The sequence below is a fragment of the Streptomyces sp. NPDC035033 genome (genome assembly GCF_040636735.1).
Lineage (GTDB): Bacteria > Actinomycetota > Actinomycetes > Streptomycetales > Streptomycetaceae > Streptomyces.
Window position 1 is genome coordinate 1 of sequence record NZ_JBEZUZ010000059.1, and the last position, 46862, is coordinate 46862.

The following is a 46862-nucleotide window of genomic DNA, read 5'->3' on the forward strand; positions in this document are numbered from 1 at the left end:
GCACCGGAGTGCGTCTTGTTCTTCGGCATAGCGCCGTTATCTCCTCGGGGCGGCGACCCGCCACCAGCCGGCGGCCTCGTCGGGGTAGCCGCGCTGGTGGAGCAGGACGCCCAGGTTGTTGGCGGCGGCCCGGTCGCCCTCGGCGGTGGCGCCGCGCAGGAAGGGCTCGGCGCCGTCGAGGTCGCCGCGGCGCAGCAGCAGGGCGCCCAGGGCGCTCATCGCGTCGGTGTCACCGCGCTCGGCGGCCCTGCGGTGCCGGGCTTCGGTCTCGGCCTCGGTCTCGGCCTCGGTCTCCGGTCCGGCGTCCGGGAGGCTCCCGGTCCTGGCGGTGGTGTCGGCGACCGCATCGACGGCCGCCACTGCCTCGATGATCTCGTCCGCGGCATTTCTGGCGTGCCGCTGCACAAACCGCCCTGTCTCCAACAGAGTTGCCCTGTCCCCCATAAATACCATCGTCGCACCACCCGCAACCCGCGCACACCCGGTATACCGCAGCCCGTGAGGTCACCTCAGCGTTTTGTCGACATGCCCACAGAGAGACAAGTCAAACACGTCCCGCCTCAACTCGCCCCTTCCGTACCGCCCTTCGGTGCTCCCCGTCACCCCGACACGCGACGAGGGCCCGGATCCTTATGGATCCGAGCCCTCGTGTCAGTAGCGGGGACAGGATTTGAACCTGCGACCTCTGGGTTATGAGCCCAGCGAGCTACCGAGCTGCTCCACCCCGCGTCGGTGTTGTCACACTATCACGACGCGGGGTGAAGCCCGCAGGTCAGCTGCCGGAGCCTCCCTCGGGCCGGATCTTGGCGCCCGCCTCGGCGGCCTTCTCCAGCGCGGCCCGGAGGTCGTCCTGGGCCTTGCCGTAGGCCGCCCAGTCGCCCTTCGCGAGCGCCGCCTCACCGGCGTCGTACGCCTTCTGGGCGTCGGCGATGGCCTGCTTCAGCGCGGCGTCCGCCGAGGCCGGCGGCTGCGGCTCGGTCGGCTCGTCGGTGTCCGGCGGGGTCGGCGGCGCCGTGCCCTCCACCCCGAAGACCGCGTTGAGGGCGTCCGTGAGGTTGTTCTCGAACACCGTGGTGTCCTTGGTGGTGTCGCCGTCCGGCTGGTCGGCGTCCACGTAGGAGACCGCGACCTTCTTCAGGAGCGGGTAGAGCGCGTTCCGTCCCTGGGCGTAGACCGGCTCCACGTACAGGAACCCGCCGTCGAGCGGCACGGTGAGCAGGTTGCCGTACTGGATGTCCGAGTCGGCGCCCTTCATGTCGCGGACGAAGGTGGCGACGTCGGGCAGGCCGTTGAGCTTGCTCTGCACCTGTGCCGGGCCGGGCACGTCCTCGGTGACCCGGAGCAGTCTCAGCCGGCCGTACTCCTTGCTGGTGGCGTCGGCGTCGACCGCCATGAAGCCGCCCAGGTTGGGCCGGCCGTTGGGGGTGAACGTCGTGGTCAGCGAGAAGCGCTGCTCCGCGTCCCCGGGCATCTTCATGCTCAGGTAGTACGGCGGCACGGCCACGTTGTCCTTGTTGGTCGGGTCGTCCGGCACCTGCCAGGCGTCCGAGCCGCTGTAGAACTGGGCCGGGTCGGTGACGTGGTAGCGGGTCAGCAGCTCGCGCTGGACCTTGAACATGTCCTGCGGGTAGCGCAGGTGCTCCAGCAGGTCGGGCTTGATGTCCGCCTTCGGCTTCACCGTGCCGGGGAAGGCCTTCATCCAGGTCTTGAGGACCGGGTCCTCGGTGTCCCACTGGTAGAGGGTGACCGCGCCGTCGTAGGCGTCGACGGTGGCCTTCACCGAGTTGCGGATGTAGTTGACCTGGTTCTGCTGGGCGACGACCGCGCGCTGCTGGTTGCCGACGGTCAGCGAGTCGGCCGTGGTGTCGCCGAGCGTGGTCCGCGAGGCGTACGGGTAGCCGTTGCTGGTCGTGTAGGCGTCGACGATCCACTGGATGCGCCCGCCGACGACGGCCGGGTAGGCGTCGCCGTCGATGGTCAGCCAGGGGGCGACGGCCTCGACGCGCTGCTTGGGCGTGCGGTTGTACAGGATCCGCGAGCCGTCGCCGATGGCCCCGGAGTAGAGGATCTGCGGCTCGCTGAAGGCCACCGCGTACGCGGCGCGGTTGAAGGCGTTCTCCAGGCTGACGCCGCTCTTGCCCTCGTAGCTGGTGGTCTTCTCGCCGTTCTCCTCGTAGTCCAGCTCCTTCTGGGGGCCGCCCACGATCGAGTACTGGTCGGTCTTCTCGCCGTAGTAGATCTTCTGCTGGTAGGTGCCGAGCTCACCGGTGGTCGGCAGGCCCGACTCGGTGAAGATCGGGGAACCGTTGGCGTCGGTCTGGGTGCCGCGGGCCATGATGGCGCCGTAGCCGTGGGTGTAGGTGAAGTGGTCGTTGATCCAGTTCCGCTTCGGGATGCCGCGGATGTTCAGCTCGCGCAGGCCGATGACGACGTCCTGGCCCTGGTAGCGGTCCACGTCGAGCGTGGTCGGGAACTGGTAGTACTTCCGCTTCTGCTCCAGCTGCTGGAAGGTCGGGGAGACGATGTTCGGGTCGAGGAGGCGGTAGGCGGCCGCCGTGTCGGCGTCCGAGCGGAGCTTGTCCTTGGCCTTGACCGTCGACTTGCCCGAGTAGTTCTCCAGCTTGGTCCCGTCGATCGCGTACGCCTTGCGGGTCGCGTCGATGTTCTCCTGGATGTACGGGGCTTCCTTGGCCTGCTCGTTCGGCTGGACCTGGAACTTCTGCACGATCGCCGGGTACAGGCCGCCGATGAGGACGGCGGAGAGCACCATCAGGCCGAAGCCGATGACCGGCAGCTGCCAGGTGCGGCGCCACAGGGTGGCGAAGAAGAGCACGGCGCAGATGACGGCGATGCAGAAGAGGATCGTCTTCGCCGGCAGGTAGGCGTTGGCGTCGACGTACCGCAGGCCCGTCCAGTTGCCGGTGGCCTTGAAGTCGCTGGACTTCACCGCCAGGCCGTACCGGTCGAGCCAGTACGCCACGGCCTTCAGGGTGACGAAGACGCCGAGCAGCACCGAGAGGTGGCCGGTGGCGGTGGCGGTGGCGCGGGCACCGGGGCTGGTGACCCGCAGTCCGCCGTACAGGTAGTGCGTGATCGCCGCGGCGATCAGGGAGAGCACCACGGCGGCGAAGCCGAAGGCCAGCAGGAAGCGGTACCAGGGCAGGTCGAAGGCGTAGAACGAGACGTCCTTGCCGAACTGGGAGTCCTTCTCGCCGAAGTCCACCCCGTTGACCCACATGAGCCAGGTGCGCCACTGGCCGGAGGCGGAGGCGCCGGCGATCAGGCCCACCAGGGCGGTGACCGCGAGCAGCACCCACTTCTTGAAGGGGGCGACGCCCATCCGGTACCGGTCGAGGCTCTGCTGCTCCAGCGACATGGCGCTGAGCGGCGGCCGCAGCCGGTACGCCAGCCAGATGTTGAGGCCGACGACGAGGGCCATGAGGAGGCCGAAGACCGCGAACAGCCCGATCTTGGTCCACAGGGTGGTGGTGAACACGGACGAGTAGTGGACGGATCGGTACCAGAGCCAGTCCGTCCAGAACCCGGCGAACATCACGAACGCCATGGCCAGGACGGCCAGCACGCCCAGCGTCATGAGCAGGGTGCGGGCCCGCCGGGACGGCCGGCCGACTCTGATCCTTGGCCCGGACGGGCCTCCGCCACGGTCCGGCATCTGGAAAGCCAACGTGCGCCCCTCGGTGTTGATGCGTCGGAAAGCGGGCCCCGCGATCGTAGGGCCCACTGGTGCAACTTACCGACGCTTTACCTAGTTCCCGTCTCCGGGGGAAGAGGAGGCAGGATATTGGTCATGTCCAACCTTTCCCCCTCGGGCCCGCCGATGGCCTCCAGTCCCCTCACCCGCGCGGTGCTCGAGATCGACGAGTACGCCTCGGGTCTCGGCTGGGACCGGCCCGCCCGTCTCTTCGCCCTGGTCGACACCGCGCGGCTGCGGGCCCAGGCGCCCTCGCTGAAGCTCGGCGAGGACGCCACCGCCTACACCCCGATCGAGCAGGAGGAGATTCCGGCGGGCAAGCCGCTGGACGAGTTCCTCGGCACGATCGCCTGGCCGGACGCGGTGGCCGGCTGCGCCCTGACGGTGGAGCGGCTGATGCTGCCGCCGTCGGCGGAGGCCCAGGTCCCCAAGGACCTGAGCGGCGCCGCGCTGAACAAGTGGGTCGCCCGCCACCCGGACCGCCAGGAGGTCCGGATGACGGTGGCCGTGCTGCGGAGCGGGGCCCGGGAGGCGGCGATCCGGCTGCGCGAGAAGGACTCGCCGACCGAGGTGCTGACCGGCCCGGACCTGGTGCCGGGGCTCGCCGAGGCGCTCGCGGCGACCTTCGAGGGCTGAGCGGTACGGGGCGCTGAGCCGGTCGCGTGCCGGCTCAGCCCTTCGAGCAGCTCGGCAGGTTCGCCGTGTCGCCCTCGCGGAGCCTCTCCAGCGACTTCGTCGCGTCGTCGATGGTGTCGACCTTGACGAGGGTGAGGCCGTCGGGCGTGTCGGCGGCCGCGGCGGCGCAGTTGTCGGCCGGGGTGAGGAAGTACTCGGCGCCCGCGTTCCGCGCGCCGACCAGCTTCATCTGGATGCCGCCGATCGGGCCGACCTTGCCGTCGTCGTCGATGGTGCCGGTGCCGGCGACGAACTTGCCGCCGGTCAGGCTCTCCGGGGTCAGCTTGTCGACGATGCCGAGCGCGAACATCAGGCCGGCGCTGGGGCCGCCGACGTCGGCCAGCTTGATGTCGATGGTGAACGGGAAGACGTGGTCGGTGCCGGCCTGGATGCCGACGATCGCCCGGTCGCCCTCCTCGGACTTCACGGTGGTGACGGCCACCTTCCGGGTGACGGTGGCCTCCTTGTGCGCCTTCTCGGCGGCCGCCGCCTCCTTGGCCGGGACGATGGTGAACTCCACCTTCTCGCCCGGCTTCCGCTTGGTGACCTGGGCGGCGACGTCGGCCGGCTTCGTCACCTCCGCGCCGTCGACGGCCTTGATCACGTCCCCGGCGTGCAGGGTGCCCTCCGACGGGGAGTCCTTCACGACGGAGGCGACGACCACGCGCGTGGTGAAGGGGATGCCGAGCTCGTCGAGGGCGGCGACCTTGGCGCTCTCCTGCGACTGGGAGAACTCCTCCGCGTTCTCCTGGCTCGACTCCTCCTCCGTCTTCCCGTCCGGGTAGAGGGTGTCGTGCGGCACCACCACGCTGTCGTGGGTCAGCCAGCCGTAGACCGCCTCGACGGCGTTCATCTTGTAGTCCGCGCTGGTGACCCTGACCGTGGTCATGTTGAGGTGGCCGTCGGTCGGGTAGGTCTTGCGGCCGGAGATCTGGAGGACCGGCTCGCCGCGGGCCTCGCCGAGCGTGTTGACCGTGGGCCCGGGGCTCATCTCCGCGTACGGCACCGGGATCAGGACGCCGGCGATCAGCAGGCAGATCAGGACCAGGGTGGAGGCGAGCATCGTCGCGGTGCGGCGTGGCATGGAACGACAGTACGGGACTCGCCTGTGCGCGCACCCCTGGGGCGGCCGTACGGGACGCCGCCGGGAGGGGCGCCGGGGGGGCGTCAGGACTCCGCGGGGGCGGCCTCGTGCACCGGGCGGAGCGGGGCGGCGGGATCGGGGGCGCCGGGGTGGGCACGCTCCATGGCGTCCCTGAAGCGGGCGTAGCCGGCGAGTTCGGCCACGTCGCCTATGGTCTTGTTCCTCTGGACCCAGCTTCCCCATATCGCCGCGCCGACGACTGCGAAAAGCGGAATCAGCAACCAGGCCAGCGCTGCCATCCCGACCTCCCATCCCCAGTGAGTTGATCAGCAGATTATTCATCTGTGCCAACAACGCTCGGGCCTGGGGGGCGGTTACGCAAATCGGGCGTTCGACTACGGGGTGTCGGCGCGTCGCCTTGCCACCCCGAACGGGGCCCCGGGGGGACCCCCGGTCTCGGGGCGAGGGCTCAGCAGGCCCCCACCCTCCCCCAGACTCCGTCCGGGGGGACCCCCAGTCTCGGGGCGAGGGCTCAGCAGGCTCCGACCCACTCTTCGGTGCCGTCCGAGAAGGTCTGGTGCTTCCAGATGGGGACCTCGTGCTTGAGGTCGTCGATCAGCTTGCGGCAGGCCTCGAAGGCCTCGCCGCGGTGGGGGCAGGAGACGGCGACGACGACCGCCAGGTCGCCCACCACGAGGTCGCCCACGCGGTGGACGGCCGCCAGGGCGCGGACCGGATAGTTCGCCACGACCTTCTCGGCGACCCGGCGCAGCTCGGCCTCGGCGCTGGGGTGGCAGGAGTAGCCCAGCCTGTCGACGTCGGCCCCGCCGTCGTGGTTGCGCACGGTGCCGACGAACAGGGTCGTGCCGCCCGCGGCGTCGTCCCCGACGGCCCGGAAGACCTCGTCGACCGAGAGCGGGGTGTCGCGGATCGCGAGCAGCTTGATCGGGTCGGCCGCGGCCTGCTCACCGGGGTGGTCGTGCGTCGTGGTCATGCGGTCCATGGTGCCGCACGCCGCCGACATCCCGGAATAGCGTTTTCGACCGGTGGACCGGGGCCCCGGGTAGGAGGGTCCTACAGGCCGCGCCGCTTCCTCATCTGCCGCACCAGGGCCGCGGTGCCCAGGAGGGCCACCGTGGCGCCCGCCGCGCCCGCCGCCGTGGCGTCCTTGCGGCCCAGCCGGCGGCCCGCGACCGTGTGCCGGCCCTGGACCTCCTCCAGGAGCGCCGCGAGGACCTCCTCGTTGGTCCACTTCGGCCGCCAGCCCGCGTCGTGGAGCCGGCCGACGCTCACCACCCACGGGTGCATGGTGTAGGCGAGGTCGCCGGCCGGGGACGGGGTGAGGCCGATCCGGTGCAGCCGCGCGGCGGCGCCGAGGGCGACCGCGGAGGGCAGCTCCATGCGGCGGATCCCCGACAGCTCCTCGACCTCCTCCTGCTCCAGCCAGCCCTCGCAGCCGACCGCGAACTCGCCGTCGACCTTCTCCAGGGCCGCGTACTCCAGGGCGCTGACCAGGTCCTCCACGTGGCAGAACTGCCAGGTGGGGCGGGAGCCGGCGACGACGAGCAGCCGGGGCGACTCGAAGTAGCGGGTCAGGGCGGTGTCCGTGCCGCCGACGAGGACGGCCGGGCGGACCACGGTCACGTTGAGGCCGGGGTGGGCGCGGGAGCCGCGGCGACCGAGCCGCTCGATCTCCAGGAGGTCCCCGACGCCGGTCGCCTCGGCGGTCGCCCTCAGCTCGGCGTCCTCGGAGAGCGGGATGTCGTTGTCGGGGAGGGCGCCGTAGACCATGGTCGAGGTGCACAGCACGACCCGGTGGACGCCGGCCGCGGCGGCGGCCGTGAGGACCGTCTGGGTGCCGCGCACGTTGTAGGCCGTCCGGGCGGCGGGGTCGGTCTCCAGGTCGAGGTCGACGGCGAGGTGCACGACGACGTCGGCGCCGCGCAGCTTCTCCGCGATGGCCGGGTCCCGCACGTCGAGGACGTGCCAGGTCGCCTCCGGGACCTCGCCGCGCCGCTCGTCGAGGGCGATGACCCGGCGGATCTCGTCCGAATCGGCGAGACGCCTGGTCAGCAGGGCGCCGACACCGGTGGCGGCGCCGGTGACCGCGACGACGGGGCCGCGCGCGGCGGACCGGGTTGAGTGGTTTCGCGCTCCGCGAACCTGCGGATCTGGGGAACTCACCGACCGACTCCAGTGGTTGTCTTCAGTACGTACGCGGATGACGCGTACGGACCAGGTGGCGTCCATCCTGCCGCAGGGCACGGCCCGGCGGAGACTTGAGCCCATATCCGACGCGGATGTCTACGCTGGTGTTGTGCAGCGGGCAGTCGCCACCGGCAGGAGGCCGGTGGCCCTAGGAGCCGAGGAAACCTGTGAGTGACACCCCATTCGGATTCGGCCTTCCGCCGGAGGAGCCGGAGGACGGCGACGAAGGCAAGAAGAAGGACCCCGCCGGAGGTGGCCAGGGGTCCGGCGGCCAGGGCGGCGGCAACCCGTTCGGGGCGAACCCGTTCGGCTTCGGCATCCCCGGCATGGGCGGCCAGGGCGGCGGGGACAACCCGTTCGCCGCGATGTTCGGGTCGATGAACCCGACGGACCTGGGCGCGGCCTTCCAGCAGCTCGGGCAGATGCTCAGCTACGAGGGCGGTCCCGTGAACTGGGACATGGCCAAGCAGATCGCCCGCCAGGCGGTGGCCCAGGGCACCGCCGACGGCGTCAAGGACGCCAGTGTGGGCCCGGCCGAGAAGTCCGCGGTCGAGGAGGCGGTCCGCCTCGCCGACCTGTGGCTGGACCAGGCCACCTCGCTGCCCTCCGGGGCGAACACGGCGGTGGCGTGGAGCCGCGCGGAGTGGGTCGAGGCGACCCTGCCCGCGTGGAAGGAACTGGTGGACCCGGTCGCCGAGCGGGTCGGCACGGCCATGGGCGACGTGCTGCCGCAGGAGATGCAGGCCATGGCGGGCCCGCTGATCGGCATGATGCGGTCGATGGGCGGCGCCATGTTCGGCCAGCAGATCGGCCAGGCCATCGGCGCGCTCGCGGGCGAGGTCGTCGGCTCGACCGACGTCGGCCTGCCGCTCGGCCCGGCCGGCCGGGCCGCGCTGCTCCCGCTGAACGTGGAGTCCTTCGGCAAGGACCTGAGCGTGCCCTCCGACGAGGTGCGGCTCTACCTGGCCCTGCGCGAGGCCGCCCACCAGCGCCTCTTCGCGCACGTGCCGTGGCTGCGGGCGCACCTCTTCGGCGCGGTCGAGTCCTACGCGCGCGGGATCAAGGTCGACACCTCGAAGCTGGAGGAGGCCGTCTCCCAGCTCGACCCGACCCACCCGGAGCAGCTCCAGGAAGCCCTCCAGTCCGGCATGTTCCAGCCGCAGGACACGCCCGAGCAGAAGGCGGCCCTGGCCCGGCTCGAAACGGCGCTCGCGCTGGTCGAGGGCTGGGTGGACGCGGTGGTCCACGAGGCCGCCAAGACCCGTCTGACCTCGGCGGACGCGCTGCGCGAGACGCTGCGCCGGCGCCGGGCCACCGGCGGTCCGGCCGAGCAGACCTTCGCCACCCTGATCGGTCTGGAGCTGCGCCCGCGCCGGCTGCGGGACGCCTCCCGGCTGTGGGCGTCGCTCACCGACGCGCGGGGCGTGGACGGCCGTGACGCCCTGTGGGAGCACCCCGACATGCTGCCGACGGCGACCGACCTCGACGACCCCGACGGTTTCGTCCACCGCGAGCACCTGGACTTCTCCGAGCTGGACAAGATGCTCGGCGAGGCGGCCGAGGGCAAGAAGGACCGGGGCGAGCAGGGCGAGGACGGTTCCGGGGAGTGAGCCTGCACGACGACGCGGTCCTCGTCCTCAAGGGGTACGAGGGCCAGCCCGAGCTGCGCGAGCTCTACCTGGAGCACCTGGCGGCGCACCCGGACGGCATGTACAAGCCGTGCGGGGCGGGTCACCTCACCAGCAGCGCGCTGGTGATCGACCCCGCGCGCGGCCGGGTGCTGCTGACCCTCCACAAGAAGCTCGGCATGTGGCTCCAGATGGGCGGCCACTGCGAGGAGGGCGATCCGACGGTCGAGGCGGCGGCGCTGCGGGAGGCCGCGGAGGAGTCCGGGATCGAGGGGCTGGCGCTGCTGCCCGGCGGCCCGGTGCGGCTGGACCGGCATCCGATCCCGGCGCCCTGCCACTGGCACCTCGACGTGCAGTACGCGGCGCTGGCCCCGGCGGACGGGGTGGCGCGGATCAGCGAGGAGTCGCTGGACCTGAGGTGGTTCGCGTACGACGAGGTGGCCGCCGTCGCGGACGCCTCGGTGGTGCGGCTGGTGGAGGGCACGCTGGCCCGTCTGTGAGGTGACGGCGACGGCGGAGGGCCCCCGGTCTCCCGGGGGCCCTCCGCCGTCGGTCGGGCCGCTCAGTTCCAGGCGTTGTTCTGGTTCTGGCCGCGGGCGCCCTGCTGGCCGACGCCGAACTGGGCGGCGGCGCCCTGACCGATCACCGCGTTCTGCGGGGGCATGATCTCGCTGGGCTGGACGAGGGCGAAGCCCTGGCCGAGGAAGCTCAGCTCCCAGCCCTCGCCGGTGCTGCCGCGGCGGCTGCGGACGCTGCTGTTGTGCGTCTGGGCCTGCATCTGGACCCGCAGGGAGGTGGACCAGGCGACGATCGCGTCGGCGTCGGCGCTCACGTACTTGTCGGGCGTGACCTGGAGCATCAGCGGCTGGCCGGAGGTCATGAGGGCGACCTTGCCGCGGCCGGTGATGTTGAGCTGGTACTTGCCGGTGCCGGAGACGCCGTACTGGCTGTCGACGGCGATGACCTCGGTGTGGAGGCTGGTGTCGAGCGCGAGCACGTAGGCGCTGTCGACGGTGAGGCCCTCGTGGTCGACCTCGACGACGTGGATGTACTGCGCCAGGTTGGCGAAGTAGACCGTGCCCTGGCCGGAGCAGCGCATCAGGTCGAGGCCCTCGCCGGTGCGGGCGCGGGCCTGCCGCTGGCTGCTGGACTGGTACTCGCCGTCGAAGTCGACGAGGCCCTGGTAGGCGACCATGGCGCCCTTGCGGGCGAGGACGTCGTCGTGGCCGGTGAGGCTGACCCGCAGCAGCTGCGGGTTCTGGACGACGTACCGCTCCTGGCTCTGCTGCTCGGCGTGGTTGAAAAGCGGGCTCTGCATGATGTGTTCTCGCTCCCCCTCAGCCCCGGACCCGCAGGCGGTCGGTGCTGTCCTCGCTCGGCTGTACGACGACGATGCCCTGGCCCGAGAAGGCCATCTGGTATGCCTCGCCGCTGCCCCGCCCGATGAGGGAGGACGCCTTGAAGCTGCGCTTGCCCTTGACCTTGAGGTTCGGCGACCAGGCGACGAGCGCGTCGGGGTCGACGTAGGTCTCGTCCTCGCCGCGGCCGCAGTCGACGACGATCGGGGTGCCGCGCGAGGTGAGCGCGACCCAGCCGGTGCCGGCGATCTCCACGTTGAACAGGCCCTGGCCGGCGAACTTGGCGAGGCCCTTGACCCGCTCGACGCCCCACTGGAGGTGGGCGTCGAAGGCGAGGAGGTTGGTGCCGTTGACGGAGACCGAGTCGTTCTGGAGGTTGATCACGACGACGTCGGCGCCGTAGTCGGCGAGGTAGAGCAGGCCGTCGCCGGTGCACTTCATGATCGGCGCGCCTTCGCCGGTGGCCCATTCCTTGGCGACCTGGCGGACGGCCGGCGGGTTGGGCTCGTAGCTGATGAAGCCCTCGTAGGCGACCATCGAGCCGGCCCGGGCGTAGAGGTCCTGGCCGGTGGCCATGGCCACCTTGAGCATGGTGCGGCCATGGTTCTCCATGCGGGCCGCGATGGGGGTCGGGGCGTAGCCCGCGAGCTGCTGGTTCATGGTGTCGGGCTCCCTCAGACCTCGTACGGCTGGACGACGATGAAGTTGCCGGGGGCGCCCCGGAACTGGAGGTTCACGGTCTCTCCGCTGTGGCCCGGGTAGGCGTTGCGCCGGAGGCGGACCTGGCTGGAGAGGATGACCTGCGAGGCGGCCGACCAGGCGACGACCGCGTTGCAGTCGGCGAAGGTCGTCGGGGTGACCGGCAGGACGACGGGGACGCCGTGGGTCTTGACGATCACGGTGCCGGTGCCCTGGAACTGCATGGTGAACAGGGCGCCGCCGGGGATGCCGTGGCCCTCGATGCGGCGGACCTCGTACTGGAGGGACTCGTCGAAGGCGAGCACGTTCTCCGCGGAGACGCAGATGGCGTCGCCCTGGAGCTCGATCGGGTGCAGATGGGCGCCGTTCTCGGCGAGGAAGACCTGGCCGCGGCCGGAGCAGCGCATCAGCTGCATCTCCTGGCCGGTGGCGTTGCCGACGATGCGGCCGGCGAAACCGGCGCCCTTGTAGGAGAAGTCGACCTTGCCCTGGTACATGACCATGGAGCCCTGGCGGGCGAGGACGGGGGTGCCGCCCATGCTGAGGTCGACCCGCATGAGCTGCTGGTTCTGCGGGGTCCAGCGGGCGCCGGTGGCGGTCTCCTTGAAGGGGGCGAGCGCGGCGGCGAGTCCGGCGCCGGTCGCGGGCGCGCCCTGCGGGACGCCCTGGGGGGGCGTGCCGGGCTGCTGGCCGTAGGGGGCCGGCTGACCGTAGCCGGGCTGCTGGCCGTACGGGGCCTGGGGCGGCTGGCCGTAGGGGGTGCCCGGCGGCGGGGTCTGGCCCGGGAGCTGCCCGTAGGGGGCCTGCGGGGGCTGTCCGTACGGGCCGGGGGCGCCCGGCGCGGGGGCCGGCGGCGGCACCGGGGCGGGGGCGAGCGGGGCGACCATGGTGGGCTGGGTGTGCACCGGCTGCGGGGCGGGCGGCGGCGTCGGCGCCTGCGGGCCGTAGCCGGGGGCCGGGGCCGGCGGGGCGCCGAAGGCGGGCGCGGGTGCGGGGGCCGGGGCGGGCGCGGGGGCCGGGGCGGCGGGCGCGCCGAAGGCCGGGGGCACCGCGGCCTGGGCGGGGGCGCCGAAGGCCGGGGGCGCGGCCTGCTGGGGGGCGGCGGGCGGCTGGGCCGCGGGCTGCTCCTCCTCCAGGACCTCTCCGCCGAAGTTCCGCAGCAGGGCCGCCAGGCCGCCGTCGAAGCCCTGGCCGACGGCGGCGAACCGCCACACGTCCTTCAGGTAGAAGTCGCCGAGCATGACCGCGCGCTCGGTGGAGAACTCCGCGCCGGTGAAGGCGTACCGGGCGACCTCCTCGCCGCCCGCGACGATCCGGATCCAGCCGGGGCCGATCTGCGACATCTGGCCGTCGCCGTCGATGGTGGCGGTGAAGGAGAGCTTGTGGATCTGCGGGGGGATCCGGTCGAGGGTGACCCGGAAGGACTCGGTGTCACCCGCCTGCGCCCCGAGCAGCTGGATGGACTCCTCCGGCGACTTCGGCTGGTTGAAGAAGACGAAGTACCGGTCGTCCGACAGGCGCTCGTCGGCGTCGAGCCCGAAGCAGCTGATGTCGAAGGTCAGCCCGGGAGCCGCGATCTGCACGCCCACGTACAGATCGGTGCCCGCGGTCAGATCACTGATCTTGGCCTTGTGGCCGCGTTGGAATTCCCTGGCCATGCGTAACGACCGTCCCCCATCCGATGGCGAATGACTCGCGCCAGGCTAACCGCTGGGGACGACATTGAGACAGGCCGGGGCGATTCCGGTACGGAATCGGGAAACCGGACGTCAGGGTGCGGGCGCCCCGGCCTCCGGGGGCGGGAGGCGGAGGGCGGCTTCCACTCCTTCGAGGTAGCCGCGGGCCCGCTCGGTGCGCGGGTACGCCTCCAGGAGCCGCCAGAACCCGGGGCCGTGGCCGGGGACGAGGAGGTGGGCGAGCTCGTGCAGGAGGACGTAGTCGACCACGTACTCGGGCATCGGCTGGAGCCGGTGGGAGAGTCGGATGCTGCCCTCGGCGGGGGTGCAGGAGCCCCAGCGGCTGTTCTGGTTGGTGACCCAGCGGACCGAGGCGGGGCGGGCCCGGCCGTCGAGGTACTGCTCCGAGAGCCGCCGGGCGCGCTCGGCCAGCTCGCCGTCGCCCAGGCTCCTGCGGCGCTCCCTGTCCTTCTCCCTGGCGGCGAGCTTCTCCAGCATCACGCCGACCCAGCGGCGCTCCTCGGCCTCGGACATCCGGGCCGGGATGAGGACGATCGTGCGGTCCCCCTCGCGGTAGGCGGAGACGGATCGGGTACGGCGGGCGCTCCTGCGGATCTCGACTGACACGGGGTCGACCGTACCCGGCGCGCCCGGCGGAATCCCCTCCGGCGGAACCCCACCGCACGAGCCGCACGACACGATCCGTACGACTTTCGTCCCGTAGGACTTTCCGGCGGTCCTGTGGACAACTTTCCGCACCGTTCCGCTCCGGCGGGCAGCCTGGTCGGGAACGCGGGAGAGGACGGGGGCGGGGATGCATCCGATGGTGAAGCCGGCGCTGCGCCGGGCGTGGCGGAGTCTGACGTGCGCGCAGTACGGGGTGGCGCCGGCGCACGCGGTGGTGCTGGACCCGGTGGACGCGGCGACGGGCCGGCTGCTCGGGCTGATGGACGGGACGCGCGGGACCGCGCTGCTGCGGGCGGAGGCGGCGGAGCTGGGGCTGCCGGAGGGGCGGCTCGACGCGCTGCTCGGGCGGCTCGCGGCGGCGGGGCTCCTGGTGGAGGCCGGGGCCGGGCGGCCGGGCAGGGCCGGGCCGGCCGCGGGGGCGGCGGAGACGGCGCTCGATCCGCTGCGGGCGGACCTGGCCTCGCTGTCGGTGGTGTGCCCGGAGCCGGAGCGGGCGCTGCGGACGCTGGCGGCCCGGCGCGAGCTGCGGGTGCGGGTGCGGGGCGCCGGGCGGGTGGGCGCGATGGTGGCGGCGCTGCTCGCGGCGGCGGGGGTGGGCGGCGTGGAGGTGGTGGACGGGGGCCGGGTCGAGCCGTGGGAGACGGCGCCGGGCGGGCTGCCGGCCGAGGCGGTCGGCGAGCGGCGGGTGGCGGCGGCCCGGCGGCTCGTGGGGCGCTGGGCGCGCGGCCCGGTGGCCGCGCGGCGGGCGGGCCGCCGGACCGGACCGGGTGACGGGGACGGCGGCGTGCCGGTGTCCCTCGTGGTGGTGACGGACCGGGACGGGCTGGGGGTGCTGGTGCCGGACCCGGTGGCGGCGGAGCCGTGGATGGCGGCGGGCACACCCCACTTGTACGCGGGGGTGCTGGAGGCGACGGGAGTGGTGGGGCCGCTGGTGCTGCCGGGCGGGACGGCCTGCGCCCGCTGCCTCCAGGAGGAGGCGACGGACCGGGACCCGGCCTGGCCGCGGCTCCTCGCGCAGTGGCGTTCGGGCGCGCCGCATCCGCTGCCGGCCTGTGACGTGGCGCTGGCGGCGGCGGTGGCGGGGCTCGCCGCCGGGCACGCGCTGGCCTTCCTGGACGGGGAGCTCCCGGCCTCCACGGGGACCCGCTGGGAGGCGGCGCTGCCGTCGCTGGGGTGGCGCCCGGAGCGGCTGGTGCCCCACCCGCCCTGTCCCTGCGGGGCCGCACGCGGCAGGGTGGGGGCGGGCGCCTCGGCAGCCGGGGAGGCGCGGTCCACAATGGCGGGGCGCAGCCCTGCGCGGCACGGCAGGCTGGGAATTGGAGGGGCGCATGTCTGATCTTCCCCGGAAGGCGGTCACCCGGACCGTCAAGTTGGCCGCGTTGCCGCTGGGCTTCGCGGGCCGCGCGACCTGGGGCCTGGGCAAGCGGATCGGGGGCAAGTCGGCCGAGTTCGTCGCCCGGGAGCTGCAGGAGCGCACGGCGGAGCAGCTGTTCAAGGTGCTCGGCGAACTCAAGGGCGGGGCCATGAAGTTCGGCCAGGCGCTGTCGGTCTTCGAGTCGGCGCTGCCGGAGGAGGTCGCCGGTCCCTACCGGGCCGCGCTGACGAAGCTTCAGGAGGCGGCGCCGCCGATGCCGGTGCGGACGGTGCACGCGGTCCTGGCGGAGCGGCTCGGCGACGAATGGCGCGAGCTGTTCCTGGAGTTCGAGGACAAGCCGGCGGCGGCCGCGTCGATCGGGCAGGTGCACCGGGCGGTGTGGCACGACGGGCGCGAGGTCGCGGTGAAGGTGCAGTACCCGGGCGCCGGGGAGGCCCTCCTCGCGGACCTGGCGCAGCTGAGCCGGTTCGCCCGGCTCCTCGGTCCGCTGGTGCCGGGGATCGAGGTGAAGCCGCTCATCGCGGAGCTGCGGGACCGGGTTTCGGAGGAGCTGGACTACGCGCTGGAGGCGCGGGCCCAGCGGGAGCACGCCGAGGTCTTCGCGGACGATCCGGACGTGGTGGTGCCGGCGGTGGTGCACCAGGCGGAGCAGGTCCTGGTGACCGAGTGGATGGAGGGGATCCCGCTCGCGGAGGTGATCGCGGGGGGCGGCCAGGAGCAGCGGGACCGGGCCGGGCAGCTCCTCGCCCGGTTCCTGTTCTCCGGTCCGGCCCGCACGGGGCTGCTGCACGCCGATCCGCACCCGGGGAACTTCCGGCTGCTGCCGGCCGCCGGTGACGGGGTGGACGATCCGGCGGGGTGGCGGCTCGGGGTGCTCGACTTCGGCACGGTGGACCGGCTGCCGGGCGGACTGCCGGAGACCATCGGGACCTGTCTGCGGATGGCGCTGGCCGGGGAGGCCGGGCCGGTGTACGCGCTGCTGCGGGCGGAGGGCTTCGTGAAGGAGTCGGTGGCGCTCGACCCGGACGAGGTCCTGGAGTACCTGCTGCCGATCATCGAGCCGGCCGAGGCGGAGTCCTTCCTCTTCAGCCGGGGCTGGATGCGGACGCAGGCGGCCCGGATCGCCGACCCCCGCTCCCCCGCGCACCAGCTGGGGCGGCAGCTGAACCTGCCGCCGTCGTACCTGCTGATCCACCGGGTGACGCTGTCCACGATCGGGGTGCTGTGCCAGCTGAACGCGACGGTCCGGCTGCGGGAGGAGCTGAACGCCTGGCTGCCCGGCTTCGACCCGGCGGCCTGAGGGCCGGTCACCACCAGGAGGAGTCGAGGCGGCCCTCGATGGCCCGGATGTTGGCGCGGGCGCACTCCTCGCAGAAGTACTGGCGGCGGCCGTTCTCGACGGAGCAGGTCCAGGTGAGCGGGAGGGCGTCGGCGGTCCTGCCGCAGCGGGCGCAGACGACGGGCTCCTCCGCGGTGCGGGGCTCGTTCATCCTCGTGACGATAGCCCGGCGGGGCCGCCGCGGCGGGGCAACGCACCGCGGGGGCCGGTCCGTTCGGACCGGCCCCCGCGGGGACGCCTGGTGGGGCGCTCAGTGCATGACGGCCATGGCCAGCGCGCGGCGGGCGCGCAGCGAGACGCGCTCGGCGCGGCGCTGCATGCGCCGGGCGGCGATCAGGCGCACGGCCTGACGTTCCGCCTCGGCCTCACGCTGTCGGTCGTGCATATGGGCACGGGCCAGGGCTTCTGGGATGAGTTGCATGTCACGGGTCCTGTTCTGACGCGGCGCGGGGGCACCGGCGGTGGTGGTGAAGACGGGGGTAGCGGAGCCGGTGGGCTCGGTGGCGGGCGTGGTCATCGGGGCCTGCTTCTGGGGATCGTGCGTGAGGGGGTGGTCGATCGTTCCGGTGCGCCTGGGGGCCTTGTGGGGTGCCTCCCAGGTCAGGGCGGTCATGCCGCGACCGGGTTCTTGCGCGGGCGGCCGCGGGGCCGCTTGCGGGCGACGACCACGCCCTGGACGAAGAGCTCGCCGCCCCAGACACCCCAGGGCTCACGGCGCTCCTTGGCGCCGGCGAGGCAGGCCGCGACCAGCGGACAGGTCTTGCAGAGGGACTTGGCGTACTCCACGTCGGCCGGGGACTCGGCGAAGAAGACCTCCGGGTCGTAGGCGCGGCACGGGACGGGGACGCCGAGGTTCTCGATGGCGTCGTCGAGCGCGGTGAGCGATGTCAGGGGGGTCAAGGCGGGGTCCTCCGTGAGGCCGGACGGGGGGATCGTTTCGGAAGGCGGTACGGACGGGGCGTGCGCTTCGAGTTGCACGGGTGTCTTTCCTCGTCTGGTCGTTCCGGCCGGTCGGCCGGGTCTTCGGCTGGTACCGGGTTGTCTTGTCCCGAGGCCCCTTCGCTCCGCCGTCCCCGTTCGGGGACAAACAGAAGGGCCGCGGATCCCGGGTGGGGTTCCGCGGCCCTGAAGGCGCCGGCCTGATCGGATCAGGCTGGATCACTCCAGGGTTCGAGCCCACGGAAGGCCCACATCGTGTGGTGCTGCGTCGTCGTCTGCTGCTTGCCGGCACCGGCCGCCGCGAAGCCATAGGCCGCGAATCCGGCCTTGCCCTCTTCAGCCACCCGTGCCTTGGTCGGTCGCTCGTCGCGCTCGATGACGGACATGCCGCGGCCGGACAGACCGGTGACGGGCAGACCGCTGCCAAGGAGCGCGAAGGCGGAGAGGCCGAGCGAGCAGGCGGAGACGACCGAGCGATCGGTCATTTTGGCGGTGCTGACGATGGTGCTGGTGTTGATGTTGCTGATCACTGGAATCGCCTCCTCTCGGCGTCTCGGAGGGCTCGGGTGCGAGCCGGACCCTCAGGTTTTCATTTGGACAAGTACAGCACGAAGACTGGGCTTCCAAGAAGCCGCTGCTGCGTGGTTAAGAACCTATGGGGCTTGACGGGGCGGGCGCAAACTATTTTTCCCACGAGTTTCGATCAGACCTCCTCCGCCTCCGGCACACCCTCTTCACCTGCGCAGATGGCGAGGACGTCGGCTCCGAAGCGGTCGAGCTTCCGGGCGCCGACCCCGGCGATCATGGCCAGCTCGCCCCCGGAGGCGGGGACCCGCTCGGCGATGGCCATGAGGGTCTTCTCGGTGAAGACGCAATAGGCGGGCTGGCCGAGCGCGCGGGCCCGCTCCTCGCGCCAGGCGTACAGCCGCTCGTACAGGCCCTCGTCCATGTCGGAGGGGCAGTCCTCGCAGCGGAGCAGCTTCATGGCGCCGGCCTCGGTGAGGGTGGCGCCGCAGACCCGGCAGCGGACGGGGCCGCGCGCGCGGCGGCGGGCGCGCTCGCCGGGGCGGCCGCCGGGGGCGCTGCGCTCGATGCCGCCGGAGGCGCCGTGGCCGCCGGCGCGGGTGCCGGAGCCGGGGCGCAGGCCCTTGAGGAAGCGGCTGGGGACCCGGGAGGCGCGGCCGCCGGGGGAACGGGAGAGCGCCCAGGAGAGCGTGAGGTGGACGCGGGCGCGGGTGACGCCGACGTAGAGCAGGCGGCGCTCCTCCTCGACCTGCGCGTCCGTCTTCGCGTAGGTGATCGGCAGCATGCCGTCGGTGAGGCCGACCAGGAAGACGGCGTCCCACTCCAGGCCCTTCGCGGCGTGCAGCGAGGCGAGGGTGACGCCCTGGACGGTGGGGGCGTGCTGGGCGGCCGTCCGCTCGTCCAGCTCGGCGATCAGGTCGGAGAGGGTGGCGGCGGGGCGGGCGGCGGCGAAGTCGTCGGCGAGCCGGGCGAGCGCGGCCAGCGACTCCCAGCGGTCCCGGGCGGCGCCGGAGCCGGCGGGCGGCTCGCTGGTCCAGTTCTGGCCGGAAAGCACCGCTCGCACCTGGGTGGGGAGGTCCTCGGTGCCGTCGAAGAGCGAGTCGTTCGCCCCGAAGCGGGCCGAGCCGCGCAGGGCGGCGATCGCGGCCCGCACCTCCTGGCGCTCGAAGAAGCGCTCGGCGCCGCGCAGCTGGTAGGGGATCCCGGCGTCGGCGAGGGCCTGCTCGTAGACCTCCGACTGGGCGTTGATCCGGTAGAGGACGGCGATCTCGCCGGCCGGGACGCCGGCGGCGATCAGGTCGCGGACCCGGCGGGCGGTGCCCTCGGCCTCGGCGGGCTCGTCGCCGTACTCGGCGTAGACGGGCTCGGGGCCGCGCTCGCGCTGCGAGACCAGCTCCAGGCGGTGGTCGGCGGCCCGGCCGCGGGCCTGGTCGAGGAGCCCGTTGGCGAGGTGCACGACCTGGGGGGTGGAGCGGTAGTCGCGGACCAGCTTGACCACGGTCGCGTGCGGGTGGCGGGTGCGGAAGTCCAGCAGGTGGTCGGGGGTGGCGCCGGTGAAGGAGTAGATGGTCTGGCTGGCGTCGCCGACCACGCAGAGGCTGTCCCGCTCCCCCAGCCAGAGCTCCAGGAGGCGCTGCTGGAGCGGGGAGACGTCCTGGTACTCGTCGACGACGAAGTGCTGGTACTGGCGGCGGATCTGCTCGGCGATGTCGTGCCGGTCCTGGAGGATGCCGACGGTGAGCAGCAGCACGTCCTCGAAGTCGATGACCGAGCGCTCGCCCTTGAGCTGTTCGTACATCGCGTAGAGCTGGCCGGTCTCGGCCGGGTCCCGGGGGGCCTCCCGCCCGGAGCGGAGGACGGCCGCCGGGTAGTCGGCGGGCACGGTCTGGGTGACCTTGGCCCACTCGATCTCCGCCGTGACGTCCCGCAGCTCGTTCCGGTCCAGCCGGAGCCGGCAGCGGGCCGCGGCCTCGGCCACCAGCGGGGCCTTGCGCTCCACGAGCCGGGGCAGCGGGCCACCGATCGCTTTCGGCCAGAAGAACTGGAGCTGCCGGAGGGCCGCCGAGTGGAAGGTGCGGGCCTGCACCCCGCCCGCGCCGAGCTGGCGGAGCCGGCCGCGCATCTCGCCGGCGGCGCGGTTGGTGAAGGTGACGGCTAGCACGCTCGCGGGCGGCAGGACGCCCGCCCGCACCCCGTAGGCGATCCGGTGGGTGATCGCCCGGGTCTTGCCCGTGCCGGCGCCCGCGAGGACGCAGACCGGACCGTGCAGGGCCAGGGCGACCTCGCGCTGCTCCGGGTCCAGCCCGTCGAGCACCGCGTCGGCGGTCTCCGGGACCCGCGGGAAGAGAGGGGAGTGGGTTGCTGCTGTCACTCCGCCATGCTGCCAGGTCGGGGGAGGTCGGTGCGGCGCGTCGTCCACAGGCCGGGGTCGCGGTCGTACCGTCGTACGGTCCCACCGGCCGGGTGGCGGGAGCGGCACAGGTCACCCGGGGCGCGGGAATGGCCGGCCGGGTGGCGTACGTTCTTCCTTCGGTACCGACCCCCGACCCGAGGAGCACCTGGCCATGCAGGGCACTGTGACGATGTACAGCACCGAGTGGTGCGGCTACTGCCGCCGGCTGAAGGGCCAGCTGGACCGCGAGGGCATCGCGTACACGGAGATCAACATCGAGCAGGACCCCGCGTCGGCCGCCTTCGTGGAGCAGGCCAACGGCGGCAACCAGACCGTCCCGACCGTCCGCGTGGTGCCCGCCTCCGGCGCCGCCGAGGTCGTCATGACCAACCCGAGCCTGGCCCAGGTCAAGCAGGCGCTCGGCGCCTGACCGCGCCCGACCGCACGGGCGAAGGGCCCCCGGCCGCACCGGCCGGGGGCCCTTTGTCGGTGCCGGCCGGTAGCGTGCGGCGCATGGACATCGAGGATCCGCAGGAGGTGGGGGCCGCGTTCTGGGCGCAGGTCCTCGGTTTCACGATCGTGGAGGGCCCGGCGCCGCCGGACACCCCGCTCGGCCGCGTGCAGGCGTTCGCCGCCGCGCACGGCGACGAGGCGGTGACCGAGGAGCACGTGAGGGCCGCGATCGAGGGGCGGCCGCTGCCGCCGCCCGGGGACGGCGCGGCCCCGCCGCCCTCGACGGGCTGACGGGGCCGGCCGGGACCGCGGACGGTCAGGCGACGTCGCCGGGCTTCGGCAGCGGCTTGCCGTACCAGAGCTCGATCAGCCGGGAGGCGATCGAGATGCCGTACGGCGGCAGGATCTCGCCGGAGGCGAAGCCGGCCTCCAGGTCCTCGCGGGAGAACCAGCGGGCCTCGTGGATCTCCTCGCCGTCCACCTCGATCTCGGGGGAGGTGGCCCGCGCGAAGAAGCCGAGCATCAGGCTGGACGGGAAGGGCCACGGCTGGCTGGCCAGGTACTCGACCTCGCCGACGGTGACGCCCGCCTCCTCGAAGACCTCCCGGACCACCGCCTGCTCGATCGACTCGCCCGGCTCGACGAAGCCGGCCAGCGTCGAGAAGCGGCCCTCCGGCCAGTGCACCTGGCGGCCGAGGAGCGCCCGGTCCTGGTCGTCGGTGACCAGCATGATCACGGCCGGGTCGGTGCGCGGGTAGTGCTCGGCGCCGCAGACCGGGCAGCGGCGGATGTGCCCGGCGGCGGCGATCACCGTGCGCTCGCCGCAGCGGGAGCAGAAGCGGTGGAGGCGCTGCCAGTTCTCCAGGGCGACCGCGTGGGTCATCAGGCCCGCGTCGCGCGGCGACAGGAGCAGGCCGGCCTCGCGCAGGCCGGCCGGGCGGGCCGACTGGTCCATGCGGCCGGGCAGCGAGTCCTTCTGGAGGGCGAAGTAGGAGACGCCGTCGGCGTCGGTGCCGAGGAAGTAGCGGTGGGTCTCGGTCATCGGCGCCTCGAACGCCGGGGTCATGACCAGTTCGGTGGTGCCGTCGGGGCGGTCGTCGATCAGCACCTGGCCTCCCGACACCACGAAGACGCGGGTGGTCGGGTGGCTCCAGGCCGCCGCGAGCCATGCCTCGTCGAGGCGGTGGTGGGCGGCGCGGTCGATCCCGCTCGGAGCGGTGAGCGAGATCGGGCGGTCCGCGAACGCGTTGTTCAAGGTGCTGCTCACAGGTGCTTCCAACTCCCCCGGATCGGTGTCAGTGGTCACGGCGTGCGGCCCCGGCGTCCCGGTGCCCGCCGGCCCGCAGGGCGGCCGGCAGGTCGCCCCACAGGTACGCGGTCGTCTCCACGCCCTTCATGAGGAGGTCCAGTTCGACCTTCTCGTTCGGGGCGTGCCAGCCGTCGGACGGGACCGAGATGCCCAGGAAGAGCACGGGCGCGTCCAGGACGTCCTGGAGGTCGGCGGCCGGTCCCGAGCCGCCCTCGCGCGTGTAGCGGACGGCGGCCCCGTCGAAGGCCCGGCTCATCGCCCCGGCCACCGCCGTGAGGGCCGGGTGGCCGAGCGGGGTGAGGCAGGGGCGGGTCGGGGCGCCGAAGGCGATCTCGTACCGGATGCCGGACGGGACGAGCCCGGCCAGCCACTCCCGCACCAGCGTCTCGATCCGGTACGGGTCCTGCCCGGCGACGAGCCGGAAGGACAGCTTGAGGTGGGCGGAGGCGGGGACGATCGTCTTGCCTCCGGGGCCCTGGTAGCCGCCGCCGATGCCGTTGACCTCGGCGGTCGGGCGGGCCCAGACCCGCTCCAGGGTGGAGTGGCCGGCCTCGCCGAGGGTGCCGTGGGACTTGGCGGTGCGCAGCCACGCGGCCTCGTCGAAGGGGAGTTCGGCGACGAGCCGCCGCTCCTCCTCGGTGAGATCGGTCACGCCGTCGTAGAAGCCGGGGATCGCGACCCGCTCGTCGGCGTCGTGGAGGGCGGCGACGATCCGGCCGGCGACGGTGGCCGGGTTGGGCACGGCGCCGCCGAAGGAGCCGGAGTGGATGTCCTGGTCGGGGCCGTACAGGTCGATCTCGCAGTCGGCGACCCCGCGCATGCCGGTGCAGACGGTCGGGGTGGTCTCGGACCACATGCCGGTGTCGGAGACGATCACCACGTCGGCGGCGAGCCGGCCGGCCCGCTCCTCGACGAGCGCGCGGAAGTGCGGCGAGCCGGACTCCTCCTCGCCCTCCACCAGCAGCTTCAGGTGGACGGCGGGGGTGGTGCGGCCGGTGGCGGCGAGGTGGGCGCGGACCCCGAGGGTGTGGAAGAACACCTGGCCCTTGTCGTCGGCCGCCCCGCGCGCGTACATCCGCCCGTCGACGACGGTCGGCTCGAAGGGGTCGGTGTGCCAGCCGTCCTCGCGGGCCGCCGGCTGCACGTCGTGGTGGCCGTAGACCAGGACCACCGGGGCGTCCGGGTCGTCGGACGGCCACTCGGCGAAGACCGCCGGGGCCCCGTCCGTCTCCCAGACCTCCGCCGTGGGGAACCCGGTCTCCTTCAGGGCGGCGGCGAGCCACTCGGCGCTGCGCCGCACGTCCCCGGCCCGCTCCGGCTGCGCCGAGACGGACGGGATGCGCAGCCAGTCGGCGAGGTCGCCGAGGAAGGCGGCGCGGTGCGCCTCGATGTACGCGCGTACGGGCTGGACGACGCTGTCCGGGGTCTCGCTCATGCTCCCGAGCCTATCCGGCGCCGGAGGGTGCCCCGCCCAGCAGGATCGCCTCCAGCTCCGCCCGGCCGGGCAGCCGGGCCGGGCGGGCCACCTCGCCGGTCCGCACGTACACGAACGCGGCGGCCACCTCCTCGGGCTCCAGGCCGTGCCGCTCGGCCCAGGCGAGCCGGTACAGCGCGAGCTGGAGGGGGTCGGCGGTGCGGTGCCGGCTGGTCTTCCAGTCGACGATCTCGTACGCCCCCGTCTCCGGGTCCCGGTAGACGGCGTCGATCCGGCCCCGGACCACCCGGCCCGCGAGGGTGAGGTGGACGGGGACCTCCACGCGGTACGGGACGCGGTGGGCGTACGGCGTGCGGGCGAACGCCTCCTTGAGGGCCTCCAGGTCCCGCTCGTCGAGGATCTCCGGCTCGCCGGCGAACTCCTCGCCGCCGGGCAGCTCCTCCGGGCCGAGGAAGGGCAGCGGCAGCTCCTCGAAGCGGGACTCCACCCACGCGTGGAAGCGGGTGCCGCGGCGGGCCGCGGGCTGCGGCGGCTTCGGCATCGGCCGGGCGAGCTCCTGCGCGAAGCCGTCCGGGTCCTCGGCGAGGCGGAGGACCTGGGAGGCGGACAGGTACGCGGGGAGGAGGACGTCCCGGGTGGTGGCGCGGGAGCGGCGGAGCTCGGCGGTGAGGGCGGCGAGGTCGCGGTCCCAGGAGGCGATGGTGCGGAGCTCCTCCGGGGTGAGCTCGTGCGTCCTGGGGTGCGGGATGGACTCCTGGGCCTCGCCGGGGAGCCAGAGGCCGTCGTCGGGGCGCGGGTCCCGGGGCTCCTCCGGCGCGTGGTCCCACAGCCGGGCCCGTACGGCCTCCGCCGCTTCCCTGCGGCGCTTCAGCGCCTCCTCGTCCAGCGGCAGCGGCCAGGGGAGGTCGGCGGCGGCTTCGGCGAGGAGGGGGTTGTCGTCGTCCGGTCCGGGTTCGGCGGCCCATTCCTCGATGTCGCCGTGGCCCCGGGCGCAGTGGTCGTACAGGGCGGTCATGAAGTCGGAGGGGCCCCGGGGCTTCTTCTGGGACGGGCCCCACCAGTGGGCGGAGGCGAGGAGGAGGGTGCGGGGGCGGGTGAAGGTGACGTAGCCGAGGCGGAGCTCCTCGGTGTGCTGGTGGTCCTTCATGGCGGCCTTGAAGGCCGCCAGGGACTTGGCGTCCCAGGTGTCGAGGGACGGGAGGGTGGCCGCGTCGCCGCGCAGGGCGTGCGGGAGGACCTGGGGCTGGGAGGTCCAGGACTCGCGCGCGCGGGTGGACGGGAACTGCTCGGCGACGAGGCCGGGGACGGCGACGACGTCCCACTCCAGGCCCTTGGACTTGTGCGCGGTGAGGACCTTCACGGTGTTCTCGCCGCCCGGGAGCGCGTTGTCGAGGCCCTTCTCGAACTGGACGGAGGTGCGCAGGAAGCCGAGGAAGGCGAGGAGGCTCGCCTCGCCGTCGAGGGAGGCGAAGCCGGCGGCGACGTCCAGGAAGTTGCCGAGGGTCTCGCGGCGCCGGGCGGCCAGGGCGTGCGGGGAGGCCGAGAGCTCGACCTCCAGGCCGGTGACGGCGAGGACCCGGTGGAGGACGTCCATGAGGGGGTCGGCGAGGGAGGCGCGCAGGGAGCGGAGTTCGGCGGCGAGGCGGGCGAAGCGGACCCGGGCCTCGGCGGAGAAGGGCAGGCCGTCGTCGGGGTGGCCGGCGGAGTCGAGGAAGGTGTCGAGGGCGTCGGCGAGGGAGACCACCTCGGCGGGGTCGACGCCCTCGACGGCCGCGGCGAGCCGCTGTCCGGGGTCGGGGTCGGGGTCGCCGCGGTGGACGAGGAGGCGGGCGCGGCGGCCGAGGAGGGCGAGGTCGCGGGGGCCGATGCGCCAGCGGGGGCCGGTGAGGAGGCGGACCAGGGAGGCGTTGGCCCCGGGGTCCTGGAGGACCTCGCAGACGGCGACGAGGTCGGCGACCTCGGGGAGGTGGAGCAGGCCGGAGAGGCCGACGACCTCGACGGGGACGTCACGGGCGACGAGGGCCGCGTGGATCGCGGGGAAGTCGCCGGCGGTGCGGCACAGGACGGCCATGGAGCCGGGTTCGCGGCCGGTGCGGACGAGGTGGGCGAGGGAGTCGGCGAGCCAGTCGATCTCCTCCGGGTGGGTGGGGAGGAGGGCGATCCGGACGGTGCCGTCGGCCTCGGCGCCCGGCGCGGGGCGCAGCGCCTCCACGCCCGCGTGCATCGCGCGCAGGGGGGTGGCGAGGCCGTTGGCGAGGTCGAGGAGGCGGCCGCCGCTGCGCCGGTTCTCGGAGAGGGAGAAGCGGGTGGCGGGGGTGCCGTCGGCGTGCGGGAAGTGCTCGGGGAAGTCGTCCAGGTTGGCGACGGAGGCGCCGCGCCAGCCGTAGATGGCCTGGCAGGGGTCGCCGACGGCGGTGACGGGGTGGCCGGTGCCCTGGCCGAAGAGGCCGGAGAGGAGGAGCCGCTGGGCGACGGAGGTGTCCTGGTACTCGTCGAGGAGGACGACCCGGAACTCGTCGCGGAGGATCGTGCCGACCTCGGGGCGGGTGGTGGCGAGCCGCGCGGAGAGGGCGATCTGGTCGCCGAAGTCGAGGAGGTCGCGGGCGCGCTTGGCGGCCCGGTAGCGGGTGACGAGTCCGGTCAGTTCGCGGCGCGCGGCGGCCGTCTCGGGGAGTTTGCGCAGGTCGGCGTTGGTGAGCTTGGCGGCGGCGAGCTCGGTGAGGAGGCCGTCGTCGTACGCGAGGAGGTCGGCGGGCTCGACGAGGTGCTCGGCCAGCTCGGCGTCGAGGGCGAGCAGGTTCTCGACGAGGGTCGGGAAGGACCGGGTGAGCGCCGGGTACGGGCCGGGGGCCTCGCGCAGCACGCGGGCGGCGAGCTGGAAGCGGGTGGCGTCGGCGAGGAGCCGGGAGGTCGGTTCGAGGCCGATGCGCAGGCCGTGGTCGGTGAGGAGCTGGCCGGCGAAGGCGTGGTACGTGGAGATGCGGGGCTCGCCGGGGGGGTCGTCCGGGTCGACGGGGTCGGGGTCGGTGACGCCGGCGCGGACGAGGGCGGTGCGGACGCGCTCGGCGAGCTCGCCGGCGGCCTTGTTGGTGAAGGTGAGGCCGAGGACCTGCTCGGGGGCGACCTGTCCGGTGCCGACCAGCCACACCACCCGGGCCGCCATCACCGTGGTCTTGCCGGAGCCGGCTCCGGCCACGATGACCTGCGGGGCGGGCGGCGCGGTGATGCAGGCCGTCTGCTCCGGGGTGAAGGGGATGCCGAGAAGCTCCTTGAGCTGCTCGGGGTCGGTGATGCGCGCGGTCACCGGAAGAGGCTAGCCGGGGGGTCGGACATTCCCGACCGGTACCCTCCCGCATCCGCTCCCACCTGCGACTTCTCTCTGACGGCCGGTCAGCTGACGGGGGGTCGGTCCCGGGGGCCGGAGGGTCAGGCCCGGGTGCCGGGGTCGAGCCGGGAGAGGTCGACGGTCTCGTCGGCCGGCGGGGCGGTGACCTTCACCGGGCGGTCGTAGTCGGAGAGGGTGACCGTGCCGGACTCGTCGCCGCCGGTCCTGACGACCTGGCGGATGTAGGGCTTGCCCTCCTGGGCGACGGAGACGGTGGTGGTCTCGGTCCGGTCGGTGCCGTCCCCGGCGGGCTCCTTCTGGACGAGGGTCGCCACGGGGGTGCCGTCGACCTCGCGGTCGGGGCCGCGGGTGAGGCCCTCGCGGCGGTCGTCGCCGAGGCCGTCGAGGAGGGAGTCGAGGTCGCAGACCTCGCTGAGGTCGGAGCTGCCGGTCTGGCCGGGGGCGATCTTGAGCCAGCGGCCCTCGACGAGTTCGATGACGGGCCCGATCTGGTTCTCGGGGACGCCCTGGGAGGTCATGGAGAGCCTCCAGAACGCCTCGTCGCCCTTCATGTAGGTGATGCCGTCGAGGCGGCGGAGTTCGGCGGTGCCGTCGTCGATGCCGATGCGGCCGGTGCAGGAGCCCCGGTCGTCGACGGAGAAGTCGACGTCGAGCTTCTGGCCGTCGGTGACCATCTTCCCGGTCATGCGGAGGGAGTCGGCGGAGCGGGTGGCGTCGACGGCGCGGTCGGCGATCCGCTCGGGGGTGAGCCCGTCGAAGGGGTCCGGGGACGGCGCCAGGAGGGCGTCGGCGGGTGCGGCCGGTGCCGGCGCCGCCCGGGCCGCCGCCGGGGCGGGGCCCACGACGGCGACGGCGGCGCAGACGGCGGCGGCCGCGCGGAGCCTGGGGTGGCTGGACTGGGACCTCATACGAGCCTCCTCGCCCCCCGGACCCTGTCACCAGGGTCGCCCCACGCGCGCGTGGCCGCTACTCGGTGCCGGGGGTCAGCTGCCGGCGCCGGCCTTCATGAGCGCCTCCATGTCCATGACCTGGTCGGCCGGCGGCGGGGTGACGTTCAGCGGCTTGTCGTAGTCGGAGAGGGTCATCTCGCCGGGCTCGTCGCCGCCGGTGGAGACGGTGCGGAGGATGTACGGCTTGGCCGAGTCCTTGGCCACGTAGACCGTGTCGACCTCGCCCTTCTCGTTCGCCTTGCTCTTGAGGACGACGGCGGGGGTGCCGTCGACGTCGGCGTCGGCCTCGCGGGTGAGGCCCTTGGTCTCGGTGTCCTTGTCCATGTCGGCGAAGAGCGTCTTCAGGTCGCAGAACTCGCCGAGGTCGTTGGAGTCGGCCTCGTCGGCGGGCATCTTCATCCAGCGGCCGTTGAGGAGGGTGGCGAGGGCGGCGGACTCCTCGGGGGAGGAGCCGTCCTCGTCGCCGGCGGTCTTGAAGAAGGCCTCGTCGCCCTTCAGGTAGGTGAAGCCGCCGGTGCGCATCACTTCGGCCTTGCCCTCGGCGCCGACGCCCATGGTGCCCTGGCAGGTGCCCTTGTCGTCGACGCTGAAGTCGATGGCCATGTCCTGGCCGTCGTTCTTGATCTTGCCCTTCATGTGGACGGAGGTGGCGGCCTTGGTGGCCGCGACGGCCTTGTCGGCGATCGCGTCGGCGGAGAGGCCCGCGAAGGGGTCGGCGGGCTTGTCGTCGCCCTTGCCGCAGCCCGTGAGGCCGACGACGGCGGTCAGACAGATCGTCGCGGCGGCCCAGAGCTTCCGGTTGGCCCTCATGCACGTACTCCTCAGCGTGTTCGATGCGCTTCGATGTGTTCGAAAGCGAATATCCACAGGTTTCTTTCACGCGGACCTTATGCGGTACCGCGCAAGCAGGGACGACCCGGGGTGGACAAAGGATGCGCGACCGGGAATGTGACTCGCGTCACTCCCCCGTCCGGCCGCTCAGTCGACGACCTGCCGGCCCTCGGGACGGGCGCTGCACGCGGCGCGGAAGGAGCAGGTCGCGCAGTGCTGACCGGTCGTCGGGGCGAAGCGCTCGTCGAGGACCCGGCCGGCGGCGGTGGCGAGCAGGTCGCCGATCCACTCCCCCTCCAGGGGCTGCTGGGCCTGCACCTTGGGCAGGGCGTCGCCGCCCTCCTTCTTGGGCGCGGCCTGGCGCAGCTGGACGAGTTCGGCGCCGCCGGGCTCGGGGCGGCGGCCGCCGAAGACCTCGTCGAGGGCGCCCTCGCGGACGGCGAGCTGGTAGACGGCGAGCTGCGGGTGGTGGGCGACCTCGTCCCGGGTGGGGGCGGACTTGCCGGTCTTGAAGTCGACCACGTAGGCGCGGCCCTGCTCGTCGGTCTCCACGCGGTCCATGGAGCCGCGGATGCGGACCTGGTACTCCCCCGCGTCCAGGGTGACGTCGAAGCCGTGCTCGGAGGCGGCGGGGGTGCGGCCGCCGCGGTCCATGACGTGCCAGCGCAGGAACCGTTCCAGGGCCACGCGCGCGTGCCCCTTCTCCTGCTCGGACTTCCAGGGGGCGTCGAAGGCGAGGGCGTCCCACACGGTGTCGAGCCGGGCCATGAGGACGTCCAGGTCGGCGGGGGTGCGGCCGGAGGCGACCTCGTCGGCGAGGACGTGGACGACGTTGCCGAAGCCCTGGGCGGCGGAGGCGGGTTCGGCGGCCTTGACCTCGCGGCCCAGGAACCACTGGAGGGAGCAGGTGGCGGCCAGGTTCTCCAGGGCGCTCGGGGAGAGCGCGACGGGCCGGTCCCGGTCGCGCAGCGGCACGGCGGAGCGGGTGGGCTCGTACAGGCCCCACCAGCGGTCCGGGTGGGCGGCCGGGACCAGCGGCTGGCCGTCCTCGTCGGTGAGGGCGGCCAGTTCGGCGAGGCGGCGGACGGCGGCGTCCCGGAGCGCGGGCGAGGCGTCCGGGTCGACGGTGGTGGCGCGCAGTTCGGCGACGAGCGCGGAGACGGCGAGCGGACGGCGGGGGCGGCCCGGCACCTCCTTCGGTTCGGTGCCGAGCTCGGTGAGGAAGCGGGAGGGCTGGTCGCCGTCCTCGGCGGGGGCCTTCACCGCGGTGACGACGAGCCGGTCGCGGGCGCGGGTGGCGGCCACGTAGAAGAGGCGGCGCTCCTCGGCGAGGAGGGCGCCGGGGGTGAGCGGTTCGGCGAGGCCGTCGCGGCCGATGCGGTCGGCCTCCAGGAGGGAGCCGCGGCGGCGCAGGTCCGGCCACAGGCCCTCCTGGACGCCGGCGACGACGACGAGGCTCCACTCCAGGCCCTTGGAGCGGTGGGCCGTCATCAGGCGGACGGCGTCGGGGCGGGTGTGCCGGCGGGTGAGGGTGTCGGCGGCGATGTCCTGGGCGTCGAGCTCCTCCAGGAAGTTGAGCACGCCGCGGCCGCCGAGCCGCTCCTCGGCGCGGGCGGCGGTCTCGAAGAGCGCGCAGACGGCGTCGAGGTCCCGGTCGGCGTTGCGGCCGGCGGGGCCGCCGCGGAGGGCGGCGCGCTCCAGGCGGCCGGGCCAGGGCGTGCCGCTCCACAGCGCCCACAGGGCCTCCTCGGCGGTGCCGCCGTCGGCCAGCAGCTTCCGGGTCTCCTGGAGGAGCCGGCCGAGGCGCTGGGCGCCGCGGGCGTAGGCGGGGTCGTGGGCGGCGAGCCGCTCGGGCTCGGCGAGGGCGCGGGCGAGGAGGACGTCGGAGGGGGGCGGGAGCCTGTCGCCCGCGGCGCGTTCCTCGTCGCGCAGGGCGCGGCCCAGACGCCTCAGGTCGGCGGGGTCGATGCCGGCCAGGGGGGAGGCGAGGAGTTCGAGGGCGGTCTCGACGTCCAGCCACCCGGCGGTCCCGTCCGGTGCGGACTCCTCCGGCGCGGGGTCGGTCCCGGGGGCCGGTGCGGCGCCGTCGGGGGTCGCGCCCGCCCGCTCCGCGGGGGGTCCCCCCTGGACGGAGTCATCGGAGGAGGGACGCGTGCCCGCGCCCGGGGCCGCCCGGCCCCTCGTCGCCACCGCCCGCAGGGCCAGCAGCAAGGGGGCCACCGCCGGTTCGTGGCGGAGGGGGGTGTCGGCGGCGTCCGTCTCCACGGGGACGCCGGCGGAGGTGAGGGCGCGGCGCAGGGAGGGGAGGGCGGCGGCGGCACGGGTGAGGACGGCCATCGAGGCCCAGGGGACGCCGTCCTCCAGGTGGGCGCGGCGCAGCAGGTCGGCGATGTTCTCGGCCTCGGCGGAGGCGGTGGGGTAGGTGTACGCCTCGGCCCGGCCGCCGTCCCGCACCGGCGTCAGGTCGCGGTGGGCGCGGACCTTCTCGGCGGGGAGCCGGGTCATCGGCATCCGCCGGGTGAGCTCCCGGGTGGCGGCGAGCAGGCCCGCGCCGGCGCGGCGGGAGGTGCCGAGGACGCGGACGGGGGCCCCGCCGAAGGCGGCGGGGAAGTCGAGGATGCCGTTCACGTCGGCGCCGCGGAAGGCGTAGATCGACTGGTCGGGGTCGCCGAAGGCGACGACCGTCCGCCGGCCGCCGCCGGTGAGCGCGGTGAGCAGCCGGACCTGGGCGGGGTCGGTGTCCTGGTACTCGTCGACGTAGACGGCGTCGTACGCGGGGAGGGCTGCGGTCCGTTCGGCGAGGAGGACGGCCCGGTGCACCAGCTCGGTGTAGTCGAGGACGCCCTGGAGGTCGAGGACGTCGAGGTACTCGGCGAGGAAGCCGGCGGCGGCCTTCCAGTCGGGGCGGCCGACGCGCTCGGCGAAGCGGCGGAGCTCGTCGGGGCCGAGGCCGAGCTCGCGGGAGCGGGCGAGCACGGCGCGCACCTCGTCGGCGAAGCCGCGGGTGGTGAGGCAGGCGCGCAGTTCGTCGGGCCAGCGGACGCCGCCGACGCCGGTGCGCTCCAGGTCGATCTGGCCGGCGAGGAGTTCGCGGACGGCGAGGTCCTGCTCGGGGCCGGAGAGCAGCCGGAGGGGTTCGGCGAAGAGGTCGGCGTCCTGGTGGGACCGGAGGAGCGCGTAGCAGTACGAGTGGAAGGTGGTGGCCTGGGGCGGGCGGCGGCCGCCGAGCCGGCCGGCCATCCGGTCGCGGAGTTCGACGGCGGCCTTGCGGCTGAAGGTGAGGACGAGGATCCGCTCGGGGTCGGCGCCGCGTTCCACTCGGGCGGCGACCGCCTCCACCAGCGTCGTCGTCTTGCCGGTGCCGGGTCCGGCGAGGACGAGGAGCGGCCCCCGGTCGTGCTCAACCACCGCCCGCTGGGCTGCGTCCAGCTGAGGGGGGTCCACCGGGGCCGGGGCCGTGCGCACCAGCCGGTACGCGCCGGGGGTCCGCTGCCGGCCCGCGCCCGGGTACGGCTGTCCCTGGTGCGGCGGCGTTGGCCGGGTGGTGGAGGAGGAGCTCACGTGGTTGGCCGGTCCTGGTCGGTGGTGATGCGGTGCCGGTGCCGCGGGTGGTGCCGGTGACGGCGGAGGCACGGAGGGGGGTACGGGCTCCGGCACGCGCGCGTACCGGTGTCCGCGCCCGTGCCCGGGTCCGTACCGCCGTCCCTGTCTCCGCCGGGTCCGGCGCCGGGTGCGGCACGCCCGCCGACGTTACGCGAAACCGGGCGGCCGCGGGCCCCGCTCGCCGGGACCGGGCGGCCGGGGACCCGGCCGGAGCGGGGGCGGGGCGGGGCGGTGTGAGATCCCGCACGCCGGGTGTCGTCGCCGTGCCGCGCGGCTCATTCCGCTTCGCGGGCACCGCCGTCGCCGCCGGTGCCGGGGGTGCCGTCCCATCGGGCCCGGCGCATGTCGATCCTCGGGAGGTGCCCCTCGGCGGCCGGGCCGCGCTCGCGCAGCGGGGTGCCCTCGGCGCGGTAGTGGCCGAGGGCGCGCAGCTCGTGGCCGGGCAGCAGGGTGCCGTCGGCGCGGACGACCCGCCACCACGGGGCGGAGCCGCCGTAGAGGGCCATGACCCGGCCGACCTGGCGGGGGCCGCCCTCGCCGAGCCATTCGGCGACGTCGCCGTAGGTCATCACCCGGCCCGGCGGGATGCGGTCGGCGACGTCGAGCACCGCCTCGGCGTACGGGGGCAGCTCGCCCCCCGGTGCGGAGTCGTCCGCTCCGCTCGCTCCGGTCCGTCCCACGGGTCCCTCCAGGCTCATCCGGCTCATCCTGCCTCACCCCACCGACATGGCCCTGATGCCTCCGCCGGGCGGCTCTTCGTGCCACCATCGTCCGGGCGGTGACCGGTGATACGAGATCAACAGCGACATACACAGACAGAGCCAGCGGAACCAGCGGAGCCGACGGAGCTGGCGAATCCGACGGATCTGGCAGAGCAGACAGAACCGATAAAAGCGCACGCAGAGATGGACATGGTGATGGGTCAGGACACTCAGCCTCCCGGTGAGGCCCGGCCCGACGTGCCCGAGCGGGTGTCGGGCGACGAGCCGCTGCTCGCCGCCCGTGTCCACCGGCCCTCCGACCTCATGCGCCTGCTGGCCGGGGTGCTCGCCATCGCCCTCGTCCTCGCCATCTCCGCCTTCGCCCACGGCACCACGTCCGGCCTGGAGCAGGACATCAACAAGGGGGCGGTCGGCGCCCCCGACGTCTTCGTCAAGATCGCCGGGCTCGTCTCGTCGATCGCGATCCTGGTCCTGCCGGTCGCCTTCGCCATCGAACGCCTGGTGAAACGGGACGGGCTGCGGATCGCCGACGGCGTGCTCGCGGCCGTCCTCGCCCACGGCGTGACCCTCGCGATCGACCTGTGGGTGGCGAAGGCCGCGCCGGACACGATCCAGGACGCGCTGACCCAGCCGGCGAGCGGCGGCGGGCTGACCGATCCGGTGCACAACTACCTCGCGCCGGTGATCGCGTACATGACGGCCGTCGGCATGGCCCGCAGACCGCGCTGGCGGTTCTCGCTCTGGGCGGTGCTGCTCCTCGACGCCCTCACCATGCTGGTGGCGGGCTACACCACCGCCTTCTCGATCATCCTCACCGTCCTGATCGGCTGGACGGTGGCGTACGGCACGCTGTACGCGGTCGGCTCCCCGAACGTGCGGCCGACCGGCCAGACCCTCCTCGCCGGACTGCGCCGGGTCGGTTTCCGGCCGGTGACGGCGCTGCGCGCGGAGGAGGGGCCGGAGACCACGGAGAGCGGGGACCGGGGCCGCCGGTACCTGGTGACCCTGGAGTCGGGGCCGCCGCTGGACGTCACGGTCGTCGACCGGGAGCAGCAGGCGCACGGCTTCTTCTACCGGCTGTGGCGGCGGATCACCCTGCGGACGGTGACCACCCGCCGGTCGATCGTCTCGCTGCGGCAGGCGCTGGAGCAGGAGGCGCTGCTCGCGTACGCGGCGATCGCGGCCGGGGCGAACGCGCCGAAGCTGATCGCCACCTCGGAGCTGGGCCCGGACGCGGTGATGCTCGTGTACGAGCACATCGGCGGGCGGAGCCTGGACTCGCTGGACGACTCCGAGATCACCGACGAGCTGGTGCGGAGCGCGTGGCGGCAGGTGAAGGCGTTGCAGTCGCGCCGGATCGCGCACCGCCGGCTGTCGGGGGACGCGATCCTGGTGGATCGTTCCGGCAGGGTGTTCCTGACGGATCTGCGCGGCGGTGAGATCGCGGCCGGCGATCTGGTGCTGCGGATGGACATCGCCCAGTTCCTGACGACCCTGGGCCTGCGGGTCGGGGCGGAGCGGACGGTGGCGGCGGCGGTGGAGGTGCTGGGGCCGGACGCGGTGGCGGACTGCCTGCCGCTGCTCCAGCCGATCGCGCTGAGCCGGTCGACCCGCGCCACCCTGCGGAGGCTGGCCCGGGAGCGTTCGCAGCGGGAGCGGGAGGCGGTCCTCGCGGCCTCGGAGGCGGCGAAGCGGGAGCGGGAGCTCGCCAAGGCGGCGGCGCACGCGGGGCGGCCCGCGCCCGGCGCCGATCCGAAGGCCGAGAAGGCCGAGAAGAAGGCGGACAAGAAGGCGGAGAAGCGGGCACTCGACGAGGCCCTGGACGAGGCCCGCGAGGAGGACCTGCTGGCGCAGATCCGCCGGCAGGTGCTGCTGATCCGGCCGCAGGCTCCGGTGGAGCCGGTGCGGCTGGAGCGGATCAAGCCGCGGACGCTGATCTCGATGATCGCGGGCGCGGTCGCCGCGTACTTCCTGCTGTCGCAGATCGCCCGGACGCCGCTGTCCACGGTCAGCCAGGCGGACTGGCGGTGGGTGGCGGCGGCGGTGCTGTTCTCGGCGGTCAGCTACGTGGCCGCGGCGATGAGCCTGCTCGGTTTCGTGCCGGAGCGGGTGGGGTTCTGGCGGACGGTGGTCGCGCAGGTCGCCGGCTCGTTCGTGAAGATCGTCGCCCCGGCGGCGGTCGGCGGCGTCGCCCTGAACACCCGTTTCCTCCAGCGCTCGGGCGTGCGCCCGGGGCTCGCGGTGGCGAGCGTCGGCGCCTCGCAGCTCTTCGGGCTGGGGGCGCACATCCTGCTGCTGCTCCTGTTCGGCTACCTGACGGGGACGGAGAAGTCGCAGTCGTTCACGCCGTCGAGGACGGTCATCGCGGGTCTGCTGACGGTCGCCGTGCTGGTGCTGGTGATGACGGCGATCCCCTTCATGCGGAAGTTCGTCTCGACCCGGCTGCGGTCGCTCTTCGCGGGCGTGGTGCCGCGCATGCTGGACGTGCTCCAGCGGCCGCTGAAGCTGGTCACCGGCCTCGGCGGGATGCTGCTGCTGACCGGCGCGTTCGTCCTCTGCCTGGACGCGTCGATCCGCGCCTTCGGGCACGGGAACGCGTCGATCAGCTACGCGAGCGTGGCCGTGGTCTTCCTCGCGGGCAACGCGCTCGGTTCGGCGGCCCCGACGCCCGGCGGCGTCGGCGCGGTCGAGGGCGCGCTGATCGGCGGTCTCATCGCGGTGGGCCTGCCCATCGACGTCGCCACCCCGGCGGTCCTCCTCTACCGCCTGCTGACGCTGTGGCTGCCGGTCCTGCCCGGCTGGATCTGCTTCAACTGGCTGACGCGGCAGGAGGCGCTGTAGTCCCTCCCCGGGCGCGGCGGACGGCGAAGGGGGCGGCCGGCCAGGGGTCCGGCGGGGCGGCCGCGAACAGGACGGGGGCGCGGCGGCCCGCGCGGCGACGGGCCCGCGGACGGCCGAGTCGGCGGCGGGGACGGTAACGGGGCCGGGGCCGGGGACGGGCGGGGTCCGAGGGGATCCTCCGGACCGGCTCCGGAGGCGTCCGACACCCGCTTGGGGGTGCGTCACGGGCGCGGCCGGGCGGGGCGGCGGAGCATGGGGGCATGCCGATCTCCGCCGCCCAGCGCGCCGCCGTCCTCGCCGTCTCCGCCGTCCTGTGCCTGACCGGCTGCTCGGACGACTCCGGCGACGGGTCGTCCGCGGCCACCCGCCCCGCCGGCACCGGCGGCCTGTCGGAGCTGACGGAGCAGCAGCTGGAGTGGGACACCTGCCCGCCGCCGTCCCCGGCGGAGGGCGGCGGCGCCGCGCCGACCCCGCTGCCCGGCGGCACGGCCTGGGAATGCGCCTTCCTGCGGACCCCGCTGGACTGGTCCCAGCCGCAGGGCGAGGTGATCGAACTGGCCCTGATCCGGGCGAGGGCCAGGGACAACGCCCGCCGCATCGGCTCCCTGGTCTTCAACTTCGGCGGCCCCGGCGGCTCCGGCGTCACCGGCCTGCCCGGCTTCGCCGCCGACTACGAGAGCCTGCGCTCCCGCTACGACCTGGTCTCCTTCGACCCGCGCGGGGTGGGCCGCAGCGAGCCCGTGGAGTGCGCGACGGACAAGGAGCTGGACGCGTACTACGCGCTGGACTTCACCCCCGACGACCAGGCCGAGGAGCGGACGCTGTCCGACGCGCAGAAGAAGTACGCGGCGGGCTGCGAGAAGGACGCCGGCAAGGTCCTCCCGCACGTCGGCACGGAGGACGCGGCCCGGGACATGGACCTGCTGCGCCAGGTCCTCGGCGACGACAAGCTGCACTACTTCGGGATCTCGTACGGCACCGAGCTCGGCGGCGTCTACGCCCACCTCTTCCCGGAGCGGGTGGGCCGGGCCGTCTTCGACGCGGTCGTGGACCCGGACGCGGGCGTCGAGGAGGGCGCCCTCGGCCAGGCGAAGGGCTTCCAGCTCGCGCTGGACAACTTCGCGCAGGACTGCGTGGACCGGGGCGACGAGTGCGCGCTGCCGGGTACGACGGTCGCCGAGATCGAGAAGGACGTGACCGACCTCCTGGCCCGGCTCGACAAGGAGCCGATCGCCGGCATCGGCAGCCGGAAGCTGACGCAGACCCAGGCCACCAACGGCATCGCCCAGTCGCTGTACTCGAAGGAGTTCTGGCCCTACCTGGAGCAGGGCCTGGAGGCCGCGGACGGCGGCGACGGCGCCCTCCTCCTCGCCCTCTCCGACTCCATGAACGGGCGCGGCGAGAACGGCAGTTACAGCAACATCCAGGCCGCCAACGCCGCCATCAACTGCGTGGACTTCAAGGAGCGCTACACCCTCGGCCAGGCCAAGGAGCGGCTGCCGCAGTTCCGCGAGGCGTCCCCGGTCTTCGGCGACTTCATGGGCTGGGCCCTCTCCAGCTGCTCGCAGTGGCCGGTGTCCGGCCTCTGGGAGCACCCGGACGTCTCCGCGCCCGGCGCGGCGCCGATCCTGGTGATCGGCAACACCGGTGACCCGGCGACCCCGTACGAGGGCGCCCGCGCGATGGTGAAGGCGCTCGGCAAGGGCGTCGGCGTGGAGCTGACGTACGAGGGCGAGGGCCACGGCGCGTACAACGGCGGCAGCGCCTGCGTGAAGAAGGCCGTCGACGGCTACCTCCTGAACGGCAGGGTCCCCGCCTCCGGGACCGTCTGCAAGTGACCGCGCCCCGGCCCCCTAGGATGACGGCCGGTCTCGCTCCCGGGGGGTTCCCATGTCCATACGCCGGCGCCTGACGGCCCTCGCCGTCGGCGGAGTGCTGGTCACCGGCTGCACGGGGACGGGCGCGCCGTCCCCCTCCCCCACCGCCGCCGCCACGCCGCCGGTCTCCGACGCGAAGCCCTCCGGCCTTCCCGCCGCCCTCACCGGGCAGCGGCCCGACTGGAAGCCGTGCGAGGGGGCCGGCGACGAGTGGCGCTGCGCCACCGTGAAGGTGCCGCTGGACCACGCGGAGCCGGCGGGCGCCACGCTGCCGGTCGCCCTGATCCGCAAGGAGGCGACCGACCGCGAGGGCCGGATCGGTTCGCTCCTCTTCAACTTCGGCGGGCCCGGCGCCTCCGGGGTGGAGATGCTGCCGCAGCTCGCCGGGGAGTACGCCGCGCTGGGCGAGCGGTACGACCTGGTGGGCTTCGACCCGCGCGGGGTGGGCCGCAGCTCCGGCGTCGTCTGCCGCACCGACGCCGAGCAGGCCGCCGCCGAGGCCCGCGTCGACCCCACCCCGGACACGCCCGCCGAGGAGGCCGCCTACCTGAAGGACGCGGCGGACTTCGGCGCCGGCTGCGCCCGCCGCTCCGGCACGGTGATCCCGCACACCACCACCTCGGCGACCGCCCGCGACCTGGACCTGATCCGGCGGGTCCTCGGCGACGAGAAGCTGCACTACTTCGGGATCTCGTACGGCACCCAGCTCGGCGGCGCCTACGCCCACCTCTTCCCCGGGAACGTGGGCCGGCTGGTCCTGGACGCGGTGGTCGACCCGACCGCCGACGCCACGGGCCACGCCCGGCACCAGACGGTCGGCTTCCAGCGGGCCCTGGACAACTACCTGAAGAGCACCGGTCAGAGCCCGGCGGCCGGCACCGAGCGGATCACCCGGCTGCTCGCGGGGCTCGACGAGAAGCCCCTGGAGGCCGGCGGCCGGCGCCTCACCGAGGGCCTGGCGCTCACCGGCATCGCGGTGACCCTCTACGCGGAGTCGGGATGGCCGCTGCTCACCGAGGCCCTGGCGGCCGCCGAGGCCGGGAACGGCGCCCCGCTGCTGCGGCTCGCCGACGTCTACAACGACCGGGACGAGCAGGGACGTTACGCCACCCAGTCGCACTCCCAGCGGGCGATCTCCTGCGCCGACTCCAGCGCGCGCCCGACCGCCGCGGAGGCGAAGGCGCTGCTGCCGGAGTTCCGCCGCCTCTCCCCGGTCTTCGGCGCCTTCCTCGCCTGGGACACGGCCGGCTGGTGCGCCGGCTGGCCGGTGGCGGGCGAGGCGAGGACCCCGGAGGCGTCCGCCCCGGGCGCGGCCCCGGTCCTGGTCGTGGGCACGACGGGCGACCCGGCGACCCCGTACGAGGGCGCGGAGCGGATGGCGGAGGAGCTGGGCGAGGGCGTCGGGATCCTGGTCACCAACAAGGGCGAGGGGCACGGCGCGTACGGCACCTCGGCGTGCGTGACGCGGACGGTCGACGCGTACCTGCTGGACGGGAAGGTGCCCGCGTACGGCACGACCTGCGGGTGACGCCGGACGCGCGCGAGGCCCCGGACCGGTGCGCGGTCCGGGGCCTCGCGTCGGGGCCGGCTAGTAGACCGGCTTCTCGGGCTCGATCTGGTGGACCCAGCCGATCACGCCGCCGCCGACGTGCACGGCGTCCGCGAAGCCCGCGGACTTGAGCACGGCGAGGACTTCCGCACTGCGGACACCCGTCTTGCAGTGCAGGACGATCTTCTTGTCCTGCGGGAGGTCCTGGAGGGCGCTGCCCATCAGGAACTCGTTCTTCGGGATCAGACGGGCGCCGGGGATGGAGACGATCTCGTACTCGTTCGGCTCGCGGACGTCGATGATGTCGATGTTCTCGCCGTCGTCGATCCACTCCTTGAGCTGCTTGGGAGTGATCGTCGCGCCGGCCGCCGCCTCCTGGGCCTCCTCGGACACGACGCCGCAGAAGGCCTCGTAGTCGATGAGCTCGGTGACGGTCGGGTTCTCGCCGCAGACCGCGCAGTTGGGGTCCTTGCGGACCTTCACCTGGCGGTACTGCATCTCCAGGGCGTCGTAGATCATCAGGCGGCCGACCAGCGGCTCGCCGATGCCCGCGAGGAGCTTGATGGCCTCGTTGACCTGGATGGAGCCGATGGACGCGCAGAGCACGCCCAGGACGCCGCCCTCGGCGCAGGAGGGGACCATGCCCGGCGGCGGGGGCTCCGGGTAGAGGCAGCGGTAGCAGGGACCGTGCTCGGACCAGAAGACGGAGGCCTGGCCGTCGAAGCGGTAGATCGAGCCCCAGACGTACGGCTTGTTCAGCAGCACGCAGGCGTCGTTCACCAGGTAGCGGGTGGCGAAGTTGTCGGTGCCGTCGACGATCAGGTCGTACTGGCTGAAGATGTCCATCACGTTGTCGGCCTCGAGCCGCTCCTCGTGCAGGACCACGTTCACGTACGGGTTGATGCCGAGCACGCTGTCGCGCGCCGACTCCGCCTTGGAGCGGCCGATGTCGGCCTGGCTGTGGATGATCTGGCGCTGGAGGTTCGACTCGTCGACCTCGTCGAACTCCACGATGCCGAGCGTGCCGACACCGGCCGCGGCCAGGTACATGAGGGCCGGCGAGCCGAGGCCGCCGGCGCCCACGGCCAGCACCTTGGCGTTCTTCAGCCGCTTCTGCCCGTCCATGCCCACGTCGGGGATGATCAGGTGGCGGGAGTACCTGCGGACCTCGTCTACGGTGAGCTCGGCAGCCGGCTCGACCAGGGGTGGCAGCGACACGGGGACTCCGTTGGTCGGTATGTCAGTACGGTTGTTCTCCCCGTAACACTGCCACGCCCCTTCTCATTCCGAGACACCCGGTCCGATACGCGAGACGATTTCGTCCCAGTAGCCGGGCAGCGAGTGAAATGGCGCACTTTGTCCCCGGCCCCCGGGGCCCGGGGTGCGGTCGGTGAAGAAGATCGTCCCCGCGCCCTGCCAGCGGGCGATCCGCAGCGCCTCGTCGAGGTGGGTGCGCGGCACCCCGTGGACGAAGTGCGCGAACTTCCCCTCCGGGTAGTCCGCCGTCCACTCGGCCACCTGTGACCAGCGGTACTCCGCCCAGGCGCCGGAGAAGGTCACCAGCTGGTCCGCCGCCTCCGCGTAGCCGGGGTACGGATGGCCGCCGTGGCCGAGGACGAGGTGGGCGTCGCCGCCGAGGAGGGCCGACAGGGTCGTGGTGACCCTTCTCACCCCGGCCAGGTCCGTCCGGTCCGTGGGACAGCGGTCCAGATAGAAGCCGCCCACCCGGTACCAGTCGACGAACCGCTGGGCCTGCGAGACCAGCTCGCCGAAGGGCCGCGAGCCGTGCGCGAGGTCCAGGTGCCCGAGGACCCGCACGCCGGCGTTCCGCAGCCGGCCCGCGGTCTCCAGGCAGTGCGGGTCGGGGCGGCTGCCGGGGCCGTCGGAGACGTTGAGCACCGCCCAGTGCACGGGCGTCCCGGGGCGGGTCAGTTCGGCCCACTCGACCGGGGCGAGCAGCGGGTGGGCGTAGCCGGGGGCGCCCACGCCGAGCGCCCGGACCGTCCCGGCCGTGGTGCCGGTGCGCGTCAGATGCGACACGCCGCCTCCATCCAGATGTCGGCGAGCGACTCCTCCAGGTTGATGCGGGGGCGCCAGCCGAGCCGGTCGCGGGCGGTGCGGACGTCGGCCTGCTGCCAGGGTCCGCAGCCGTCGGGGTACGGGAACGGGGCGGCGGCCAGCTGTTCGGCGATGGTCGCCTCGGTGCGCGGGGCGCCGATGACGGGCCGCTGCGGGATGCCGTGCGGGCCGTCGACCTCGTGGAGGTTGCCCGCGTAGCCGGCGACCCGGGCGAGGACGGCGGCGGCGTCGCGGAGCCGGACGGCCCGGCCGGTGCCGATGTTGACGACGCCCTGGGCGGCGGAGAGGGAGGCGGCGTGCACGGCCCGGGCCACGTCCCGGACGTCCACGAAGTCCCGCTGCACGCCGAGGCCGCTGAGCTTGAGCTCGCCGTCGCCGGCCTGCATGGCCCGGCGCATCGCCTCGGCGAGCCGGCCGAGCGGGGAGCCGGCCGGGGTGCCGGGGCCGACCGGGGAGAAGACCCGCAGGACGACCGCGTCGAGGCCGGAGCCGAGGACGAGTTCGGTGGCGGCGAGCTTGGAGACGCCGTACGGGCCGCCGGGGCGCGGCACGGCGTCCTCGGCGGTGGAGGAGCCGGGCTGGCTGGGCCCGTACTCGGAGGCGCAGCCGACCTGGACGAGCCGGGCGCCGCAGCCGCTGCGGCGCAGGGCCTCGCAGACGGTGGCGACGGCGACGGTGTTGTGCCGGGTCAGTTCGCGGGCCCCGCCGCGGGTGGCGCCCGCGCAGTTGACGACCACGCCGGGGTGGACGGCGTCGAGGAAGCGGGTGAGCGCGCCGGGGCTGCCGGTGGCGAGGTCGAAGCGGACGTCGGCGTCGTCGCCGCGGCCGAGGGCGGTGAGGTGGACCGCCGGGTCGGCGAGCAGCCGGTCGGCGACGAAGCGGCCGATGAAGCCGTTGGCTCCGAGCAGTAGCACCCTCATCGTGCGGCCCCTTCGTGCCGACCGGCCGGTGCTGGGGAGGGAGGGGTCATGGTCTTGGTTCTCCTTGAGGGTGGTGAGTCGGGGTCCGGGCGCCCGCGGCGTCGGCTCCGCGGGTGTCCCGGGGTCAGGGGGTGGTGTGGGCCGAGGCCCGGGCGAGGGCGCCGGTGGCGTGGGCCAGCAGGCCGAGCGCGGCGGCGCCGCAGGCGAGGGCGGGGAGGGCGCCGGTCCCCCAGGCCGCGACGGCGGTCCGTACGGGGACGGCGAGCGCGTCGAAGCCGGGGAGCGGCAGCCGGGCGGCCAGCACGCTCGCGAGGCCGAGGGCTTCGGCGGCGCAGGCGGCGGCGAGGGCGGCGGACGCGGTCCCGGGGTGTCCGTGGACCGCGAGCAGCCGGGCGAGGAGGAGCAGGGTGCCGAGGGCGAGCGCGCCGGCGGTGGGGCCGGTGGGCGCGAGCAGGGCGGTGAGGGCGGCGAGGTGGAGGAGGACGGCGGCGAGGAGCCACGCGCGGGTGCCGGCGGCGAAGTCGGCGAGGCCGCGGCCGGTGGCGATGCGGCGGCGGGCCCGGTCGGCGAAGAGGTGGGCGCACCAGGCGGCGGGCGCGACGGCGAGCGCGAGCCCGAGGAGCGGGGCGGGGTCGAGGGCCCAGCCGCCGTCGGGCCCGCCGGCGAGCACCTGCGCGAGGAGGCCGTCGCCGGCGACGGCGTACGCGAGGAGCCACAGCGTCCACAGCCGGGCGGCGGGCGCGGCGGCGGGGGCGTGGAGGGGTCCGCGCCGGACGGCGAGGACGAGCGCGCCGGCGAGTCCGAGCGCTCCGGCGGTCCCGGCGGCGAGCCGGGCGGCCCCGTCGAGGTGGAGGAGGGCGGGCACGAGGAGGGCGGCGGCGGCTCCGGGGGCGAGCGCGGCGAGCGCCCACGGGGCGCGGGGGCCGGGGTCCTCCTCGACGGGCGCGGGCTCCAGGTGGGCGCGGGGCACGCGCGCGTACAGCTCCTCGGCGAGGGAGAAGACGTCCCGGTGCCGGTAGCGGGCGGCGGTGCGGTCGGTGAAGCCCCGCGCTTCGAGCCCGGCGGCGATCTCCAGCGGGTCGACGGCGCGGGCGCACAGCTCCCGGTGCCGGTGCATCAGCACCTTGACGGGGTCGCCGCCGCGCCGCGCCTTCGTGACGGGCGCGGCGTCGGCCCCGGCGACGGAGGCGGCGGCGGGCGGCTCCCCCCAGGCGGCGCCGGGCCCGGGGGCGACGGGCCCGTCGGGGAGCGGGGCCGGCCCGGACACGGCCGGTTCGGGTACGGACTCCGCCCCGGGCGCGGCCGGTTCGGGCACGGCCGGTTCGGACGCGGCCTCCGATGCGGGCTCGTCGTCCGGCGCGAGCGCGGCGTCCTGTACGGGCTCGTCGTCCTGTGCGGGCGCGTCGCCGGCGGGGGGGTCGGCGGGCGTCGGGCGGGGCGGGCCGAAGGCGGAGAGGAGGTCGTCCAGGGCGGTGGCGCCGAGGGCGGGGGCCGGGGGCCCGGGCCGGGGGTCCGCGTGGAGGTCGAGGGTGGGGAGCGGGCCCGCGGGCCCCGGGGCTATGGGGGCGGGGGCGGGTTCGGCGTCCACCGCGGGGGCGCCGAGGAGTGCCTCGGAGCGGGCGTCCCAGGCTCCGGGACTCGTCGGGGCGGCGGGGCCGCGCATGGGGGTGCCTCCTTCAGGCATCGGGGGCTCCTGTGCCCGCGGGGACGGCCTTCGGCGCCCAGCCGCCGGGGAGGTGCGTCTCGGCGGGGTGGGCGAAGGGCACGTCGGACCCGGTGTGGTGGCGTACCGGCGCGTGGGAGAGGAGTTCCAGGTAGAGGGAGCGGAACGCGGCGAGGTTCTGCTCGACGGTGAAGAGTTCGAGCGCGCGGGCGCGGGCGGCCGCGCCGAGCCGATGGCGGCGCTCGGGGTCGCGCAGCAGCGCGAGGCAGGCGTCGGCGAGCGCCCGGGGGTTGCGCGGGGGCACGACGAGCCCGGTGCCGCCGATGATCTCGACGACCGCGCCGACGTCGGTGGAGACGGTGGCGCGGGCGCAGAACATGGCCTCGACGAGGCTGGCGGGGAAGCCTTCGACGGTGCTGGAGAGGACGACGACGGCGGCGGAGGCGTAGACGTCCTCCAGGGTGGGGGCCTCGGGGCCGCCGAGCTCCTCGAAGGAGACGGGGTTCTCGCCGACGGCGTGGGCGCCGGCGGCCTCGTCGGGGAAGAGCTGGGCGGCGAGCGCGGCGCACTGCGCGAGGTAGGCGCAGGGGGCGGCGCCCCGGTCGGGTTCGCCGTCGGCGGCGGGGACGGAGACGATCCGCAGCCGGGTGCCGGGCTGCCGGGCGCGGAGTTCGGCGAAGGCGTGGAGGAGGGCGACGAGGTCCTTGGCGGGTTCGACGCGGCCGATCCAGACGAGGGTGCCGGGCTCGCCGCTCGTCTCGTCCTCGCCGACCTCGGCGAAGCGCTCGGCGGGCATGCCCGGGTGGACGGTGCGGACGCGGTCCCGGTCGGCGCCGAGCTTCTCCTGCCAGCGGCGGGCGTGGGCGTTGCCGGGGGTGAGGAGCGCGGCCTGACGGTACGTCTCGCCGGCGAGGCGGCCGTGGAGGGCGGCGAGCAGGGTGCGCAGGGCGGTGGAGCGGCCGGCGGTGGGGCCGAGGTAGTGGGCGCGCAGTCCGACGCCGTACTCGGTGACGAGGAGGGGGGTGCCGAAGAAGCGTTTGGCCAGGAGGCCGGGGAGGGCGACGGTCCCGCCGGCGGTGGCGTGGCAGAGGTCGGCGGCGCCGAGGGTGGTCTCGTCGTACCAGTCGAGGGAGAGGGGGCGCAGGGCCCGCTCCAGGTGGTCGGCGAAGGCGAGGTGGTCGCGGAGTCCGGCCGCGGCGGCGGCGCGGCGGGCGCCGGGGGCGCGGCAGGCGGACTCCAGGAGGCGGACGGCGTCGTCGGAGCGGAGGGCGCCGGGGAGGCCGCCGCTGTCGCGGGCGAGGTCGGCGAGGGCGCCGAGGCCGGCGGAGAAGGCGTGCGCGGGGCCGTCGCCGGGGGCGTGTCCGGCGTCGTCCTCGGCGGTGAGGCCGGTGGCGAGGGCGTGGAAGCCCTCGGCGAAGCGGCGGCGGTCGCGGCGGCCGTAGGCGCGGCGGCCGGCGCGCTCGGGCGGCCCGGCGGGGAGGGCGCCCTCGCCGGTGGCGGGCACGGGCCGGGTGTGGGGAGGCAGCGGGACGCCGGGGAGGGGGCCGCCGACGGCGTAGAGGTCGAAGTCGTGGGGGGCGAGGCCGCGGACGAGCCGCTGCCACCAGGCCCCGGTGTCACCGGTGGCGCACGGGGTGCCACCCTCCGTGAGCAGTCCGATCCGCACGAGCACACACCCCCGGTCTCCCTTGACGGCGCCCGCCGTTCCCGTCGGTGGCGCGCGGCTGTTCTCCCTCGGCGGGACCCCTCGACGGGAATCCCGCGGCGGGAAGAACGTAAGCGCAGGGACCGGTGGCACGACGGACGGTTGTCCGTCGCACCACCGGAAGGGGTGAATGCACGTAACTTTCCCAGTCCGGTCGCGTTCCGTCGCGGTACGCGCCGACGGCGTCACGGAGGGTCAGATTCCGGTGGGCGCGGGCCCTTCGGCCGCGACCGCCGCGGGGCGGCGCGGAAGAGCGGGAAGAGCGGGCGGAAAAGGCCCGCCCGCGTGAACTTCACCGGGGGAAAAGGGAATTCCGCGGGTGACGGGAATGCGCCGGAGGACGGAGCGGGCGCGCGTCCGCGGGAAATGCGGGCGCGCCCGGAAAAGGGAGGAGTCGCCGGGGCGCACCCGAAAGGCACCCGGAACGAAAAGCGCCGGGGGATGCCGGCGACGGAGAACGCCGACGACGGGACGCCCGGTCGCACCGGGGGGAACCGGCGCGCCGGGGAACGGCGCGGCGCTCAACTCCCGGGGTGCACCCAGGGGTTGGGGCGGCAGCGGATGCCGTCGATCTCCAGGGACTTCGTCTGCTGCTGCATCACCGGCGCCAGGGCCCCCGGCGTGCGGCACGAGACGTGGTTGTGGCCGAGCCGGTGGCCGACCTCGTGGTTGATGAGCATCTGCCGGTAGGCGTGCATCGCCTTCGGCCCGAAGGTCTCCGAACCCCGCGCCCACCGGAAGGCGTTGATCATCACCCGCTCGGTGGAGGCCGAGTCGCAGGAGACGTTGTCGATGGTGGTGTCGAGGCCGGACTTGGCGCACCACGTGCCGGTGGTGCCGGGGCTGGCGAGGGTGATGACGAAGTCGGGCTGCCCGCTGGAGATCCGCTCGAAGGTCATGGCCCCCCGGCCGGCCCAGCTGCGCTTGTCGTTGAGGGTCTCCTGGACGGCCCGGGCGAAGAGCTTGGCGTCGAGGCCGAGGCCCTTCTCGACGTCCACGCGGTAGCGGTACTTCTGCCCCGTGCCGGGTGCCTTGTCGAGGCCGGGCACGGCCTCGAACTCGCCGGAGCCGGACAGCTTCGGGTCGATCGGGAACTGGCGGGTCATCAACTGCTCGTAGGTGGGCGCCGGGACACGCTTCACCGGCGCCGGGCTCGCCGGGGCGGCCCGCTCGTCGGAGCGGGAGGCGGAGTGGACCAGCTGGGTCGCGTTCGAGTGCGGGGGGCAGTCGGAGCTCGCCGCCCGTCTGCTGGCCGCGGACGCGGACCTGTCCGCCGCAGGCT

The 46862-nt window shown here is 74.3% G+C and carries 37 protein-coding genes, 1 tRNA gene and 1 pseudogene; 10 read left to right on the forward strand and 29 right to left on the reverse strand.

What is annotated here, in order from left to right:
* Window positions 1-48: 48 nt before the first annotated feature.
* The 3 genes and pseudogenes from AB0E83_RS22820 to AB0E83_RS22830 all read right to left on the reverse strand — a co-directional run.
* A pseudogene (locus AB0E83_RS22820) lies at window positions 49-453 on the reverse strand (tetratricopeptide repeat protein); the annotation flags it as partial.
* 202 nt (window positions 454-655) lie between these two features.
* Window positions 656-729 (reverse strand) — tRNA-Met (locus tag AB0E83_RS22825).
* A gap of 43 nt (window positions 730-772) precedes the next feature.
* Window positions 773-3673: a UPF0182 family protein gene (locus AB0E83_RS22830; protein WP_362114770.1), complete on the reverse strand. Its 2901-nt coding sequence runs from the start codon at window positions 3671-3673 to the stop codon at window positions 773-775.
* Window positions 3674-3808: 135 nt separating this feature from the next.
* On the opposite strand from AB0E83_RS22830, the gene AB0E83_RS22835 reads away from it, so the two are divergent.
* Window positions 3809-4348 carry a PPA1309 family protein gene (locus AB0E83_RS22835; protein WP_362114773.1) on the forward strand — a complete coding sequence of 180 codons (540 nt, stop codon included), beginning with the start codon at window positions 3809-3811 and terminating at the stop codon, window positions 4346-4348.
* A gap of 34 nt (window positions 4349-4382) precedes the next feature.
* On the opposite strand, the gene AB0E83_RS22840 is transcribed toward AB0E83_RS22835, so the two are convergent.
* The 4 genes from AB0E83_RS22840 to AB0E83_RS22855 form a co-directional block, all read right to left on the reverse strand.
* Entirely contained in the window at window positions 4383-5471 is a 1089-nt protein-coding gene (locus AB0E83_RS22840) for a PDZ domain-containing protein (protein WP_362114775.1), read from the reverse strand.
* A gap of 83 nt (window positions 5472-5554) precedes the next feature.
* Window positions 5555-5770 (reverse strand): hypothetical protein, encoded by a 216-nt coding sequence (locus tag AB0E83_RS22845; protein WP_362114778.1) that lies wholly within the window; start codon window positions 5768-5770, stop codon window positions 5555-5557.
* Between the two features lie 233 nt (window positions 5771-6003).
* On the reverse strand, window positions 6004-6465 hold the full coding sequence (locus AB0E83_RS22850) for a molybdenum cofactor biosynthesis protein MoaE (RefSeq protein WP_362114781.1): 462 nt from the start codon (window positions 6463-6465) through the stop codon (window positions 6004-6006).
* Window positions 6466-6545: 80 nt separating this feature from the next.
* Complete coding sequence (locus tag AB0E83_RS22855) at window positions 6546-7655, reverse strand: SDR family oxidoreductase (protein WP_362114784.1); 1110 nt, start codon at window positions 7653-7655, stop codon at window positions 6546-6548.
* A 191-nt stretch (window positions 7656-7846) separates the two neighbouring features.
* Here AB0E83_RS22855 and AB0E83_RS22860 point away from each other — a divergent pair, with 191 nt between their 5' ends.
* A complete protein-coding gene (locus AB0E83_RS22860; RefSeq protein WP_362114787.1) occupies window positions 7847-9289 on the forward strand; it encodes a zinc-dependent metalloprotease in 1443 nt (480 codons plus the stop codon).
* Window positions 9286-9807 (forward strand): NUDIX domain-containing protein, encoded by a 522-nt coding sequence (locus AB0E83_RS22865; protein ID WP_362114790.1) that lies wholly within the window; start codon window positions 9286-9288, stop codon window positions 9805-9807. Before AB0E83_RS22860 ends, AB0E83_RS22865 begins: the two co-directional genes overlap by 4 nt.
* Before the next feature lie 62 nt (window positions 9808-9869).
* Here the strand turns inward: AB0E83_RS22865 and AB0E83_RS22870 are convergent, their stop codons facing one another.
* From AB0E83_RS22870 to AB0E83_RS22885, 4 genes are all read right to left on the reverse strand, one after another.
* On the reverse strand, window positions 9870-10625 hold the full coding sequence (locus tag AB0E83_RS22870; RefSeq protein WP_362114793.1) for an AIM24 family protein: 756 nt from the start codon (window positions 10623-10625) through the stop codon (window positions 9870-9872).
* Window positions 10626-10644: 19 nt separating this feature from the next.
* The gene (locus tag AB0E83_RS22875) at window positions 10645-11325 is read right to left on the reverse strand and encodes an AIM24 family protein (RefSeq protein WP_362114796.1); all 681 of its coding nucleotides are present in this window, start codon (window positions 11323-11325) and stop codon (window positions 10645-10647) included.
* Window positions 11326-11339: 14 nt separating this feature from the next.
* A complete protein-coding gene (locus AB0E83_RS22880) occupies window positions 11340-13022 on the reverse strand; it encodes a TerD family protein (RefSeq protein WP_362114799.1) in 1683 nt (560 codons plus the stop codon).
* 111 nt (window positions 13023-13133) lie between these two features.
* Window positions 13134-13667, reverse strand: a complete 534-nt coding sequence (locus AB0E83_RS22885; protein WP_362114802.1) for a M48 family metallopeptidase — start codon at window positions 13665-13667, stop codon at window positions 13134-13136.
* A gap of 187 nt (window positions 13668-13854) precedes the next feature.
* On the opposite strand from AB0E83_RS22885, the gene AB0E83_RS22890 reads away from it, so the two are divergent.
* Window positions 13855-15063 (forward strand): TOMM precursor leader peptide-binding protein, encoded by a 1209-nt coding sequence (locus AB0E83_RS22890; RefSeq protein WP_362114805.1) that lies wholly within the window; start codon window positions 13855-13857, stop codon window positions 15061-15063.
* A complete protein-coding gene (locus AB0E83_RS22895; protein ID WP_362114808.1) occupies window positions 15056-16402 on the forward strand; it encodes an AarF/ABC1/UbiB kinase family protein in 1347 nt (448 codons plus the stop codon). Before AB0E83_RS22890 ends, AB0E83_RS22895 begins: the two co-directional genes overlap by 8 nt.
* A 7-nt stretch (window positions 16403-16409) precedes the next feature.
* Here AB0E83_RS22895 and AB0E83_RS22900 read toward each other — a convergent pair whose 3' ends face one another.
* The 5 genes from AB0E83_RS22900 to AB0E83_RS22920 all read right to left on the reverse strand — a co-directional run bounded on the left by AB0E83_RS22900 (window position 16410) and on the right by AB0E83_RS22920 (window position 20276).
* Window positions 16410-16592 carry a hypothetical protein gene (locus AB0E83_RS22900; protein ID WP_362114811.1) on the reverse strand — a complete coding sequence of 61 codons (183 nt, stop codon included), beginning with the start codon at window positions 16590-16592 and terminating at the stop codon, window positions 16410-16412.
* A gap of 99 nt (window positions 16593-16691) precedes the next feature.
* Window positions 16692-17054: a hypothetical protein gene (locus AB0E83_RS22905; RefSeq protein WP_362114814.1), complete on the reverse strand. Its 363-nt coding sequence runs from the start codon at window positions 17052-17054 to the stop codon at window positions 16692-16694.
* Entirely contained in the window at window positions 17051-17419 is a 369-nt protein-coding gene (locus tag AB0E83_RS22910) for a WhiB family transcriptional regulator (protein WP_362114817.1), read from the reverse strand. The genes AB0E83_RS22905 and AB0E83_RS22910 overlap by 4 nt, the downstream gene beginning before the upstream one ends.
* 170 nt (window positions 17420-17589) lie before the next feature.
* A complete protein-coding gene (locus tag AB0E83_RS22915) occupies window positions 17590-17907 on the reverse strand; it encodes a hypothetical protein (RefSeq protein WP_362114868.1) in 318 nt (105 codons plus the stop codon).
* A 176-nt stretch (window positions 17908-18083) separates the two neighbouring features.
* Complete coding sequence (locus AB0E83_RS22920; protein ID WP_362114820.1) at window positions 18084-20276, reverse strand: ATP-dependent DNA helicase UvrD2; 2193 nt, start codon at window positions 20274-20276, stop codon at window positions 18084-18086.
* Between the two features lie 193 nt (window positions 20277-20469).
* Here AB0E83_RS22920 and AB0E83_RS22925 point away from each other — a divergent pair, with 193 nt between their 5' ends.
* On the forward strand, window positions 20470-20727 hold the full coding sequence (locus AB0E83_RS22925; protein WP_362114823.1) for a mycoredoxin: 258 nt from the start codon (window positions 20470-20472) through the stop codon (window positions 20725-20727).
* Window positions 20728-20810: 83 nt separating this feature from the next.
* Window positions 20811-21041 carry a hypothetical protein gene (locus AB0E83_RS22930; RefSeq protein WP_362114825.1) on the forward strand — a complete coding sequence of 77 codons (231 nt, stop codon included), beginning with the start codon at window positions 20811-20813 and terminating at the stop codon, window positions 21039-21041.
* 25 nt (window positions 21042-21066) lie between these two features.
* Here AB0E83_RS22930 and nudC read toward each other — a convergent pair whose 3' ends face one another.
* From nudC to AB0E83_RS22965, 7 genes are all read right to left on the reverse strand, one after another.
* Window positions 21067-22017, reverse strand: coding sequence for an NAD(+) diphosphatase (nudC, locus tag AB0E83_RS22935; protein ID WP_362114826.1), 951 nt, complete (start codon window positions 22015-22017; stop codon window positions 21067-21069).
* 28 nt (window positions 22018-22045) lie between these two features.
* On the reverse strand, window positions 22046-23494 hold the full coding sequence (locus tag AB0E83_RS22940) for a dipeptidase (protein WP_362114829.1): 1449 nt from the start codon (window positions 23492-23494) through the stop codon (window positions 22046-22048).
* A gap of 10 nt (window positions 23495-23504) precedes the next feature.
* Complete coding sequence (locus tag AB0E83_RS22945) at window positions 23505-26798, reverse strand: UvrD-helicase domain-containing protein (protein WP_362114832.1); 3294 nt, start codon at window positions 26796-26798, stop codon at window positions 23505-23507.
* Between the two features lie 122 nt (window positions 26799-26920).
* Window positions 26921-27748, reverse strand: coding sequence for a hypothetical protein (locus tag AB0E83_RS22950; RefSeq protein ID WP_362114835.1), 828 nt, complete (start codon window positions 27746-27748; stop codon window positions 26921-26923).
* Between the two features lie 75 nt (window positions 27749-27823).
* Window positions 27824-28600 (reverse strand): hypothetical protein, encoded by a 777-nt coding sequence (locus AB0E83_RS22955; RefSeq protein WP_362114838.1) that lies wholly within the window; start codon window positions 28598-28600, stop codon window positions 27824-27826.
* A gap of 168 nt (window positions 28601-28768) precedes the next feature.
* Entirely contained in the window at window positions 28769-32086 is a 3318-nt protein-coding gene (locus AB0E83_RS22960; RefSeq protein WP_362114871.1) for an ATP-dependent DNA helicase, read from the reverse strand.
* A gap of 413 nt (window positions 32087-32499) precedes the next feature.
* On the reverse strand, window positions 32500-32931 hold the full coding sequence (locus tag AB0E83_RS22965) for an MGMT family protein (protein WP_362114841.1): 432 nt from the start codon (window positions 32929-32931) through the stop codon (window positions 32500-32502).
* 210 nt (window positions 32932-33141) lie between these two features.
* Here AB0E83_RS22965 and AB0E83_RS22970 point away from each other — a divergent pair, with 210 nt between their 5' ends.
* From AB0E83_RS22970 to AB0E83_RS22980, 3 genes are all read left to right on the forward strand, one after another.
* Window positions 33142-35787, forward strand: coding sequence for a lysylphosphatidylglycerol synthase transmembrane domain-containing protein (locus AB0E83_RS22970; protein WP_362114844.1), 2646 nt, complete (start codon window positions 33142-33144; stop codon window positions 35785-35787).
* Window positions 35788-36047: 260 nt separating this feature from the next.
* Window positions 36048-37625 carry an alpha/beta hydrolase gene (locus AB0E83_RS22975; RefSeq protein ID WP_362114847.1) on the forward strand — a complete coding sequence of 526 codons (1578 nt, stop codon included), beginning with the start codon at window positions 36048-36050 and terminating at the stop codon, window positions 37623-37625.
* Between the two features lie 52 nt (window positions 37626-37677).
* Complete coding sequence (locus AB0E83_RS22980) at window positions 37678-39192, forward strand: alpha/beta hydrolase (RefSeq protein WP_362114850.1); 1515 nt, start codon at window positions 37678-37680, stop codon at window positions 39190-39192.
* Between the two features lie 60 nt (window positions 39193-39252).
* On the opposite strand, the gene moeZ is transcribed toward AB0E83_RS22980, so the two are convergent.
* From moeZ to AB0E83_RS23010, 6 genes are all read right to left on the reverse strand, one after another.
* The gene (gene moeZ, locus AB0E83_RS22985; RefSeq protein WP_362114853.1) at window positions 39253-40431 is read right to left on the reverse strand and encodes an adenylyltransferase/sulfurtransferase MoeZ; all 1179 of its coding nucleotides are present in this window, start codon (window positions 40429-40431) and stop codon (window positions 39253-39255) included.
* Between the two features lie 63 nt (window positions 40432-40494).
* Window positions 40495-41253, reverse strand: coding sequence for a spherulation-specific family 4 protein (locus tag AB0E83_RS22990; protein ID WP_362114856.1), 759 nt, complete (start codon window positions 41251-41253; stop codon window positions 40495-40497).
* The gene (locus tag AB0E83_RS22995) at window positions 41241-42212 is read right to left on the reverse strand and encodes an NAD-dependent epimerase/dehydratase family protein (protein WP_362114859.1); all 972 of its coding nucleotides are present in this window, start codon (window positions 42210-42212) and stop codon (window positions 41241-41243) included. The genes AB0E83_RS22990 and AB0E83_RS22995 overlap by 13 nt, the downstream gene beginning before the upstream one ends.
* A gap of 124 nt (window positions 42213-42336) precedes the next feature.
* Window positions 42337-43875 (reverse strand): hypothetical protein, encoded by a 1539-nt coding sequence (locus AB0E83_RS23000; protein WP_362114862.1) that lies wholly within the window; start codon window positions 43873-43875, stop codon window positions 42337-42339.
* Window positions 43876-43888: 13 nt separating this feature from the next.
* A complete protein-coding gene (locus AB0E83_RS23005) occupies window positions 43889-45541 on the reverse strand; it encodes a glycosyltransferase (protein WP_362114874.1) in 1653 nt (550 codons plus the stop codon).
* Between the two features lie 560 nt (window positions 45542-46101).
* A partial coding sequence (locus tag AB0E83_RS23010) for a DUF3152 domain-containing protein (protein WP_362114865.1) occupies window positions 46102-46862 on the reverse strand: 761 nt, incomplete at its 5' end.

Coding starts and splice junctions, on each gene's coding strand:
- AB0E83_RS22840 (WP_362114775.1), bottom strand. CDS start 5,471: ATGCCACGCCGCACCGCGACGATGCTCGCCTCCACCCTGGTCCTGATC.
- AB0E83_RS22905 (WP_362114814.1), bottom strand. CDS start 17,054: ATGACCGCCCTGACCTGGGAGGCACCCCACAAGGCCCCCAGGCGCACC.
- AB0E83_RS22880 (WP_362114799.1), bottom strand. CDS start 13,022: ATGGCCAGGGAATTCCAACGCGGCCACAAGGCCAAGATCAGTGATCTG.
- AB0E83_RS22995 (WP_362114859.1), bottom strand. CDS start 42,212: ATGAGGGTGCTACTGCTCGGAGCCAACGGCTTCATCGGCCGCTTCGTC.
- AB0E83_RS22950 (WP_362114835.1), bottom strand. CDS start 27,748: ATGAGGTCCCAGTCCAGCCACCCCAGGCTCCGCGCGGCCGCCGCCGTC.
- AB0E83_RS22845 (WP_362114778.1), bottom strand. CDS start 5,770: ATGGCAGCGCTGGCCTGGTTGCTGATTCCGCTTTTCGCAGTCGTCGGC.
- AB0E83_RS22980 (WP_362114850.1), top strand. CDS start 37,678: ATGTCCATACGCCGGCGCCTGACGGCCCTCGCCGTCGGCGGAGTGCTG.
- AB0E83_RS22955 (WP_362114838.1), bottom strand. CDS start 28,600: ATGAGGGCCAACCGGAAGCTCTGGGCCGCCGCGACGATCTGTCTGACC.
- AB0E83_RS22890 (WP_362114805.1), top strand. CDS start 13,855: ATGCATCCGATGGTGAAGCCGGCGCTGCGCCGGGCGTGGCGGAGTCTG.
- AB0E83_RS22930 (WP_362114825.1), top strand. CDS start 20,811: ATGGACATCGAGGATCCGCAGGAGGTGGGGGCCGCGTTCTGGGCGCAG.
- AB0E83_RS22875 (WP_362114796.1), bottom strand. CDS start 11,325: ATGAACCAGCAGCTCGCGGGCTACGCCCCGACCCCCATCGCGGCCCGC.
- AB0E83_RS22835 (WP_362114773.1), top strand. CDS start 3,809: ATGTCCAACCTTTCCCCCTCGGGCCCGCCGATGGCCTCCAGTCCCCTC.
- AB0E83_RS22970 (WP_362114844.1), top strand. CDS start 33,142: ATGGGTCAGGACACTCAGCCTCCCGGTGAGGCCCGGCCCGACGTGCCC.
- AB0E83_RS22895 (WP_362114808.1), top strand. CDS start 15,056: ATGTCTGATCTTCCCCGGAAGGCGGTCACCCGGACCGTCAAGTTGGCC.
- AB0E83_RS22850 (WP_362114781.1), bottom strand. CDS start 6,465: ATGACCACGACGCACGACCACCCCGGTGAGCAGGCCGCGGCCGACCCG.
- AB0E83_RS22940 (WP_362114829.1), bottom strand. CDS start 23,494: ATGAGCGAGACCCCGGACAGCGTCGTCCAGCCCGTACGCGCGTACATC.
- AB0E83_RS22870 (WP_362114793.1), bottom strand. CDS start 10,625: ATGCAGAGCCCGCTTTTCAACCACGCCGAGCAGCAGAGCCAGGAGCGG.
- AB0E83_RS22925 (WP_362114823.1), top strand. CDS start 20,470: ATGCAGGGCACTGTGACGATGTACAGCACCGAGTGGTGCGGCTACTGC.
- AB0E83_RS23000 (WP_362114862.1), bottom strand. CDS start 43,875: ATGCGCGGCCCCGCCGCCCCGACGAGTCCCGGAGCCTGGGACGCCCGC.
- AB0E83_RS22900 (WP_362114811.1), bottom strand. CDS start 16,592: ATGAACGAGCCCCGCACCGCGGAGGAGCCCGTCGTCTGCGCCCGCTGC.
- AB0E83_RS22975 (WP_362114847.1), top strand. CDS start 36,048: ATGCCGATCTCCGCCGCCCAGCGCGCCGCCGTCCTCGCCGTCTCCGCC.
- AB0E83_RS22830 (WP_362114770.1), bottom strand. CDS start 3,673: ATGCCGGACCGTGGCGGAGGCCCGTCCGGGCCAAGGATCAGAGTCGGC.
- AB0E83_RS22965 (WP_362114841.1), bottom strand. CDS start 32,931: ATGAGCCGGATGAGCCTGGAGGGACCCGTGGGACGGACCGGAGCGAGC.